This window comes from Castellaniella hirudinis, from assembly GCF_042651965.1.
Lineage (GTDB): Bacteria > Pseudomonadota > Gammaproteobacteria > Burkholderiales > Burkholderiaceae_B > Castellaniella > Castellaniella hirudinis.
On the sequence record NZ_JBHSDY010000006.1, the window covers coordinates 223,753 to 270,645 of the forward strand.

At 60.8% G+C, this 46,893-nt stretch carries 49 protein-coding genes and 1 pseudogene (1 of these 50 only partly in view); 14 read left to right on the forward strand and 36 right to left on the reverse strand.

Annotated features, from left to right (window positions below):
* The 17 genes in view from ACFO0J_RS11360 to rfbF are tightly spaced (at most 39 nt apart) and all read right to left on the reverse strand, a layout consistent with a single transcriptional unit that may run on beyond the window.
* Positions 1 to 366 carry the start of a DUF6270 domain-containing protein gene (locus ACFO0J_RS11360; RefSeq protein ID WP_376813192.1) on the reverse strand. The gene continues 378 nt to the left of window position 1, outside the view, so only the first 366 of its 744 coding nucleotides appear in the window; its start codon is at positions 364 to 366; the stop codon falls past the left edge of the window.
* A 37-nt stretch (positions 367 to 403) separates the two neighbouring features.
* Entirely contained in the window at positions 404 to 1,441 is a 1,038-nt protein-coding gene (locus ACFO0J_RS11365) for a glycosyltransferase family 2 protein (RefSeq protein ID WP_376813193.1), read from the reverse strand.
* Between the two features lie 39 nt (positions 1,442 to 1,480).
* Positions 1,481 to 2,509: a glycosyltransferase family 2 protein gene (locus ACFO0J_RS11370; protein ID WP_376813194.1), complete on the reverse strand. Its 1,029-nt coding sequence runs from the start codon at positions 2,507 to 2,509 to the stop codon at positions 1,481 to 1,483.
* A 23-nt stretch (positions 2,510 to 2,532) separates the two neighbouring features.
* Complete coding sequence (locus tag ACFO0J_RS11375) at positions 2,533 to 4,017, reverse strand: glycosyltransferase family 2 protein (RefSeq protein WP_376813195.1); 1,485 nt, start codon at positions 4,015 to 4,017, stop codon at positions 2,533 to 2,535.
* A gap of 30 nt (positions 4,018 to 4,047) precedes the next feature.
* Complete coding sequence (locus ACFO0J_RS11380; RefSeq protein ID WP_376813196.1) at positions 4,048 to 5,331, reverse strand: glycosyltransferase family A protein; 1,284 nt, start codon at positions 5,329 to 5,331, stop codon at positions 4,048 to 4,050.
* Between the two features lie 19 nt (positions 5,332 to 5,350).
* Positions 5,351 to 5,953 carry a GNAT family N-acetyltransferase gene (locus tag ACFO0J_RS11385; RefSeq protein WP_376813197.1) on the reverse strand — a complete coding sequence of 201 codons (603 nt, stop codon included), beginning with the start codon at positions 5,951 to 5,953 and terminating at the stop codon, positions 5,351 to 5,353.
* Between the two features lie 3 nt (positions 5,954 to 5,956).
* Positions 5,957 to 6,631: a TylF/MycF/NovP-related O-methyltransferase gene (locus ACFO0J_RS11390; protein WP_376813198.1), complete on the reverse strand. Its 675-nt coding sequence runs from the start codon at positions 6,629 to 6,631 to the stop codon at positions 5,957 to 5,959.
* Positions 6,632 to 6,652: 21 nt separating this feature from the next.
* On the reverse strand, positions 6,653 to 7,552 hold the full coding sequence (locus ACFO0J_RS11395; protein ID WP_376813199.1) for a class I SAM-dependent DNA methyltransferase: 900 nt from the start codon (positions 7,550 to 7,552) through the stop codon (positions 6,653 to 6,655).
* Positions 7,545 to 8,849 (reverse strand): acyl-CoA reductase, encoded by a 1,305-nt coding sequence (locus ACFO0J_RS11400; protein WP_376813200.1) that lies wholly within the window; start codon positions 8,847 to 8,849, stop codon positions 7,545 to 7,547. The genes ACFO0J_RS11395 and ACFO0J_RS11400 overlap by 8 nt, the downstream gene beginning before the upstream one ends.
* Positions 8,846 to 9,994, reverse strand: coding sequence for a LuxE/PaaK family acyltransferase (locus tag ACFO0J_RS11405; RefSeq protein ID WP_376813201.1), 1,149 nt, complete (start codon positions 9,992 to 9,994; stop codon positions 8,846 to 8,848). The genes ACFO0J_RS11400 and ACFO0J_RS11405 overlap by 4 nt, the downstream gene beginning before the upstream one ends.
* Positions 9,991 to 11,511, reverse strand: coding sequence for a class I adenylate-forming enzyme family protein (locus ACFO0J_RS11410; RefSeq protein ID WP_376813247.1), 1,521 nt, complete (start codon positions 11,509 to 11,511; stop codon positions 9,991 to 9,993). Before ACFO0J_RS11410 ends, ACFO0J_RS11405 begins: the two co-directional genes overlap by 4 nt.
* Complete coding sequence (locus ACFO0J_RS11415) at positions 11,511 to 11,750, reverse strand: acyl carrier protein (protein WP_376813202.1); 240 nt, start codon at positions 11,748 to 11,750, stop codon at positions 11,511 to 11,513. The genes ACFO0J_RS11410 and ACFO0J_RS11415 overlap by 1 nt, the downstream gene beginning before the upstream one ends.
* A 12-nt stretch (positions 11,751 to 11,762) precedes the next feature.
* Positions 11,763 to 12,881, reverse strand: coding sequence for a DegT/DnrJ/EryC1/StrS family aminotransferase (locus ACFO0J_RS11420; RefSeq protein ID WP_376813203.1), 1,119 nt, complete (start codon positions 12,879 to 12,881; stop codon positions 11,763 to 11,765).
* Positions 12,878 to 14,101 (reverse strand): class I SAM-dependent methyltransferase, encoded by a 1,224-nt coding sequence (locus tag ACFO0J_RS11425; protein ID WP_376813204.1) that lies wholly within the window; start codon positions 14,099 to 14,101, stop codon positions 12,878 to 12,880. The genes ACFO0J_RS11420 and ACFO0J_RS11425 overlap by 4 nt, the downstream gene beginning before the upstream one ends.
* Positions 14,098 to 14,664: a dTDP-4-dehydrorhamnose 3,5-epimerase family protein gene (locus ACFO0J_RS11430; protein ID WP_376813205.1), complete on the reverse strand. Its 567-nt coding sequence runs from the start codon at positions 14,662 to 14,664 to the stop codon at positions 14,098 to 14,100. Before ACFO0J_RS11430 ends, ACFO0J_RS11425 begins: the two co-directional genes overlap by 4 nt.
* Positions 14,661 to 15,752, reverse strand: a complete 1,092-nt coding sequence (rfbG, locus tag ACFO0J_RS11435) for a CDP-glucose 4,6-dehydratase (protein ID WP_376813248.1) — start codon at positions 15,750 to 15,752, stop codon at positions 14,661 to 14,663. Before rfbG ends, ACFO0J_RS11430 begins: the two co-directional genes overlap by 4 nt.
* Positions 15,752 to 16,525, reverse strand: a complete 774-nt coding sequence (gene rfbF, locus ACFO0J_RS11440; protein WP_376813206.1) for a glucose-1-phosphate cytidylyltransferase — start codon at positions 16,523 to 16,525, stop codon at positions 15,752 to 15,754. Before rfbF ends, rfbG begins: the two co-directional genes overlap by 1 nt.
* Before the next feature lie 195 nt (positions 16,526 to 16,720).
* On the opposite strand from rfbF, the gene ACFO0J_RS11445 reads away from it, so the two are divergent.
* Positions 16,721 to 18,670: a hypothetical protein gene (locus tag ACFO0J_RS11445; protein WP_376813207.1), complete on the forward strand. Its 1,950-nt coding sequence runs from the start codon at positions 16,721 to 16,723 to the stop codon at positions 18,668 to 18,670.
* A 137-nt stretch (positions 18,671 to 18,807) separates the two neighbouring features.
* Complete coding sequence (locus ACFO0J_RS11450; protein ID WP_376813208.1) at positions 18,808 to 19,953, forward strand: adenylyl-sulfate kinase; 1,146 nt, start codon at positions 18,808 to 18,810, stop codon at positions 19,951 to 19,953.
* Positions 19,954 to 20,186: 233 nt separating this feature from the next.
* Here the strand turns inward: ACFO0J_RS11450 and tehB are convergent, their stop codons facing one another.
* Together tehB and ACFO0J_RS11460 are read right to left on the reverse strand one after the other, a co-directional pair.
* Complete coding sequence (gene tehB / locus ACFO0J_RS11455; RefSeq protein ID WP_376813209.1) at positions 20,187 to 20,750, reverse strand: tellurite resistance methyltransferase TehB; 564 nt, start codon at positions 20,748 to 20,750, stop codon at positions 20,187 to 20,189.
* A gap of 121 nt (positions 20,751 to 20,871) precedes the next feature.
* Positions 20,872 to 21,444: a CGNR zinc finger domain-containing protein gene (locus tag ACFO0J_RS11460; protein WP_376813210.1), complete on the reverse strand. Its 573-nt coding sequence runs from the start codon at positions 21,442 to 21,444 to the stop codon at positions 20,872 to 20,874.
* 153 nt (positions 21,445 to 21,597) lie between these two features.
* Here ACFO0J_RS11460 and ACFO0J_RS11465 point away from each other — a divergent pair, with 153 nt between their 5' ends.
* From ACFO0J_RS11465 to ACFO0J_RS11475, 3 genes are all read left to right on the forward strand, one after another.
* Positions 21,598 to 22,503, forward strand: coding sequence for an alpha/beta fold hydrolase (locus ACFO0J_RS11465; RefSeq protein ID WP_376813249.1), 906 nt, complete (start codon positions 21,598 to 21,600; stop codon positions 22,501 to 22,503).
* A gap of 69 nt (positions 22,504 to 22,572) precedes the next feature.
* Positions 22,573 to 23,451: a lipid A biosynthesis lauroyl acyltransferase gene (locus ACFO0J_RS11470; protein ID WP_376813211.1), complete on the forward strand. Its 879-nt coding sequence runs from the start codon at positions 22,573 to 22,575 to the stop codon at positions 23,449 to 23,451.
* 105 nt (positions 23,452 to 23,556) lie between these two features.
* The gene (locus ACFO0J_RS11475; RefSeq protein WP_376813212.1) at positions 23,557 to 24,423 is read left to right on the forward strand and encodes an LOG family protein; all 867 of its coding nucleotides are present in this window, start codon (positions 23,557 to 23,559) and stop codon (positions 24,421 to 24,423) included.
* 42 nt (positions 24,424 to 24,465) lie between these two features.
* On the opposite strand, the gene ACFO0J_RS11480 is transcribed toward ACFO0J_RS11475, so the two are convergent.
* Positions 24,466 to 25,284 (reverse strand): thioesterase family protein, encoded by an 819-nt coding sequence (locus ACFO0J_RS11480; protein WP_376813213.1) that lies wholly within the window; start codon positions 25,282 to 25,284, stop codon positions 24,466 to 24,468.
* Positions 25,285 to 25,389: 105 nt separating this feature from the next.
* Between ACFO0J_RS11480 and dbpA the strand changes: the two genes are divergently transcribed.
* Together dbpA and ACFO0J_RS11490 are read left to right on the forward strand one after the other, a co-directional pair.
* Complete coding sequence (gene dbpA / locus ACFO0J_RS11485; RefSeq protein WP_376813214.1) at positions 25,390 to 26,778, forward strand: ATP-dependent RNA helicase DbpA; 1,389 nt, start codon at positions 25,390 to 25,392, stop codon at positions 26,776 to 26,778.
* 43 nt (positions 26,779 to 26,821) lie between these two features.
* Entirely contained in the window at positions 26,822 to 28,063 is a 1,242-nt protein-coding gene (locus ACFO0J_RS11490; protein WP_376813215.1) for a winged helix-turn-helix domain-containing protein, read from the forward strand.
* Positions 28,064 to 28,066: 3 nt separating this feature from the next.
* Here ACFO0J_RS11490 and ACFO0J_RS11495 read toward each other — a convergent pair whose 3' ends face one another.
* Together ACFO0J_RS11495 and ACFO0J_RS11500 are read right to left on the reverse strand one after the other, a co-directional pair.
* Positions 28,067 to 28,648: a GNAT family N-acetyltransferase gene (locus ACFO0J_RS11495; RefSeq protein ID WP_376813216.1), complete on the reverse strand. Its 582-nt coding sequence runs from the start codon at positions 28,646 to 28,648 to the stop codon at positions 28,067 to 28,069.
* A 169-nt stretch (positions 28,649 to 28,817) separates the two neighbouring features.
* The gene (locus ACFO0J_RS11500; protein ID WP_376813217.1) at positions 28,818 to 29,570 is read right to left on the reverse strand and encodes a hypothetical protein; all 753 of its coding nucleotides are present in this window, start codon (positions 29,568 to 29,570) and stop codon (positions 28,818 to 28,820) included.
* Positions 29,571 to 29,683: 113 nt separating this feature from the next.
* Between ACFO0J_RS11500 and ACFO0J_RS11505 the strand changes: the two genes are divergently transcribed.
* Positions 29,684 to 30,553 carry an AraC family transcriptional regulator gene (locus tag ACFO0J_RS11505; RefSeq protein ID WP_376813218.1) on the forward strand — a complete coding sequence of 290 codons (870 nt, stop codon included), beginning with the start codon at positions 29,684 to 29,686 and terminating at the stop codon, positions 30,551 to 30,553.
* An 89-nt stretch (positions 30,554 to 30,642) separates the two neighbouring features.
* Here ACFO0J_RS11505 and ACFO0J_RS11510 read toward each other — a convergent pair whose 3' ends face one another.
* Complete coding sequence (locus ACFO0J_RS11510; RefSeq protein ID WP_376813219.1) at positions 30,643 to 31,806, reverse strand: GGDEF domain-containing protein; 1,164 nt, start codon at positions 31,804 to 31,806, stop codon at positions 30,643 to 30,645.
* Between the two features lie 2 nt (positions 31,807 to 31,808).
* Positions 31,809 to 32,609 carry an AraC family transcriptional regulator gene (locus ACFO0J_RS11515; RefSeq protein WP_376813220.1) on the reverse strand — a complete coding sequence of 267 codons (801 nt, stop codon included), beginning with the start codon at positions 32,607 to 32,609 and terminating at the stop codon, positions 31,809 to 31,811.
* Positions 32,610 to 32,706: 97 nt separating this feature from the next.
* Here ACFO0J_RS11515 and ACFO0J_RS11520 point away from each other — a divergent pair, with 97 nt between their 5' ends.
* The 3 genes from ACFO0J_RS11520 (at position 32,707) to ACFO0J_RS11530 (ending at position 35,950) form a co-directional block, all read left to right on the forward strand.
* Positions 32,707 to 33,099: a nuclear transport factor 2 family protein gene (locus tag ACFO0J_RS11520; protein ID WP_376813221.1), complete on the forward strand. Its 393-nt coding sequence runs from the start codon at positions 32,707 to 32,709 to the stop codon at positions 33,097 to 33,099.
* A 170-nt stretch (positions 33,100 to 33,269) separates the two neighbouring features.
* Positions 33,270 to 34,745, forward strand: a complete 1,476-nt coding sequence (locus ACFO0J_RS11525; protein WP_376813222.1) for a DUF1800 domain-containing protein — start codon at positions 33,270 to 33,272, stop codon at positions 34,743 to 34,745.
* A 2-nt stretch (positions 34,746 to 34,747) separates the two neighbouring features.
* Positions 34,748 to 35,950: a DUF1501 domain-containing protein gene (locus ACFO0J_RS11530; RefSeq protein WP_376813223.1), complete on the forward strand. Its 1,203-nt coding sequence runs from the start codon at positions 34,748 to 34,750 to the stop codon at positions 35,948 to 35,950.
* An 82-nt stretch (positions 35,951 to 36,032) separates the two neighbouring features.
* On the opposite strand, the gene ACFO0J_RS11535 is transcribed toward ACFO0J_RS11530, so the two are convergent.
* Positions 36,033 to 36,722 (reverse strand): type 1 glutamine amidotransferase domain-containing protein, encoded by a 690-nt coding sequence (locus ACFO0J_RS11535; RefSeq protein WP_376813224.1) that lies wholly within the window; start codon positions 36,720 to 36,722, stop codon positions 36,033 to 36,035.
* Positions 36,723 to 36,824: 102 nt separating this feature from the next.
* Here ACFO0J_RS11535 and ACFO0J_RS11540 point away from each other — a divergent pair, with 102 nt between their 5' ends.
* Positions 36,825 to 37,736, forward strand: coding sequence for a LysR family transcriptional regulator (locus ACFO0J_RS11540; protein ID WP_376813225.1), 912 nt, complete (start codon positions 36,825 to 36,827; stop codon positions 37,734 to 37,736).
* A gap of 24 nt (positions 37,737 to 37,760) precedes the next feature.
* Here the strand turns inward: ACFO0J_RS11540 and ACFO0J_RS11545 are convergent, their stop codons facing one another.
* From ACFO0J_RS11545 to ACFO0J_RS11560, 4 genes and pseudogenes are all read right to left on the reverse strand, one after another.
* Positions 37,761 to 38,153 (reverse strand): VOC family protein, encoded by a 393-nt coding sequence (locus ACFO0J_RS11545; RefSeq protein WP_376813226.1) that lies wholly within the window; start codon positions 38,151 to 38,153, stop codon positions 37,761 to 37,763.
* Between the two features lie 68 nt (positions 38,154 to 38,221).
* On the reverse strand, positions 38,222 to 38,653 hold the full coding sequence (locus tag ACFO0J_RS11550) for an SRPBCC family protein (protein WP_376813227.1): 432 nt from the start codon (positions 38,651 to 38,653) through the stop codon (positions 38,222 to 38,224).
* Entirely contained in the window at positions 38,650 to 38,973 is a 324-nt protein-coding gene (locus ACFO0J_RS11555) for an ArsR/SmtB family transcription factor (RefSeq protein ID WP_376813250.1), read from the reverse strand. The genes ACFO0J_RS11550 and ACFO0J_RS11555 overlap by 4 nt, the downstream gene beginning before the upstream one ends.
* Positions 38,974 to 39,116: 143 nt before the next feature.
* Positions 39,117 to 39,227, reverse strand: a pseudogene (locus ACFO0J_RS11560) (integrase core domain-containing protein); the annotation flags it as partial.
* A 137-nt stretch (positions 39,228 to 39,364) separates the two neighbouring features.
* Between ACFO0J_RS11560 and ACFO0J_RS11565 the strand changes: the two are divergent.
* The gene (locus tag ACFO0J_RS11565) at positions 39,365 to 39,883 is read left to right on the forward strand and encodes a GNAT family N-acetyltransferase (protein ID WP_376813228.1); all 519 of its coding nucleotides are present in this window, start codon (positions 39,365 to 39,367) and stop codon (positions 39,881 to 39,883) included.
* Between the two features lie 128 nt (positions 39,884 to 40,011).
* Here ACFO0J_RS11565 and ACFO0J_RS11570 read toward each other — a convergent pair whose 3' ends face one another.
* Genes ACFO0J_RS11570 through ACFO0J_RS11580 form a run of 3 tightly spaced genes read right to left on the reverse strand, consistent with a single transcriptional unit; the run spans position 40,012 to position 42,179 of the window.
* Positions 40,012 to 40,752, reverse strand: coding sequence for an SDR family oxidoreductase (locus ACFO0J_RS11570; protein ID WP_376813229.1), 741 nt, complete (start codon positions 40,750 to 40,752; stop codon positions 40,012 to 40,014).
* Position 40,753: 1 nt separating this feature from the next.
* A complete protein-coding gene (locus tag ACFO0J_RS11575; protein ID WP_376813230.1) occupies positions 40,754 to 41,707 on the reverse strand; it encodes an NADP-dependent oxidoreductase in 954 nt (317 codons plus the stop codon).
* 25 nt (positions 41,708 to 41,732) lie between these two features.
* Complete coding sequence (locus ACFO0J_RS11580) at positions 41,733 to 42,179, reverse strand: ester cyclase (RefSeq protein WP_376813231.1); 447 nt, start codon at positions 42,177 to 42,179, stop codon at positions 41,733 to 41,735.
* Between the two features lie 96 nt (positions 42,180 to 42,275).
* Here ACFO0J_RS11580 and ACFO0J_RS11585 point away from each other — a divergent pair, with 96 nt between their 5' ends.
* Positions 42,276 to 43,187, forward strand: coding sequence for a LysR family transcriptional regulator (locus ACFO0J_RS11585; protein ID WP_376813232.1), 912 nt, complete (start codon positions 42,276 to 42,278; stop codon positions 43,185 to 43,187).
* 252 nt (positions 43,188 to 43,439) lie between these two features.
* Here ACFO0J_RS11585 and ACFO0J_RS11590 read toward each other — a convergent pair whose 3' ends face one another.
* The 4 genes from ACFO0J_RS11590 to ACFO0J_RS11605 all read right to left on the reverse strand — a co-directional run bounded on the left by ACFO0J_RS11590 (position 43,440) and on the right by ACFO0J_RS11605 (position 46,470).
* Entirely contained in the window at positions 43,440 to 43,685 is a 246-nt protein-coding gene (locus tag ACFO0J_RS11590; protein WP_376813233.1) for a transcriptional regulator, read from the reverse strand.
* A gap of 14 nt (positions 43,686 to 43,699) precedes the next feature.
* Positions 43,700 to 44,650: a nucleotidyl transferase AbiEii/AbiGii toxin family protein gene (locus ACFO0J_RS11595; RefSeq protein ID WP_376813234.1), complete on the reverse strand. Its 951-nt coding sequence runs from the start codon at positions 44,648 to 44,650 to the stop codon at positions 43,700 to 43,702.
* A complete protein-coding gene (locus tag ACFO0J_RS11600) occupies positions 44,634 to 45,455 on the reverse strand; it encodes a type IV toxin-antitoxin system AbiEi family antitoxin domain-containing protein (protein ID WP_376813251.1) in 822 nt (273 codons plus the stop codon). Before ACFO0J_RS11600 ends, ACFO0J_RS11595 begins: the two co-directional genes overlap by 17 nt.
* Positions 45,456 to 45,639: 184 nt before the next feature.
* Entirely contained in the window at positions 45,640 to 46,470 is an 831-nt protein-coding gene (locus tag ACFO0J_RS11605) for a DUF2726 domain-containing protein (RefSeq protein ID WP_376813235.1), read from the reverse strand.
* Positions 46,471 to 46,893: the final 423 nt, after the last annotated feature.

Below are 46,893 nucleotides of genomic sequence, written 5' to 3' on the forward strand. Positions count from 1 at the left end.
CTTGATAATTTTGAAATCTGGAATATCTTTGAACGGATCCGTATTCTTGAATTCAGCAGATACCGTGCAGCACTTCCCTGGGCCGGCCTCCAGAAGATTAAATCTCTCGTCTATAAAATCCATCAACAAAACATCAAAATCGGATCTTGATATTATATCCAGAAATTTCTTTTCAATATCCACATTCACCCACCGGCGCTGAAAACCAGAGGTCAGACGCTCACTGAAAACATCATCAAAGGGCTTTTCTGAAAAAATACTGGCTATCGAGGATCTGGCTATAAACTCGACAAGATGAAACTCCCCCGGCTCTCCAAAATCGAGAGAATCCTTGGAAACACAACTCCCAAGAATAAATATTTTCATCGCACACTCCAAAAATCCAACATGAAGAGACGAGGCATTAAAATACTTTTTTCCTCAGCCTGTACAGCCGCCCTCTCAGCCGGTTCATTCTGATCATTCCGGCTGAAGCCACAGAATAAATTCCATGATCCCCGGTGGCAGCGGCCTGCAACAGGATATCCGGCCCTCGCAATCCAAGCATGCGGCGCAAATCCTTCAACAAGGCTGAAACCTCTTTCAGGTAGTCCCCTTCCCTGGCCTTCGGTATGCGCGATCCGGTATTGATGACACCGAACAGGGTCGATCGCATGTACCCGTAAAGCTTCATTCCGTACCATCGGCGATAATCCGCATGATTCTTCAGGAGGGTCTCGACGCGCCGGCATTCGTGGATGATATTGAAGTGGTCGTCATGGGTCGTATGCAGACTGGACTGGAGATGCCGCCTGTAATTATGCAGAACATCGGGTATGTAATAGAAAGCGCCGGCCTCGACCGTCGCCCGGATGCTCCATACCATATCCTCGTAATAAGTCTGGCGGGGGAACAGCAGTCCGTGATCCCGGACGAAGCTCATCCTGTAGGCCTTGTTCCAGGGGACATGCAGATTCCTGATGGCGCCTTTCCTGACAGCCGGATCGGTCAGGTCCGCCCACCGATCTCCCAGATCGACATACCGGTTGGGCGCATTGGGGATCTTCCTGCCGTCCGGCCACACCTGCTGATGATTGAACATCAGGACATCCGGCTTCCACTCCTGCAAGCAGGCCACGATGCGCGGGATGGCCTCGGGCTCGAGCCAGTCATCGCCATCGAGAAACATGCAATATTCTCCCGAAGCATGCGCCAGCCCTATGTTTCTTGCCTCGCCAGGTCCCTTGTTTTCATGATTCTCGATGATCCTGAGCGTCGATCCGCAATCCGCCGCGATGGAGCGGATCAGATCCAGGCTTCCGTCAGTCGAGCCGTTATCGACTACGATGATCTCATGGTCCGCTCCGGCAGGACACAAGCAGCTCGAAACCGCCTGTCCTATATATTTCTCGCCATTAAAAGAAATGATGATGATAGATAGCAGCATTGCAAATACATCCATCCAGGATGACGCAAGCGCCTCATCCGAAAGAAAACCGGACTACTGCCGGACGAACTTCATTTTGAGATCAAACATGGCCTTCCCCACCTTTTTCATCCGGGCCGCCCACGCCGCTGCACGAAAATAGACAGCTCTGCGTCCCGTCATGGCGGCATAGAACAACAAATCGGGCTTCCATATCCCCAGCAGGGACCGGAATTCCTTCAAGAGGGCCGCCATATCCCGGAGATAGGCTTCTTCCCTGGACTCTGGTATACGGTATCTGGTATTGATCACGCCATACAGCACCGATTGCGCATATCCGTACAGTTCCGCCCCATACCAGCGACGATAATCATCATGCTCAGCCAGAAAATCCTTGAGACGCCGGCACTCATGAATCGCCGCGAAATGGCCTTCATTTCTGGTGTTGATGCTGGACTGCGCATGCTGCCGGTAGTTGCAGACAATGTCCGGGATGAAATAAAAAGAATCCGCGCACACCATCGCCTGGATGCTCCACAGCAGATCTTCATGATAGACCAGCCGGGGGAATTCAAACCCATGCCGGCTCATGAATTGCCTGCCGTACGCCTTGTTCCATGAGATATGCAGGTTCCGGATGGCGCCCCTCCTGACCTGCGGATCCGTCAGATTCGCAGGTTCGTTGCGCAGGTCAATGTACCGGTTCGGAATATTCGGAATTTTCCGCCCGTCCGCCAGGGCGCGCTGGTGATTGAACATCAGCAGATCGGGGCGCCATTCGCGCAGACGGTCCATCACCCGCCGGATCGCGCCCGGCTCGAACCAGTCGTCGCCATCCAGGAACATGAAATAGTCGCCGGATGCATGGCGCATGCCGATGTTGCGCGCCTCTCCAGGACCAACGTTCTCGTCGTTCGAAATGACTTTCAGCGGCAGCCCTAGTCCGTCGATTAAATCACGAACGACCTCGCCCGTGCGATCCGTCGACTTGTTATGGACGACGAGCACCTCGCAATCGGGATCCTCGAAGCACGCGCAGCTTGCAACCGCCTGCGCGATATAGCCCTCGTTGTTGTATGCGACGATGATTATGGATAACAGCATTGCGGCAGCGCCATCATTTTATTTTATGCATCACGAAAATTGCGCAGCACATCGGCCACATCGCGCACATCGGAAAACGCACTGGATGGGAATATGAAAGGGTGATGATTTACCCAGCTCACCAGGTCATCATCCACTCTTGGAAGGCGGCAGGATCTCAGGGCATCGATATGCCAGCGATTGAACGCCTCGATATATCGCAGAATTTCCCTTGGAAAGCAGTCCCCCACAAATCCGGTCCCGTCATCGGCCATGGTCAAGGAATCATCGCGATGCGAAACCAGAGACAATATTCCGGGAACGTTCCTGATAGCTTGATTCCCATACGCCAGATTGATGCGCCAGATCAATTCTGTATCGGCCGCCGTGCGCGCGCAAACATCCCATCCGCCGATTTCCGCAAGAATCTTTTCCCGGCGAAACAGCAGGGAGGAATAATTGAGGTGCTCCAGATGCACACCCTGCCGGGCATCGACCACTCCGGAATCGGATATGCGAACACAATTCGACGTGCTTGCGACGAGAGAATCATCCTCCAGCAACGGCTTGATCTGAAGCGCCAGCTTCAACGGGTGCGACCAATCGTCCGCATCCATACAGGTGACAAAGGTGCCTCTGGCATGCTGCAAACCGACGCTCTTGGCGCAATACGTGCCCACATTCCGGTCCAGCCGCAGCAGGCGAATCCGCTCGTCACTTCGGGCAAGCCTTGCCACTTCGAGAGCCGTATCATCCGTACTGCAATCATCAACCACGATCAGTTCAAGATGGCGGTAGTTTTGCCGCAGAATCGACTCGATCGCGGCCGGGACACGCCCCGCCACATTGAAAGTCGTCATCAGGACCGAGACCAGCGGGCCATCTATCAAGGCCCCGGAATCGACGGCACACACATTGCAGGGATTGAGCGGCACATCATCGCAACGAAGCGCCAACCCCGGCAGACCCTGCGCCGCATACACCTGGTTCAGGCAATCCAGTTGCTGCCGCGGCGACAGCGTCTCCGTGATGGTTCTGTAAAGAGAAAGCCTGGAATCACCTTGCCCGGTTTCTTGGCGCAGCGCTTCCCGGAGAAAGTGCCGGGCCTGCTCCTTGCGGCCGGCATGCAATGATATCGACAGGTGAGCTGCCGGCGGCACCCGCCCACCCAGCCCATCCAGCAAGCGGTAGGCTTCTTGCGGCATATAGATGGACAAATACCTGGCCGTGGCGATACGCAGGGAATCCGGCAGACCGTCCCACGGCGCAGCATCGAGCAGTTGCCGCGCCGACGCATGCCGCCCCACGGCCGCGCGCGATACAACGAGAGGCAGCAATTGACGCTCTGCGCATCCGGGATCACGCGGGTCGACGTCAAGAGACGCCGCCGTCTCATACATGACCAATTTGAAGCAGGCCCAAGGCTGCCAGATTTCTGGCTTGCCATCCGGACTGGCGGACGTGAAAGCAAGCGCCCGGGCGAACTGCCCCCTCTCGGCCTCGAATTGCGCTGAAGAGTTTTTCAACATGGGCTCCGCCGCCGCGCCAGAATCAAGAACCTACGCCAAGTCCAGCAACCGTCCGGCATGGACGTTGTAGCGGTGCAAATAATCCACTGCCTCTGCAAGCTCCAACGGCGTCTCCATGACGGATTTCCTGGGAGGCGCCAGGCCATCCAGCCAATGGATTTCAGCCAGGGCTTCCGGGCTGGTGCCTGGTTTGAGTTCCTCGATCGGCGTCAACCCGGAATGATAAATCTCGCTGCGCGATCCCTTTCCGCACAGCGCGGCATGCTCATCCAATAACACACGGCGCTGACGGCTCATGCCATCCAGCAAGGGCTCAAGCACCTTACGATAATTTTCCATCTCGCCGGGCTGGAAATCAGTGATCTGTTCGAGGTCCTTCATCGCCCAATAGGCCAAAGACTCCAGGTCAATATTCAATGACTTGATGAAACCATCCGGAGCCACGGACCTGATGAGTTCCAAGTCCGCCGCAGTGTAATTATTATGCCCAATAGGAAAATTGGCAACCGGCAAACTCCGGGCATATTCATCAAAATCCAGGCCAAGGTCGTGGACGGCTCTTCGAGTGGCGGCAAACGATGTCCGCGTGCTTTCCCCATGGGACATTCCCGTCACATCATTGAGAAGCATCAGGCTTTTATTGATATCGACACAGCGGCCGCTCTCATTCAGTATGGCGGCCATGGATGTGAAATCCGGGCTCGTCGGCATAAATATGGAGCAATATTTTCTTCCAACTTCATCCAGCACACCAGATCGAACGAACCCGGTATATATTTTCCCGTAGTTGTTCCTCTGGAATTCATATCTGGAGAACACGGGAAAATCAAAAGCGAATCTTTTCTTCAATTCCTCTTTTGGATCATAGAAAAATGGATTTCCAGGCTTGACCTTTGGATGATATTGGCCAAAAAAAAGGCCGTTTCCAGCATGCTTCGAGTCAAATATCTCGAATTGCCACGTCAGCACGTCCGGGGATTTCGATAAAATCTCCGCGGCCATGATCTCCAATGCATCCGGACGCAGAATAAATTTTTCATTGAATATCGTGACATACTCACCCCGCGCACCCTCGATCGCAAAATTCCAATGATTCCACATATCCATAGGCTCAGGGGGACGAATGTAGCTGAATCGTCCATCCCTCAGGTAAGGCTGCACCACATTGGCGCACGAAACATGCAAGGGATTATCAGAAACAATCACCTCAAAATCAACGAATGTCTGCGCCTCAAGCGCCGTCAAAACCCGGTCCAGCAATAGCGGACGATCTCTTGTGGGTATGACGATGCTAAACAAAACGGGGGCGCTCATGGAAATCCTTTCTTTCATATCAGCGAAATTCGATCTTCCGCAAGTCCATCGCCATGACCCATACATCCCGGCCTGCCGAATAATTCTTTAATACATCAATCTTGCGTAGCCCGCAGCGCTTATGCAGAAACAGGGCTGGAATATTGTCTGCCAGCACGCGCGCGCGCGCCTCTTCGAACCCAAGCGACTGACGGCTCAAGCCGAGCATCCGCATCTGCAGCTTGTAGTACATATCCGGCACAACATCCCGTACACCCAGGATGCCGCTATCAAGTTCCACGATTTTTTGATTCCACCGCTTCAGGCCATACTGCGCCACTGGTCTCATCTCCAAATCATGTGCAATGAAAAAGAGACGATCCACAGAACTCGCCAGGCTCCGGAGCCAATGCACGGTCGACTCAGGCGTGACTTCCCGCGTCTCGAAGAAGCACGACCGATTCTGATTGCGCCACGAGGACAGGGTTTTGACCAATGGGGAAGAAGAATCAAGATTCAAAGCCATTTCCGGCATGATGGGACGGACAGATGCCACTTCACGGCCATCGTCAGCCTTGATCGAGCCATCCCATCGAGCGCCGAGCAGTTTGCCCAGCAAGGACGGGGATTCTTCCGTTTTCATCACCTAACCTTCTGCGGACCGCTCATAGACCAGGAATGCCTTGCCCCATCCACGGAAAGTGCCCCACTCCGTCACCCCCCAGCGCGAATGGGACAACCACTCTTCGAAAGCACGCCGCTGACCATGCCTGGGCGAGCCACGGTAGCAGAAATAATCATCCAGCAACAGCCACGTCCCCTCCACCAGCAGCGGCTCGATGAAATCAAACACCACCTTCGAAGAAGAGTAGAGATCGCAATCCACCATGCAGACGTGGCAGGGGCCAAGCGCCGCCAGAGCCTGGCGGTCGATCTTGGGGAGGGTATCCTCATAGAAACCTTCGTGCAGCGTCAGCTTCTCTTTCGGAATTCCCTTGGCCACCAGATGATTGAACACCTGCTGGCGGGTTCCTCCCCTGACCGTGCCCTCAGCCCAATTAGGCATCAGACCGGCAGATGCCTGATCATTGGTATCGAGCCTGGGCAATCCGGCAAAGGAATCAAAACCTACGTAGTGGTCGATGAAACCACGCAAGGCTGCATGGGCATCCCACATCGAGTCGCCATTGAACACACCAAACTCAAGATATGTCCCGGCTGAAACACCGCTATGATAAAGGTGCTCCCGAATAAAGCGGAGCAGGTTCAGCCGGCTGAGCACGTCGCCATGCTGCGTCGGTTCGTAATATGAATGGCTCATGATCTGATCCCACGTAGACTATCAATTTCGGTGCTCAAGAATGGCGGCCAATGCGCGCGGCCGATAACGCGCGCCCGAACGTCTGGGGCCATCGCAAACCAGTTCCACGACTCGCAAGCCTGCGTCGGCCGCCATGGTCAGCACCTCCGCTTCCGTGCGGAATTCGTAGACATGATCCTTCTGCGCCGACTCCAGCGCCGTGCTGAAGAAACAGATTCCTTCGGGTGCAAGATGGTGGGCGATTGTACGAAACAGGCGCTCGGGCTCGTGCAGATGCTCTGCCAGCATGGCGGCCAGCACACCCGTATAACGTCCGGGCGCGCCGGCCTGCTGCAGATCCAGCGCGTCCATCACTTTCAACGTCGAGCGGGTTTCATGACCCGAAGCCTGCCGCAGACGCAAGGCGATATCGATGGCCGCAGGACTTAGATCCACACCATCCACACGCAAATCCTTGCGCTCCTCGATCGCCAGCAGGCCCAGGGCACCATGCCCGCAGGCCAGTTCAAGGATCGCCGCTTGCTCAGGCAATTGCCGTATGAACCGATCACGCAGGAATGCGATATGACGCACCATGGACGGCCAGTACGGATAAATCAGGACCGCAGCCCACATGTAAGGGATCATGTAGTCGGGATTATCGTAGACCGCCTGAACGACCTCTTCATGTGAACTTGACGAAAACTCACCGGAAGACTCATACGCCAGTTGAAGACGATTGACCTCCATGGCGTAGCGCGCATAGCCCCTGGCGGCCAGATCGAATGCGTCAACACCGAAGGCCGACTCAGTCCAGCGAGCCAGGGGATCGAGCAGCCAATAGCAGTCGTCCGGTGCGCCATCAACTGTTCTCTTGACCGCTGGATATAGCAGCTTTGCCTTGCGCTGCAGCGCGTCCAGAAATTTGTCGCCATCATGCATCGGCGGACCTCTCTATGGGTGTTGATATGAAATGAACCCGGCGGCACAAAGGGCGCACAAGGTCGTGGCCGTCCCAGGGGGTATTGAACACGTGCATCATCCCCAGGCGGACAACGCGATCCACTCCCTGATGCTGTGCAGTTCGGGCAACCCGCTGCTCCAGATCATGATCACGTATCCACAAGCCCAGCGTTTGCACGGAACTGTCCATTCTGGCGGCAATGGCTTCAAGATCGCCGGTCGATACGACGTTCAGCGTCTTGCCCTGGAACAGTTTCGGTTCGCGATTCATCCTGCCTCCGTGAAGAATCGACCATGCAGGGCCTTCGGAAGCAATCACCCGAGCTTGCCGATCATCCAGGAGCCAATCCGCGCGGGCCTTTGCAATATCGACGCTTGTGCGCGCGCTCAATTCATGGCGTGGATGAGCGCGCTGCTCTTCATCGAATGCCTGCGCCAGCATTTGTAAAAACACATCCTCCGCTTCATCGGCTGCTGGAGTCGAAGCGGCGACCTGCACATACAGGGCCAGAGGCGATGAACAGGCCTCCTGGTCGAATTGCCAGGTTTCCCGCGCAATGCGTCGGCATAATTTCTTCAATTCGCCAGCCTGCGTCATCAGATGCCCGTCAAGCAATACCAGGGCGGCCGATGTCCGGGGGCCGAATACCTGAATCCTGGCCCAATGGGGAAAAGACAAGCCGCGCACCTGGGTGACCGCCTCGCGCCCGCCCCACACCATGGCGGCATCGCTACGGCCGGCGCACACCTCAGCCAGGTCCCGACGGTCGCTGGGAAATGCCAGGAAGAGGACCCGCTCGAATACATCCATCATGCCGGGAGGGGCGCACTCAAGCATCTTGCGCATCAACGTCACCAGGCCTGCAGGCACTCTCACGATGTTGCGATTGCCCGAGAGCAAGCCGCTGGTCAACGACAACAACGGCTGGATCGGCACATTGGCCGCAGGCCAATGCAGGACCGTGCCCACCGCCGCCCAGCCTCGCTCGCTCAATACGGGCGCGCAATCCAGGGGGCCCTGCTGCGCATCAGCGCCAAACTCATGGCGCAACACGCCTTTGAGCTGCGAGGCGCGCCACCAAGTCTTGAGAAAAGGCAGACCCGTCTCGCCGCCAAGCTCGGGGCCGAGCGCCTGCGCCCAGTCAGCCAGGCCCGCGATGATCGAATCGAGCGTATCGGCACGCAACGGCAGAGGTCTGGCCAGAAAGTCATTCAGGTAATGCGCCAGGTCATCGACCTGTCCCACGCTGACCAGGCTCCCTTGCCAATCTTTCATGCCCGCCTCCTGTGCTGCACATCGCTGCAGCCACGCACCTCGGCCTTGGGCACTCTGCCGGCAAAGCGAAAAGCGATGCCCCGCCTGCCGCATGTGCAGCCATCCTCATGCACCACGAGCGCCATATCCTCAGTCAGCAGAGACTGCCCAGGGAACGAGGGTGAGAGGGCGCTCAAGACCTGAATGATGCCTGTTTGGCCCGCCGCGCATGGCGCCCAACTCAAAGGATCGCGCACAATGACCTCGGCGAACCGCGGCGCATGCTTATTGCCCTGGGCACAGTCTGGATAGATCACCCCAAGCTGTTCGACCATGCCGTAATAATCCAGCACAGCATCCGCCTCGGCCCCCAGGCTCGCACTGATCCGGCTGTTGAACAACGGCTTATCGATCGCCAACTGCTGCAGCCGCTTCCATCCCCCGCTATGCAGGATGGAGGCCTTAGGCAGCAAGGGATGGCCAAGTTCATCGGCCAGACGCTTCAGGGATTCCGCACTAGCCCGCAATCCAGCGCCCAGGTGCAGATACAGCATGTAGGTAAACCCATATACGACGACATCATCGTCATGATGTTTACGGAAAAACCCCCCAATCCCCTCGATATCCAGCACCAGACCATCAGGATCGGCCCATTCCCGCTCTTCGTCCCGTGCCGGACGCAGCGCATAGCACACCTCGGTGGCGAAGGCCATCAATCCCTGGACAGCAGCACCGCGCGCGCTGGCCGCCCCACCCGCCCCGGGAGCCCGATCAATGACCAGGTAGGGCCTGCGGCGCGATCCGATAAAGTCAGCCAGAATCGCGGTCACCCCGCGAGTCATCAGCTTTGCAGTATGCCGATCAATCGCAATCCGGCTGGGTTGCTGACCAGTCGTAGCGGAGGAGTTCAACACTCGATAGGTTTGTTCGCCATCCAGAAAACTCAACGGCTCGGCGCGCTTGAAAACAGAGACCGGCATGAACGGCAGGTCCTCCAGCGCCTGGACGTCACTCAGCGTCTGTCGCTGTCCCGCCAGGAATCGTTTGAAGGGTTCGCAAACCTGTGCCCCACGCTCCATCTGCTCACGCAACACCTCAAGCAGCCTCGCCCGCCGCGCCGCTGGAGCTTCGGCATACAACAAGGGGGCAAACCAGTCCGCGCTCATTGCCCGCCCCATTGACCGTTCAACAGATGCTGGCACTGTCGCCGATCGACCTTGCCATTCGACGTAAGCGGCAAGGGGCCGCACAGCACAGGCCCGAGATCCCAGTGCTTCGGCACAATGGACTGAATCTGCTCGACCCAATGCGCCCTCAGATCACCCGCTTCGCGCACATCGGTCATCTCGATATTCAGGTAAAGCCCTATGATTTCACCCAGCGCCTCGTCAGAGACCGGACAGGCACAGCTCTGGACCGAAAACCGTTCCCAAATCAGCTCCTCGATCTCCTGACTACCCACCCGGCGTCCCCTGATCTTGATAAAGCCCGCCGCACGTCCGGTGATGCAGAGCCGCCCGTCATCAAGCAGGTAGCCCACATCACCTGTATTCAACCAGCCGTCTACAAAACGCTGTTCTTGCCGCTGTCCGTCATACAGGTATCCCGCACTCACCGACTCTCCCCATACCCAAACCGCTCCCTCCCGGCCAACCCCGCAAGGGAGCCCTGTATCCGCTCGGCGAATCTCCACTCGCAGGCTGGCGAGAGGGTAGCCTACGCATCCTTGCGGGTAGTCTCCATCCACGGTAAAGGCCGCGATACGCGAGGTGGCCTCGGTTTGCCCATACATGACCATGAATGCGGCATCCGGATGAGCTTCGCGAAATGCGTGCACCACGGATGCGGCCAGATACCCTCCCGCCTGCAACCACCGCCTGAGCGTCTGGAAGGAGCGCTCCAGCACCCGGCTATGATGCTGGAGGAACGTATAGGAAGTCGGCACACCGGCAAAACTGGTGCAGCCATACTGATTGAGGGCATCCAGGATTTTCTCGGCGAACATCAACCGATCATCGACCACGACGCTGCCCCCCGCCCATAAATGGGTATGCAGGACACTGGCACCAAAACAATAGTTCAAGGGCAGGCACAATAGTGCGCGATCCTGGTCACCCAACCCCTGCGAAGCAATGATGTCGCGCGTATTCGCCACCAGGTTCTGGTCCGTGATCTTGACGATTGCGGGCTGTCCTGTAGAGCCGGACGTCGGCGCAAGCAGACGGACAGGCTGGAAGCCCGGACGCTTGCCCGCATGCCCCTCAAAATCCTCGTCAATATCCGTTGTAAAAGACGCCCCTCGAACTACGGCTGCCGTCTCACCGCCCATCCAGCTTTCATCTTTCAGCCGCGCAGGCAACCAGCACAGGGCGGGCTGTACATGCGCAATCAGCCCAGGCGCCTTGCGCGCCCATTCCTTGGCATCCAAGGTCAGCACAGTACGCCCGGAAGCCAGCGCACCGAGATAGGCCAGGACTGACTCCAGCGTCAGCTCCAGCGCGAGAAAGACCGGCCCGGCACCACCGGCCTCCTGTGCCTTCCTGGCAAACGCCATTGCCCACGAATCGACCGCAGCCCGGAGCTCCGCCCCCCCGATCCGCGCGCCCGTGCGCCCTTCTATCACGTCTCCTTTGATACGCGATAGCAAGGCCTGGCCAAAACCGGGCTCCCGGATGGCGAGCATCAAAGGCCCTTGGCCTCGAGCACCCGTACGATAGAGGCTACATCCTCCATCTCCATGACTTCGTCTACCTCCAGGCTCACTGAAAAGATTTTCTCCAGTTCGGCCACCAATTGGACATGCCCCATGGAGTCCCACCCTGCAATATCGCCTGGCTCGCTTTGCATGGAAATGCTGGCCGGATCCGTATTGAAAGCCGCCGCGAAAGCCCGACGAACCTCATTGAACAATTTATCTTCCATATAAATTCCAAATCACATATAAGGCTTGGGAAGGCATGTCATCAAAACACCGATGACTCTCTGAATTTCGCCCTCATGCATGTCATGATAACTGGGCAAATTGATCGCTCGTCCTGGAATCGACCAGGCATTGACGTTATCGCGCACCGGCTCGAACATGTCCATCCCCGAAAGCGGCCAGAAAAACACCCGGGCATCCACGTTTTCGGCCGCCAGGGCCGTCTGCAACGTCTCCCGGGTCATCCCCATGCGTTCATCGAAGACGACTGTCGGCATCCAGGCGCCGTTGATCGTGCCGGGAGGTTCCGGGTTCATCAATACTCCATCAATGCCTGCCAGAGCTTCGCGGTAGGCCGCCAGGATTGCCCGCTTGCGCCCGATCAGATCATCGATCCGCTCCATCTGGGCGCAGCCGATCGCCGCCTGGATGTTGGACAGCTTGTACTTGTATCCCACCGCATCCGGCCAGAACTGCTTCGTCTGCCCCCTGGCACGGCCATGATTGCTCAGCGTCAGGACGCGTTCGTACAAATCCGCATCCTGGGTGACGAACATGCCGCCTTCGCCTGTCGTCATGGTTTTGGAACCATGGAAGGAGAACGAGGCGAAAGCCCCCATCGTGCCGGCCCGCTTGCCGTGATAGACCGAGCCGATCGCCTCGGCCGCATCCTCAATGACAGGAATGCCGTGACGCTCACCAATTGCCAGCAAGGCATCCATGTCGCACAGATTGCCATACAGGTGCACCGCCACGATGGCCTTCGTGCGCGGCGTGATGGCCGCCTCGACCTTGGCCGGATCCAGGCACCAGGTGTCGGGCAGGATGTCCACGAAGACCGGCGCGGCACCCAGATGCACGATGGGCGAGGCGGTGGCGATCCAGTTGGTATCGGCCATGATGACTTCATCACCCGGCCCGATGCCCAGCGCCGCCATCCCCAGGTGCAGCGCTCCCGTGCAACTTGACGTGGCAATGGCATGCTCGGCGCCCAGATGCGCCTTGAACGCCTGCTCGAACCGACCGATGTATTCGTAGCATCGATCGCCCCAGCCGTTGGCCGCCGCATCGGTGGCGTAGCGCACCTCCAGCTCGGTGATCGACGGCTTGGTGTAGTGGATACGGGATTTCACATGATCTCCAGGTGCGGCACGGCCGTCACGAATCGCGTCCCGCGCTCGGCCAGATGCCGGTTCTGCTCCCGGACCTCGGCCGCGATGTTCCACGGCAGGATCAGCACATAATCGGGCCGTTGCCCGGCCAGCGCCTGCGGCGCAAGAATCGGGATATGGCTGCCCGGTAAATATTTGCCCTGTTTGGCCGGCGCCGCATCGCACACGAACGGCAGCAGATCGGGCTTCACGCCCGCATAATTCAGCAAGGTATTCCCCTTGGCCGCCGCGCCGTAAGCAGCCACGGTCTTGCCCAGGCGCTTCTGCTCCAGCAGAAAACCCAGCAGGGCGTCCTTGACCTGGTCGGCACGCGCCTGGAACGCCCGGTAGGTGTCCAAGTCCAGCAGGCCGCCCCCGGTCTCCAGGCGCAAGATGCGCTCGACCTCGGGCCGCTGCTCCATGGACGCCGCCGCATGGCAGCCGTAGACCCGCACACTGCCGCCATGCGTGGGCAATTCCTCGAGGTCATAAATCCGCAGGCCGGCCGCCTCGAATATCCGCCGCACGGCATGAACGGACAAGTATGAAAAGTGCTCGTGATAGACGGTATCGAACTGCGTATGCTGGATCAAACGCAGCAGATGCGGAAACTCCAGCGTGATCGTGCCCTCGGGCTTGAGCGCCGCCGCCAGCCCGCGCGTGAAATCATTGATATCGGGCACGTGCGCGTAGACGTTGTTGCCCGCGATCAGGTCGGCCCGGCGTCCCTCGCCGGCCAGCCGGCGGCCCAGCGCCTCGCCGAAGAACTCGCGCAGCACCGGCACACCGATGGCTTCCGCCGCCGCCGCCGTGCCGGCCGTGGGTTCGATACCCAGGCACGGAATGCCGGCAGCCACAAAATTCTTCAGCAAATAGCCGTCATTGGAGGCGACCTCGATCACGAAGCTCTTGCCCCCCAATCCCAGGCGCTGCGTCATGTCCCGCGCATACCGCTGCGCATGGGCCAGCCAGCCGCTGGAGGTGCTGGAAAAATACGCATAGTCCGGGCTGAACAATTCATCGGCCCGCGCATAGTCCTCGGTTTGCACCAGCCAGCATTGGTCGCACACGCGAATCTTCAGCGGAAAATACGTTTCCGGGCGGCTCAGATCCTCGGCCTTCAGGTACGCGTTCGATGGCGGCGCAAAGCCCAGGTCCAGAAACGTGTGGCGCAGCATCGCGCCGCAATGTCGGCAATTCATGAATGCAAATCCAGTCCGGTAAATTCCTCGGTCACGGCGGGATGGCGCAGATCGCGCGCCGACTGTAACGCAATCGGCAAGGGCCACTCGATGCCCAGCGTCGGGTCGGTGGCCGACAGCCCCCCCTCGGCTTGGGCGGCATAGGGCGCGGAGTGCAGATACAGCAGCTCGCAATCATCGGTCAGCGTCTGGAAGCCGTGCGCAAATCCCTGCGGGATCAGCAGGGCGCGGCCGTTGTCGGCGGACAGCTCCACGGCGCGCCAGTGCAGAAACGTGGGCGAACCGGCGCGCAGATCCAGGCCCACATCCCACACGCGGCCCCGCAAGCAAGTCACGAGTTTCATCTCGGCATGCGGCGGATGCTGGAAATGCATGCCCCGCACCGTCCCCCGCGCCTGAGTCCAGGTGTGGTTGATCTGAACGACAGGTTGATCCCAGCCGGCGGACGCCAATTCCTCGGCACAAAAGAGCCGCGACAGGAAACCCCGTTCATCGCCCAGGCGCCGGCGCTCGATGACGCGCAAGTCCTGGATGCCGGTCTCAGTCACAGTAAAACGGCTCATGCGGCGCGTCCCGCTGTCTCGAAGGCCTGGATATCGGCCTCGCATAGCGCACGAGCATCCGCACCCTCGTGCCGGCGGCGATACCAGTTCATGGTCCTATCGATCGACGTATCCAGATTCCAACGCGGCTGCACGCCCAACACGGTACGCGCGCGGGCGGTCTCCAAGGCCAGGCAGCCGGCCTCGTGAGGTCCTTCGGCGCCATCGCCCCACTGGACGTCTCCGTCGCCATAGGCTTGGCGCGCCCGCTCGATCACCTGGCGCACCGTAGCGGCCTCGTGCGTGTGCGGACCGAAGTTGTAGGCGCCGGCCAGGCCCGGCTGCCTATACAAGCGCTCGGCCAGATGCAGATAGGCGTTCACTGGCTCCAGTACATGCTGCCAGGGCCGGATCGCCTGCGGACGCCGGATCGGCAGGGGCTGCCCTGCCTGCCAGCAACGCACCGCATCGGGAATCAGCCGGTCGGCAGCCCAGTCTCCCCCGCCGATCACATTGCCCGCTCGCGCCGAAGCCACCGCCACGCCCTGGGCGGACAGCCAGGCGTCACGGTAGCTGGCGATCACCAGCTCGCTGGCCGCCTTGCTGGCGCTGTAGGGATCGTGCCCGCCCAGCGCGTCACCCTCACGGTAAGGATAAGGCTGCTCCAGATTGCGATACACCTTGTCGGTCGTCACCATGACAGCGGCCCGCACGCTGTCCAGACCACGCAGCGCATCAAGCACATGCACTGTGCCCATGACATTGGTTGCGTAGGTTGCCAGCGGATCCTCGTAGCCGGCACGCACCAAAGCTTGCGCGGCCAGGTGGAAGACGATTTCGGGCTCTGCCCGGCGAATCTGCTCAGCCACCGCTTGTGTATCGCGGATGTCGATGAAATGAGAGTCACATGCTTCATCCACCTGCGCCAGAGCATACAGACTCGGCTCATCGGGTGGCGGCAACGCAATACCCGTGACCCGAGCGCCCAGGCGATGCAGCCATAAAGCCAGCCAGCTCCCCTTGAAACCCGTGTAGCCAGTCAGCAACACTCGTCGATCGCGCCAAAAAACAGGATCGGGGCTGATCGGCGGGATAGTGTCCGTGTGCATCACATCCAGGTTTTCCACGGAGCCCGACCGGATGCCCACAGATCCTCAAGCAGGTTTTTTTCCCGCAAAGTATCCATCGGTTGCCAAAAACCGTTGTGCTCAAAGGCCATCAGTTGTCCGTCGCGCGCGAGCGACGCCAGCGGCTCGCCTTCCCAACTGGTCTGATCGCCCTCGATCCGATCCAGACATGCAGGCGACAACACGAAAAAGCCGCCGTTGATCAACCCGCCGTCGCCTCGAGGTTTTTCCGTGAACCCGGACACTTGATCGCCTTCACGCTTCAGTGCCCCATAGCGCCCCGGCGGCTGAACCGCCGTCACCGTCGCCAGACGACCATGCTGTCGGTGAAAACGGACCGATGCTCCGATGTCCACATCGCTGACGCCATCTCCGTAGGTAAAACAGAAGGCATCCTCATCCGCCACGTAATCGCGCACCCGCCTCAAGCGGCCGCCCGTCAGTGTCGTCTCACCCGTATCGACCAGCGTCACCCGCCAGGGCTCCGCATGCCGCTGGTGCACCTCCATGCGATTGGTGCTCATATCGAAGGTCACATCCGACATGTGCAGGAAGTAGTTCGCGAAATACTCTTTGATCACATAGCCCTTGTAGCCGCAGCAGATCACGAAGTCCCGGATGCCATGATGCGAGTACATCTTCAGGATATGCCACAGGATGGGCTTGCCCCCGACCTCCACCATCGGTTTGGGCTTCAGGTGCGTTTCCTCGGAGATGCGGGTGCCCAGCCCCCCGGCCAGGATGACTGCTTTCACGATAAGATCCTATCGACAACCGTCACGGTCACCCTTGCATACGGCGGCACGTCCGGCAACGTTAAGAGAAAAACGGCCAAAGAGAAGGCCATCTCGACATCTTACTGAAAACCGGGCATGGCAAAATTAGAGAAATGGGCACTTTCCACACTCTTCTCAAGAGATTAAGACAGCCACCAAAAAAGGACAACCTTGATGGAAAAAATTTCTCTGACAGAGCTATCAGAAAGGTGGCGGAAAAACCAACATAAAAACGGCAAAATCAGAATTGGCATCAAAGTCGGGCACAGCCCGATCAACCATCATCTGCAGATACTCATCAGAAAAATCAATCAATTCAAAAAAATCAGCGGTTACGCACTGACGAGGCAGGCAGAATATGATGCGAACAAACACTGGTACCAACGAGAATTTTCCGGAAGCACCCTTATTACATACAATCACGACGAAAATTTCTTGCTGGAAAGATTCGATGCGGTGCTGCTGCCGGAGTCCAATTTCTATCTATACGAAGACTACCCCAAGAACCTGATCAAGATCGGCCTGCCTCATGGCGTGGACATCCCTTTTCAAAAAACCGTCATGGACTACGGCGGCGGAGCAGTTTTTGATTACATATTAAGCCCGAAAGCGGATTCCTCCAGGGCAGAGCCTGAAGCATTTGAAGACATATATCACAAGAATATCCGCAATCATTCCAGAAATCATGTTTGTCAAATCCCCTTCGGATTCCCAAAGCTGGATGATTTCATCGATGAGGCGACGCAGGCTGAACAATCGGGCGTGAACTCGATCGTCTACCATATTGCAATCCTGTCCATAGAACAGGAAAAATCCATAGACATCATCGCATCGACACTTAAGAAATTGCTGGATAACTTTCCGGACAAAAGGATTATTTTCCGGCCATACAAATACGACCAGGAACACGAAGTCATCCAGCAATGCCTCAGAATCGGGACGGAATACCCGAACTTTTATCTCAGCACGGCGGAATCCTATGCACGTGACTATGCAACCGCGCTCGCCATGGTCTGCCATCGGCCATACAAAGCCCACCTGTTCAGTCTCGCAACGGGGCGCCCTATATTCCTTTGCCATCCCGACGAAAACCCCATCAGCACATCAGATCCATCGGTCAAGCCCTGCCCGGAAAGCGGTCTGGTCCAAGCGCTCAGGTCTTATATAGAAAAAAACGAAACCATCACGCTCACCCAGCGTCTCGACACCTGCCGCCGGCTTGGATTTCACAACCCCGGAAGCTCCGTTGAATATCTCGTCGAAAATATCGACCACATCGTTAAGGACAAACCCCATCCGGACTGGACTTATTATCCTCTGGACTCCGGAAATACCCCGCTTGAAATCGGAGACTACACCGCCATTCAGGTCCTTTCAGCAAAACCGGCGAACATCACCCTCAATGGCATTTTCTTAAAATACCCATCGAGACGGGAAATCCTGCTATTCCTAGCCGATAGCTACTCCAGGAAAACCGTCCTTCTTGATTATTACGCCAAATTAAGCCTGAAATGCTTTTACAGGCTCATCACAGAGGGAACCCCGTCCCATACGCTCAAAGGGATGATCGAATACTGGTGGTCAAAAAAGGGACACGTGCTACTACAGCATGTACTCGACGACCAAGAAGTCCATGCGCGCCAGTCGATAGAACATGCAGACGTGCTCGAAGAAGGCTTTATTTCCAATCTGCTGCTTGCCGCCAAGGATATCCGCACCTACGAAGAAAAGGAGGAATTCCAGGAATACGGAATACTGATCGACTTGAGCACATTTGAGCCTGTCATCCACGACGGCGATTTGGCGCTGTACGGCGCAAGGCAGCTGGCGCACCAATTCCTCGAACATCAGGCCACGACATCACACATCAGAATGATCGTGGATCCGGACGCCCGGATCGTGGGCACGCAAGTCGGGGGCATGACCGTTCAGCATCCCGCCGCGCTTCGCACGTGCGATACACCTATCCTGATCTGCTCATTCGCCTATCTGCTGGAGAGTGTTCTTGAATTGAAAAAGACTCTGGGGTCTAATAGAAAACTGTATGCAGTTTGCAAGGACCCGCAAATTTTCAATTTTCTGCCGCTGCTTCAAGAAATGAGAGATCATTTTCAAAACGCTTGAGAGTCCTGCCGCCGTCTATTAAACCCCACGTGCCACGCGCGCAGCCTATTCCATTCCCATAGACTTCCCGCCGTCCTTTCCCCCCCATTCAGATCAACCGTCCTGAACGCAGTCACCCTTCAGAAATCAAGCTGCCCATGAAAAACCCCACCATCATCTGGATCACAGGCTACTCCGGCTCCGGAAAGACAACCGTAGGAAGAAAGGTCAATTTTCTTCTCAATCAAAATGGCACGAAATCCGTTTTCCTGGATGGTGATGATCTGCGCTCAGTGCTTGGAGAAAAATGGGGATACACCAAAGAAGAGCGAATCGCGCTGGCACACAGCTACTTTCGGCTTTCCAATCTGCTGATGGCTCAGGGCCTGACTGTCGTCATATCCGCCGTCGCGATGTATCACGACGTCTACGCCTGGATCAAGACCAATGTCGACCGCTCTCTGGTGGTTTACCTGGACGTGCCGGAAGAAGAACGCAGAGCCAGGGACCGGGCGACCAAGAACGTCTACGAGAAAATCGGTAATACACAGCAACTATACGACGACCCAAGCTTCGCGGACCTGAAGGTAAAAAATTCGGGCGAAACAACGCCCGAGACATCCGCAGAAATGATTCTTTCGGCAATCCATACCCTCCCCCTCGCCGCTGATCGATCCGACAAAGGACGCGGCACGCACTGGAACACCTATTATTCCGAAGGCCGGCTGATCTCCGAGCCCTCGTCCTTTGCCCTGCTCGTCATGCCGCAAGTCCCGCAAAAGGCCCGGCTGCTCGAAATCGGTTGCGGAAATGGCAGGGACTCCCTATTCTTCTCCAGCCAAGGGCTTCATGTCACTGCGATCGACCCATCGCAAGCAGCCATTGACGTATGCCGCTCGACACCCGGAAGCGACTCTATCGAATTCATCCACGGCACCGTAGACCAACTGACCGAAGCGCATGCCGAAAAATTTGATGCGGCATACAGCCGCTTCTGTCTGCACGCGATGACCGAAGCAGAGGAAATCAGCACACTCGATCAAGTCCGGGCGGCTTTGCGGCCCAAGGCATCCTTCTACATTGAATGCCGCTCCATCAACGACCCGCTCGCACGCCAGGGTGAAGTGATCAGCCCCACCGAGCGCATCCATGGCCATTACCGTCGCTTCATCGTCCTCGATGAGTTGAAGGCACGGCTCGACCAGGCCGGTTTCGACATTCTCTGGTCCGAGGAAGCCGACAATGTCGCCTCCCTCTCAGGTGACAACCCAGTGGTCATACGCCTTGCGGCGCTGCGAAGATAACGGCTGCTTTATTCGCTCAGACCGTAAGCCCCCTTCAAGGATGACGCAGGCGTACAGGTGTCCGAATTGCAGCGGCTGGATTTCAGTCGCTGGATACCCTCCCACCTGGCGGGAGGGATACCACCCTGAACTACAAAATTATCTACTTGCCCGCGATCGTTGCCCAGGGGGCATGATCTCTGCCGTTTCTGGACAGATATTCCGGATCAAATCCGTCCGGCTCCTCTTTCGACTCACCCGGGCTTGCGCGCCAGCAAAGTCGCAAACTGCAGTTGCGCCCCGTGATGCATTGTCCCCAGGTCTTCGTTGTACTTGACCAGTTCCCACCCCTGATACGCCGCGCTGAGTTCCCCCGGCTGCAGGGTAAACGGGAAATTCATGGGGCAAGGATATTGCTCGGTATCCATGGCGCAGACGATCAGGTTGTATCCTCCTGGCAGCGTGCGCCGCTGCATGTCGGCCAGCACCGCATCCACGCGCGACGGGTCGATGAACATCAGCGTCACCGTACAGGCGATGAAACCATAATCCGCACCGATATCGGCCAGATGGATATCGTAAATCTGCGGCGTGATCGTACCGATGGCTTCCCGATCAACGATGGACTGCAGCGCCGCAATGGCCTGGGGATTGGCATCGACGGCCGTAACCTTGAAACCCAGCTGGCTGAGATACAGCGCGTTGCGCCCGCTCGAGCATCCCATATCCAGCACATCGCACGGTTCGATGAGCCGGCAGGCCTGCACGATCTCGCTATGGGGCGGGTTCAGGCCGTAACGGCCATTCAAATCTTCCATGGGCTGAATCCTGTGAATTGACCGGATCGGACGCCTGAGCGGTTGCCCCCGTCCCTCCGGTGCCTTGCAGACGCGGCCGATAGTAGCAAACCGCGACCGCACTATTCCCCAAAGACCCTATTCAGCCCTTCTTCCGCGCCCGGAACGCCGCCACTTTCATCCGGTTCCCGCACACCGCCATGCTGCACCAGCGGCGGCGGTGGGACTTCGTCAGGTCGCAGAACAGCAGGGAACAGCCATCTCCCTCGCATTGCTTCACCCGGTCCAGCGACCCGGCGGCCAACAGGTCCGCCAGCGCGGCCGCGACAGGTTCCAACAAACTGGCGGCATCGGTGCCGCGCGTTTTTTCGACCAGGATGAAGCGGGCGGTCGCCTGATCCCATTCCAGTGCTCGGGATCGCCGGCCCTGCTCCAGGATCCGGTTGACGAGGGTCGTCGGCGCACACGCCCCGGCCTTGGCGCCATCGATCAGGGCCTGCGCGCCGGCGCGCAGCTCGAGCGCCAGCGCGCACAGGCCCTGGGGCGCTTCCTGGATGCCCTCGGGCGCCACGCCGGCGGATTTGAGCCAGTCCAGCACGGCGCGGTCATCGACGAAACACTCGCGGGACGCCGCCCCCACGCCATAACGGGCGTTGAGGAAGTCGATCGCCAGGTGATCCGCGATGAAGAGCGGGACGGATGCATTCGAGGTCATTTCGTTCATCCCGTTATTGTAACCCTTTAAATTATTGTTGACAGGTTATCCATGCATCAGTAACCTTTAAAAAATCAAAAATAGGTTACTCAAGGAGAACCCCCTATGCGATCCAACACATTGCTCGCCGCGAGCAGCCTGGCCAGTGCGCTCATGGCGACCGGGGCGCAAGCCGCCGACACGACGGCGACGGCTCCCCGGGTCCACTACCGCTACGAACAGGTGGATGAGGTCAAGGTCTTTTACCGCGAGGCCGGCAGCCGCGACGATCCGACGGTCCTGCTGCTGCACGGTTTTCCGACGTCCTCGTTCATGTACCGCAATCTGATTCCCCTGCTGGCGGACCGCTACCACGTCGTGGCCCCGGATCTGCCCGGGTTCGGCCTGACCCACGCGCCCGAAGACGGGCGATACGCGTACACGTTCGAGCAGCTCTCCAAGACCCTGGAACGCTTTACGGAGCAGCTCCATCTGGACCGCTATGCCATCCAGGTCTTCGACTATGGCGCGCCGGTCGGCTGGCGCCTGGCGGTCGCCCACCCCGAGCGCATCACCGCGATCATTTCGCAAAACGGCAATGCCTATGAAGAAGGCCTGTCCGAAGGCTGGCAGCCGATCCGGGAGTATTGGCGCTATCCCTCGCCCGAAAATCGGGCTGCTGTCAGGAAATTCATGACGCCTGCCGCGCTGAAATGGCAATACACCCACGGAGTCGATGACGAGAGCCTGATCGCGCCGGAGACCTATCTGTTCGACGCGACGATGATGGCCAGCCCGGGCAACCTGGACATCCAGTTGGACCTGATCCTGAACTACGCCGACAACGTCGCGCAGTATCCTGAATACCAGGCCTACTTCCGCCGCTACCAGCCGCCGCTGCTGGCGGTCTGGGGCCGCAACGATCCGTTCTTCCTGCCGGCAGGGGCCGAGGCCTGGAAGCGTGACATCCCCACGGCAGAGGTCCATTTCTATGACACCGGCCATTTTGCGCTGGAGACCCACGCGACGGAGATCGGGATGGAGATCAAGGACTTTCTGGATCGGCACCTGCGGCGCTGATCCCGAACGCCCATGCTAACATGTAACATTGGCCCGATGCGGGCTTCCCACCCGGGATTGCCCCACCCCATGAAAAACAGCACCTTGACCGCCCTGCTTTCGGGCCTGCTTCGCGGTCTTTCCGCCCTGCCCTACGGGCTGGTCGCCCGGCTGGGCGAGGCGTTGGGATCTCTGCTTTACCTGATCCCCGGGAAACGCAGGCATATCCTGCACACCAATCTGCGCCTGTGCTTTCCAGAACAATCCGAAGCCCAGCGCGAGCGCCTGGCGCGCGCGAGCTTCCAGCACGTCATCCGCAGCTACCTGGAACGCGGCCTGCAATGGTACGGCAGTGCGCAGGCCATCACGGACAGGATGGAACTGGACAGCGCCATCGACCTGCAGGACCGCTACGACCAGCCGACCATCTTCCTGGGGTTCCATTTCGCCGCCATCGAAGCCGTCTGCATGTATTACTCGATACGGCACCCGGTCGCGTCGATCTATACCCCGATGTCCGATGCCGTGACGGAAGCGATCTCCAGGGAACGACGCGCGCGATTCGGCACGACGATGATTCCGCGCCACGGCAGCGCCCGCGACATCCTGAACGTCCTGAAATCCGGCACGCCCATCATGCTGGCGGCGGACATGGACTTCGGGCTGCGCGATTCGGTATTCGTGCCTTTCTTCGGCGTGCAGGCCTGCACCCTGACCGCCGTGTCGCGCCTGGCGCACTTGAGCGGTGCGCGCGTCGTGCCCTTCGTCTCGGAAGTCCTGCCCGGCTACCGCGGCTACAAGCTGCGGATCTATCCGGCGCTGCCCTCGTTCCCGAGCGGCGACGTCCGGGCCGACGCGTTGGCGATGAACCAATTTCTCGAGGCGCGCATCCGCGAGACGCCCGATCAATACTATTGGGTGCACCGCCGGTTCAAGCGCCGCCCGCAAGGCGAGGCGCCGGTTTACTGAACATCCCGCGAGGAAGAGAACATGAGCGATTCGCCTCCACGAAAGCCCCTTCCGCCCCACGAGTCCATCCCCGAGCCGTCCGTCGGATGCCCCGGCGGACCCGCGATGAATCCTCCGCTGGACGCTGACGAACGCCTGCGCTCCATCCTCGCGTCGCCCACGTACCGCCTCGCCTACGAGGACACGGATCTGCTCACTGAAAAGGACCTGCGCCCCTTGCGCCTGCAGCTCGAACTGCTCAAGCCCGAGCGCGTCTTGAACGAGCAGGGCGTGCACTCGACCGTGGTGGTCTTCGGCAGCGCACGCGTGCGCGACGCCGCCACCGCACGCGAGCGGCTCGCGGCGCTGGAACGACAACGGGACCCCGCAACGCCGGATCCGGCGCAGGAACGGGAACTGGCCCAAGCCCGCCGCCGCGTGGAACAGGCGCGGTACTACGAAGAGGCACGGCGCTTCGCCCAACTGATTTCAGCGCGTTTCCAGCAGGAAAAACGCTGTGACTTCGTCGTCGTCACCGGCGGCGGCCCCGGCATCATGGAGGCCGCCAACCGCGGCGCGTACGACGCCGGGGCGCGCTCGATCGGACTGAACATCACCTTGCCGCACGAGCAGGCTCCCAATGCCTACATCACACCGGAACTGGCCTTCCGCTTCCACTACTTCGCCCTGCGCAAGATGCATTTCCTGATCCACGCGCGCGGTCTGGTCGCCTTTCCGGGCGGCTATGGCACACTGGACGAACTGTTTGAAGTGCTGACTCTGATCCAGACCCGCAAGATGGCCCCGATTCCGGTGGTCCTCGTCGGGCGCGCATTCTGGCGCCGCGCCATCGATTTCGACTACCTGATCAATGAGGGCTACATCGCGCCGGGAGACGTCGATCTGTTCGAGTACGCTGACGACGCCGAGGAGATCCTCGCTGCCCTGGAGCGTTCTCAGGCGCCCCCCATGGGGGAAAACACCTCGGCATGAGCCGGACCCAGCCGCCCGGATCTGCGCAGATCCCGCGCGGGGCTACTCGCCGCGAAGACGCACGGTCAGGCTTTGCGCCGCCGTGCCGACAGGCCCGCGGATGTCGCTCAGGACCGAAAAGGTCTCGCCCAGCCCGGTCGGACCAAAGCTGACGCGCGTGTCGAAACCGACCCAGCCGGCTTCGGGCTGGCGCGTGAAATGAAGGGTCAGATCGACGTTGGCAAAGAACACCGCGTTCGGATCAGCGCGCACCGCCAGTCCGTTGGCGGTGTCGACCAGTTTCACGAAAGCGGCGACGGGCGGATCGATTTCACCCTCGACCAGCGGACAAGATGTGCGTATCCAGCTTTGCCCCCGGCCCGGACGCGCATCGGCGCTGCGGCGCGCCTCCAGGGACGCGATGAATCCGCCTCCCCAGACCGACGAGAACGACAAGGGCGGCATTGCATCGGGCGGCGGCATCGGCGTCCATTCGCAGCCCTGCACCTGTGTCGTATCGGACGCAGCCAGGCGCCAGATCCGGGCCTGGATGCTGACCTGATCCCCATGCCGCATGCTGGCCTCGATCAGTTCGATCGAACGGCCCGGCCGCACCATGCGGACGTCGATGGTGAACGGGCCGGAATGGATGACCCCCAGCACGTCGAACGACACCCGCGACACCAGCTTGTCGCTGGGCAGGCGGCGCTCGGCCTCGGCCAGGATCAGGCCGGCGGCGACAGCCAGATGCTGCTCGCCGGGCTGCCAGGCGCCTTGCGAATGCAAGGTGGACAGGAATTCGTGTTCCCCGCGACGCACGTAAAAAGCGTCCGGGTAGGACGCGCCGTCGTGGCCGAGGTGTTGGTTAGGGGCGGTAGGCATGCGCAAGAGTATAGCGTCGGAAAAGCATACACTGACAGTCATCCACGCTTTCTCAATCTTGCGCGGCTTGACGAACCGCCCATCCCCTATTCCTGATTCCTTATCGTGACCGACACGGCCTTTTCCTCTCTGCCTCTGCTGCCCGCCTTGCTGGACAATCTGCAAAGCCTGGGCTTCGAACACATGACGCCGATCCAGGCGCAAAGCCTGCCGCTGATCCTGGAGGGCCGCGATCTGATTGCGCAGGCCAAGACCGGCAGCGGCAAGACCGCCGCATTCGGCCTGGGGGTGCTGCAGAAGCTGGATACCAACCGCCTGGTTCCGCAGGCCCTGGTGGTCTGCCCCACCCGCGAACTGGCGAACCAGGTCGCCCAGGAACTGCGCCGGCTGGCCCGCCTGATCCCCAACGTCAAGCTGCTGACGCTGTGCGGCGGCGCCGCTGCGCGTCCCCAGGCCGAATCGCTGGGCCGAGGCGCCCATCTGGTGGTGGGCACGCCCGGCCGCATCCAGGACCATCTGGAACGCGGCAGTCTGGACCTGTCCGGCCTGAACACCCTGGTGCTGGACGAGGCCGACCGCATGGTGGACATGGGCTTTTATGACGACATCGTCGCGATCGCCTCGCATTGCCCGACCCTGCGCCAGACGCTGCTGTTCTCGGCCACTTACCCCGACAATATCCGCAAGCTCAGCGCCCGCTTTCTGCGCAACCCGGCCGAAGTCAAAGTCGAAGTCCTGCACGATGCCGGCCGCATCGAACAGATCTTCTACGAAATCAACGAAGACCAAAGGCTGGACGCCGTGGTCAAGCTACTGGCCCACTTCCGCCCGGTCTCCACGCTGGCCTTCTGCAACACCAAGATCCGCAGCCACGAACTGGTCGAGCGCCTGCAGTTCGAGGGCATCAGCGCCCAGGCGATCCACGGCGACCTGGAACAGCGGGAACGCGACGAGATCCTGATCCAGTTCGCCAACCAGAGCTGCACCGTCCTGGTTGCAACCGACGTCGCCGCCCGGGGACTGGACATCCAGCACCTGGGCGCCGTGATCAATGTGGACGTGACCCGCGACACCGAGGTCCACGTGCACCGCATCGGCCGCAGCGGCCGGGGGGAACAGAAGGGGCTGGCGCTGAGCCTGTGCACGCCCGAGGAAATGCGCTGGGCGGACCTGGTCGAACAGTACCAGGGCGCGCCGCTGAAATGGGCGGATCTCAAGTCGCTGCGCCCTCAATCCGACGGCGCCTTGCGCACGCCCATGGTCACCTTGTGCATCCAGGGCGGCAAGAAAGACAAGCTGCGCCCCGGCGACCTGCTGGGCGCCCTGACGGGCGACGGCGGCCTGACCTTCGAACAGGTCGGCAAGATCAATATCACCGAGTTCCGCTCCTACGTCGCCCTGGACCGCCGGATCGCCAAGCAGGCGTTTGCGCAGATCTCCAATAGCCCGATCAAGGGGCGCCGGTTCCGCATGCGCTTCATGGAAGCATTCTGAGCCGGCCCGCGCCAGGGCCAGATCACATATCCACACGGTATCGATGCCAAGCCAGACGCTGTCCCTCGCCCAGGCCCGCAAGCTGCATCTCGCCGCCCTGGGCCTGCTGAGCACACCGCGTCGCAAGGCCACGCGGCAAGACCTGCGCCGGTGCATCGAACGCATGCAACTGCTGCAGATCGACACCATCCACGTCGTTGCGCGCAGCCCGTATCTGGTGCTGTTTTCCCGGCTGGGCGCCTATCCGCCGGCCTGGCTGGACGCGGCGCTGGCCGAGGGCCACGTCTTTGAGACCTGGGCGCACGAAGCCTGTTTCGCCCCCACGACCGACGTCCCCCTGCATCGCAGCTACAACCGGCAGGCGCGCAGTCACTGGGGCCTGAAACGCGCACAGGATCAGGTGCTCAGCCACCGGCCCCAACTGGACGCCCTGCTGGCCCACATCGACGCCCACGGCCCGGTCAAGTCATCCGACTTCGAGCGCCAGGATGGACAAAGCGGCGGCTGGTGGGGCTGGAAAGATGAGAAGCGCTGGCTCGAAACCCTGTTCGCCACGGGTGAACTGATGGTGGCGCGGCGCGACAAATTCCAGCGCGTCTACGATCTGTCGCATCGCGTCTGCCCCTCGCTGGCGGATGCGCCCGTGCCCGACGCCGCCGAAGTGCATGCGCAATTCATCGCAAAAGCCGTCCTTGCCCTGGGCATCACCCAGGCGCGCTGGATCAACGACTACTTTCGCCAGAAACCCCGCCTGAAAGACGCCGACCTGGACATGCTGGTGGCCCGAGGCGTGCTGCAGCGCGTGGCCGTGCAGGGTTGGTCCAGCCCCGGCTACGTGCACCGGCAGCATGCCGACTTGCTGCAACAAACCCTGGACGGCCGCTTGCGCGCCACCCACACCACGCTGCTGTCCCCTTTCGACCCGCTGGTGTGGGACCGCGAACGCGCTTCGGCGTTATGGGGTTTCGACTACCGCATCGAATGCTACACGCCCGAAGAAAAGCGGACGTACGGCTACTTCGTCCTGCCCATTCTGCACCGGGGCGCGCTGGTGGGGCGGCTGGATGCCAAGGCGCACCGGACGCAGGGCGTGTTCGAGATCAAGGCCCTGTTTCTGGAGCAGGACATCACGCTGGACGAAGCCGCGCTGCACGCGGTGGCCCAAGCGATCCAGCGCTGCGCGGATTGGCATGGCACACCCGAGGTGTGCGTGCAACGGACGGAGCCCGCTGCGCTGTTGTCGCGCCTGCAAGCCGCCGTTCGTCTTGGGTCGTCCACGCGCTAAGCGCTACGCCGCGTCCGTCTCCGACCGGCCGACCGTCGGCAACGTCTCGGTGCCGCCGCTCAGGGCGCGCTGCATCAGCACCGTATCCACCCACTGGCCCAGCTTGAAGCCGACCCCGGTCAGAATGCCGACATGGCGGAACCCGCAGTTCTGGTGCAGGATGATCGAGCTGGTATTCGCACGATCACCGATCACCGCGACCATCTGGCGCCACGGCCCTTGCTCGCAGCGCGCAATCAGCGCGCGCAAGAGTGTGCTGCCGACGCCTTTGCCGTCCATGCCGTCTTCGACGTAGACGGAGTTTTCGATGGTGTACTGGTAGGCGGGACGCGGACGGTAGGCGGTCGCGCAGGAATAGCCCACCACCTTGCCGCTCACCTCGGCCACCAGGTACGGCAGGCCGCTGTCCAGGACGGCGGCGCGCCGATCGGCCATCTCATCGACCGAGGGAGGCGTGTCCTCGAAGGTCGCAATCCCACTGAGCACGTGATGCGCGTAGATGCGCTGAATGGCTACGACATCCTCCGGGGTCGCGTCCCGCACCTCGATCCCGCCGCTCGGGCCGGAAGCATTCAAGTCAAGCATCGGATTCATTCCATCGTCCAGTCGTCTTGGCAAACCGGTGTCCGCGACTCATCGCCGAACACCGCCGTCGCCACCAGACTGCATGATGCATGAGATTTTCCGAAAGCAAAAATAAATTGCGTGTCTTGGCAGGATCGGGCGCGCGACCGGGGCCCCGGCAAAACCCGCGCTATTGATTGACCCGGCCGGGCAGCGACAAGTCGCCCGAAGCGATCTTGAAGACGTCGGCGACGCACAGCAAGGGGCTGTGCACGCTGGCGTTGACGCGCAAGGCGGCCGTCACCCCATCAAAACCGCCGGCCGCGACGATACCGATATCGTCGAACGGCACGCGCACTTCGACAGTCTCGTTCTTGAACAGCGGCGTCCAGCCCGGGCTGTCGATCAGGATGGGCAGGCCCGGCCAGGTCCTGGGCACACGAGGCTTGGCGCCTTCGGGGATGTCCACGACCTTCAGCGCACCCGGTCCGCACGCCGCATCGGGCTGCAACACCACCCAATGCGAATGCCACAGGTCGCCGTCATTGTTCGGGTCCCCGTCGCCGTTCTCGTCGAACAGCGGCGTGTCATCGAAATCGGGGTGTGAGGTGACCGCGAAGGCCAGGATGCCGGCCTTCGGCTCGAAACCGATCACGGAGGGGTCCAGGCTGGTCGGCCAGACATACGAGAACACCGAACTGCCGGCGAGCTTGCCGGACTTGGAGGGACGCACGGCGCCGGCCTTGCCGGACACCGCCATCTGGAAGATGGCGAGATTGCCTTCGGTGGAAATCCGGGTCCGGACGATATCGAAGGACGCTTTGACCGTCTTGACGGCCCGGGTCGAAAGGCCGCCGTGATGGTCCGTGCCGTGGGCGGACGCGCCGCCCGCAAAACCCGTCAGCAAGGCAGCGAGGATGAGAGAAGGTTTGAGCAGTTTCATGGCCTGTCCTTTCAGGAGAGTGATCTGGCATGGACAGTATCGAGGCATAGGCAATATTATTGGTATCGAATCATCCATAAAACATACCAATTCGTCCAATCTGAGGCCTGCCTATGGAAACCCAACCAGCCATCGACCGCCTCTCCGGCATGCTTGAACGGTTCCGGGTGCGGGCGCAGTTGCATCATTCCGGCGCGCTGTGCGGCATCCAGCGTTTCGATGCGCACGGCGGCCACGGCTTCCTGCACGTCCTGCGCCGCGGCCCGCTGGAAGTACGCCACCCGGGCGCGTGCGGCCTCCCCCGATCGATGCGCTTCGACGAACCGACGCTGCTGCTGTATCCGCGCCCCCTCGCCCACCACTTCCACAACCCTCCGGTGGAAGGCGCCGACTTCACCTGCGCGCGGCTGGACTTCGACGGCGGCCCCTGCAACCCCCTGGCGCGGGCGCTGCCCGCTTTGATCGCGCTGCCGCTGGCGCAGGTGTCGGGCCTGGACCAGGCGCTGGAACTGCTGTTTGCCGAAACCGATCGCGTGCGCTGCGGCCAGCGCCTGCTTGCGGATCGGCTGTTCGAGGTGGTCGTGATCCAGCTGATGCGCTGGCTGCTGGATCATCCACAAGAGGCAGGCATACAGCCCGGCCTCATCACCGGGCTGTCGGACCCGCGCCTGGCCCGCGCCCTGGTCGCGCTGCACGAAGCGCCCGGCGAAGTCTGGCCGCTGGAGCGCATGGCCGGCTGCGCCGGCATGTCCCGCACGGCATTCGCCAACGCCTTCCGCGACATCGTGGGCCAGACGCCCGCCGACTACCTGGGCGACTGGCGCATGGCGCTGGCGCAAAGCCGACTGCGCGAAGGCCGGCCGATCAAGATCCTGGCGGACGAACTCGGCTATGCGAATCCTTCCGCGCTTTCACGGGCGTTTGCGGCCCGGGTGGGGATGTCGCCCAGGGAGTGGCTGGCGGGGGGCCGAACACTGCCATGAACTAATGCCAGCGAGCTACGCTCACGTCCACCAGACGGGCCGTTGGCTTCCGCCAGGGCTTTGTGCAAGGCGGCGCTGCCTGAGAGCGCTCAGACGGCCGGCGCCCACTCCACGCGATCGCGCCCTGCAGCCTTGCCGCGATAAAGCGCGGTATCCGCCTGCTGCATGACCTCGTCCAGCGCTTCGGCGCCGGTGAAATCCAGTGAAATTCCGATGGTGACCGTGCACCGCACCGGTTCGGGCGGATGATCGCCGGACACCCGGCTGGATGCCGCCGCCTCACGCATGCGTTCGGCCAGGCGCACGGCGCCGCCGTGGTCGGTATTCAATGCGATCACGACAAATTCCTCGCCGCCCAATCTGCAGACGAGATCTCCCTGCCGGGCCGTGTGCTTGAGGGTTTGCGCCACACGGCACAAAACGGCATCGCCCACCTGGTGGCCGTGGACATCGTTGATCTGCTTGAAGTGGTCGATGTCCACCATCAGCAGATAGGCGGACCCCGCCATCCGGGAACGGAAATGCGCGGCCAGCCCTTCCACCAGACCGCGCCGGTTCAACAGGCCGGTCAGCGGATCCTTGACGGCCAGCACCCGCAACTGGTCGACGAGGCGACTCAACACCAGCCAGACTGCGGCCGGCGGCAGCACCGTACCCAGGAACGACATGTAGAGATAGAACACCATCTGAAAACCGCTGTTCATATCCAAGGCCGGCAGCCCCTTGGTGAGGATCATCACGAACTTCGCGGCGTTCAACACGCAGATGCCGCCGATCATGACGGAGAACAGGGCCATCTCGACACGCAGGTCCCTGGCAAACGTGCGCATGCCGTAGAGCAAGGCCACCGTCATGCCCAGGAACAGCACAGCGCAGGAACCAGCCAGCAAGGCGTGGCGGGCTTCGGTCCCGAGCGTCGCCTGCACCAGCAGTTGCGCCACAGTATAGAGACCCGCCACCGTGAGCAATGGCGTCCACACCGGGACGGGCCGGTCAAAGAACCGGATTGCTCCCAGCACATATGCGACCGGTGCGCAGAGCGTCAGCGTATGATTGACGACACTCATCACGCCCCACCCCGGCGCACCGCCCAGCAGCTGCAGACAATAGGCCAGGCCCAGCAGAAGATGACCGGCAGCAAAGACATCGGTGCCCATCTTCCTGTCATTCAGCCGGGTGCTGATCAGCAGGAACATCACGCAAAAACACAGCAGATGCACGCACAGCATGCCCAGGATGATGGTCGCATTCATGATCAGTGAAATCTTTCTGCTCTTGCAAGCTGTTCCATTTTGTACTGCCCCGGCGTAACGCCAAATACCCGACGAAACAAGGCAATGAAAGCGCTCACATTCCCGTAGCCTAAATCCAGCGCAATGGCAGTGACCGGCTTGCCGGCCGCCAGCAATTCCAGCGCCCGCAGTAAACGCACGCGTTGACGCCATTCGGTGAAGCTGAACCCCGTTTCCGCCGCGAAACGGCGGCTCAGCGTGCGGGACGCAATCCCGGCCCAGTCCGCCCACTCGTCAAGACGTCGGTCATCATCAGGCTGATCCGACAGCGCCCGCGCAATCTGCAGCAATCGCGCGTCCTGCGGCATGGGCAACCCCAGAGCCTCCTGGGGCGAGGCGCTGATCTCGTCGAGAATCACGTCCACCAGCCGCGCCTGGGCCGCATCGAGCACATCGCCCGGCCATGACGCAGCGCGCGCCACGGCTTCGCGCAGCAAGCCTGAAACAGCCAGAACACCAGGCTCGGCAGGCAACGCAATGCAGGCAGGCGCGGCGACATACACGCTCCAGCCCGAAAAAGGCCCATGCGAGCGCAGCCCGTGCGGCACTTCGGGCGGTATCCAGACCGCATGGGTGGCTGGCACCACCCAGCGGCGGCTGCCGGCATTGACTGACAGCAATCCTTGCGCCGCGCCGAACAATTGTCCACGCGCGTGGCTGTGGCGGCGAGTCACCCGAACCGCGCCGGCCTGCGCCGTGACGACGAGCAACGGCGGCCCCTCCACAGAAGAGGCTAATTCTGGCGGGACTAATGGCGTGATCATCAGTGGCGTGAAAAAGCTGTCGAATGTCTTTTATACCGTACTCCCGCCAACCTGCGCAGCCTAAAGTGCAGTCTGGACAGCATCATCAGGGAAAGACATGAAAGCCATCACCATTCACACCGCGCTGGATGCGTTGCTCAACCAGAAGCACCTTCCACTGGAAAAGGTGCTGAACCGCCATTTCAGCCCCGACTACCGGCAACGCACCAACGGTCAGTGGGACGACCGCGAGGGATTCATGCGCCATGCGCGCAAGCTGCGCGAGGTCGTCGTTTCGGCCCGAATCGAGGTACTGGAGGAATTGCGCGACGGCGATCATTACGCCGATCGCCACCGTGTCCGCATCACGAAGCGCGATGGCTCGCAAGTGATCCAGGAGGTCTATTTGTTCGCGCAGATCGATCAGGATGGTCGTTTCGCGCGGATCGAAGAAACCACGCTGATGCTGGAAGGTGCGGAGACTGACCGCGATATCGGCAGCGCGAAATGACATGCAAGAGAGGATGCCTATCCGCAGCCCGAGGAGACAGCACACACGACAGCTCAATCGTTCCTCAAAACCCTGGAAACCCATCGAAACAACAATGTCTTGAGACGCCCGTCCGACGCCGTCACCGAACGGTATAGTCGAACCGGATGTACGGACAAGCAGTATCGCGCATGAACGCAACAGGCAGCGCCGCCCTCTCGGCGGTCAACCGGTTCGGACTGGGCGCCAGGCCCGGCGAACTCAACGACATTGGCCAACCGCAAGACTGGCTGCTGTCGCAGATCGCGCGCGGCCCGGATGGTGACAAACTGTTCGAGGACCTGCCGACCAGCCTCGATTACCTGCGCGGGCAAGCGCTGTTCCAACAGACGCGCCGCAAGCTGACAGATGAAGCCCGGTCCCGGCGGGATACCCTCAAGAAAGACGCAGAGTCAAACGCCGCGGCCCTGCAGCAGGCCTTGAAACCCTACCGCGAAGAAGAGCGCAACAAGCTGCTGGCCGAAGCCGCCGCACGCTGCCAGGTCGCGACGACCACCGACACGCCCTTTGTGGAACGGCTGGTGCGTTTCTGGTCCAACCACTTTGCCGTCTCCGTCGACAAAGTGTCCGTGCGTCCGCTGGCCGCGCCCATGGAGCGCGAAGCGATCCGCCCGCATGTCACGGGCCGTTTCGCCGATATGCTGCTCGCGGTCGAGACCCATCCGGCGATGCTGCTGTACCTGGACAATGTGCGCTCGACCGGACCGAATTCCCCGCTGGGCCGACGCATCGCGCAGCGGCTCGCGCGCAAAGGCGCGCAGGACAAAGGCAAGGCCGGAGGGCTCAACGAAAACCTGGGCCGCGAGACGATGGAGCTGCATACGGTGGGAGTCAACGCCGGCTATACGCAAGCCGACGTCACCGAACTCGCGCGCGCACTGACCGGTTGGAGCATCCCGTTCCCCCGCGATTTCGCCAACGGCGGGCAGCCGGACTCGGCATTCGCGTTTCGCGCCAAGACGCACGAGCCCGGCGACCGCCGAGTGATGGGTCGGACCTTCCAGGCAGACGGATTCGGACAGGGGCGCGCCATCCTGGCGTTTCTCGCGCGCCAGCCCGCCACCGCCAGGCACCTGTCGCTGCAGCTTGCCCGGCACTTCGTGTCCGACAACCCGCCGGCGTCGCTCGTGAAGAGAATGGCGCAAAGCTATCTCGAACACGACACCAGTCTCGCCGCCGTCTATCGAACCCTCATCGAAAGCCCCGAAGCCTGGGAGGCCGATGCGCGCAAGTTCCGCACGCCTCAAGACTTCGTCACGGCGTCGCTGCGCGCGGCCCAGATCGATCTCGGCGGCAAGCCGCAGATCGTGCTGGGCTTGTTGAGGAAACTCGGCGAACCCCTATTCGAACCCCGTTCCCCGGCCGGCTTCTCCGACAACTCGGCCAACTGGATGGACCCCGACGCGCTATGGAAACGCGTGCAGGCGGCCGAGGCCTTGTCCACTCGCGTCGCCGCGCGCGGCGGTGAAGAACCCCTGGCGTGGGCGCAGAGCGTTCTCGGCCCCCTGCTCGACGAAGACACCGCCCAGGCGATCCAGCGCGCCGAATCGAAACGGCAAGCGCACGCGACCTTGTTCGCATCCCCGACTTTTCAGTGGAGGGCGTGACCATGCTGATGCGACGCCAATTTCTGGCCGGCTCGGCGCTCGGCGCGGCTTCCCTGCTGCTCTGGCCACGGCTCACCTTCGCGGCCACAGGTTCCAGCACACGATTCCTGTTCGTGCTGCTGCGCGGCGGCCTGGACGGCCTGGAAGCCGTCCCCCCTTACGGCGACCCCGGCTACCAGACCATCCGCGGCGCGCTGGCGCTGTCGCCCTCCGCCGACAAGCCCGCGCACCGGCTCGACGATGTGTTCGCGCTGCACCCCTCCTTCAATTTTGCCGCGGACCTGTACCAGCACGGCCAGTTCATGCCCGTGGTGGCGGCAGCCCCGCCATATTGGGGGCGCTCGCACTTCCAGGCGCAGAACTGCGTCGAAAACGGCACCGCCAGGCCTGACGGCACGCAGACCGGCTGGTTGAACCGCTGCATCGCCGGCATCCCGGGGGTGGACGGCCTTGCCTGCGCGGCGGTCATGCCGCTGGCCATGCGCGGCGCGGCCAAGGTGGAAACCTGGTCGCCGCCGCTGTCCACCAGCGTCAACCCGATCCTGCTGCAGCGCCTGCAGCCGCTTTACGCCGCGGACACACGGCTCGCTCCGCTGTTCGAGCGCGCCATCGCGCAGCAGGACGGATCATCAGAGCCTGCGCCGGGCATGTCAGCCCGGCCGGGCGACAAATCCCGCAGGAAGGATGGGCTTCCCGTGCTGATGGGCGCGGCCGGCAATTTCATGGGCAAAACCAACGGGCCGCGCATCGCATTCGTCGAAGACGACGGCTGGGACACTCACGCCAACGAGGCCGCGATCCTCACGCGCAAACTCGCCGAACTGGACGCAGGCCTGCAAGCTTTTCACCAGTCCATCGGCCCGATGTGGGACCGCACGATCCTCATCATCGCCACCGAATTCGGCCGCACTGCGCACGTCAACGGCACTGGCGGCACCGACCACGGCACCGGCGGATCGATGTTCCTGGCCGGCGGTGCGCTGGATGGCGGACGCGTCGCGGGGAACTGGCCGGGTATCGGGCCCAGCGAGCTCTACCAGAACCGTGACGTGCACGCGACCACTGATTTCCGTTCGGTATTCAAGGGCGTGCTGGCCGCACACCTGGGCGTGCCGGAGTCACGGCTCGAATCGACGGTGTTTCCGGACAGCGCCGCCGCCAGGCCCATGGGCGGGCTGGTACGATCGACTCACACAAGCCTGTGACGCGCCGGATCGCCGTCCTGAAACAGGAAATGGGCCGGCGGCTTCCACGTGTGCCATTTTCCTTGCTCCAGCATGGTTACGGTCACACGGCGGACGCGAGCAAAGGCAACATGGCGCCGGCCACGCCTGCGGCGGAAGCGGGATTCTGGCCCGTCACCAGCCTGTCGCTCACCACCACGTGCGCCTGGAAATCCGGCGCGGGGACGTGCCGGGCGCCACGTTCCCGCAAGACGTCGGCCAATAGGAACGGCACGACGTCGTGCAGTCCGACCGCGCGTTCCTCCTCATTGGTAAAAGCAGCGACATCCTTGCCATCGACCAGATAGCGGCCATCGGACAACTTGAGGTTCACCAGTCCCGCCGGGCCGTGGCAGACCGCTGCAACCACGCCGCCGCGTTCGTAGATGCGCGCCGCAATGGCAGCCAGTTCGGCGCTGTCGGGGAAGTCCCACATGGTCGCGTGGCCCCCGGCATAGAAGATCGCGACGTAGGCATCGGGATCGACCTGCAAGGGCATCAGGGTGTTCTCGGTGGCGGCGCGCAGCGCCGGGGTATTCCAGAACGCGGCGTTGACCGGATCGTTCAGATCGAGGCCGTCCACCTGCGTCTTGCCGCCCCGGGGGCTGATGAAATCGACGGCATAGCCGGCTTCGCTCAGCACCTTGTGCGGGTGCGAGACCTCCGATAGGTAGAAACCGCTGGGGGCCGCATCGGCGGCGTCGGCCGGTCCCTTGCGGTCGTGGCTGGTCAGGACGAAAAGAATGCGTGACATGGCCTGGAACTCCTTGAGTGATGATCGAGTCGTCATTCTGGCGATTTCTGGTTATCCTTTAAATGACCACAATCCACAAACACTTTCTCCAAATCAGACCAAATGAATTTACGCAATCTCGACGACCTGACGGTGTTCGTGCATGTGGCGGACCGCCAGAGCTTCTCCGCGGCCGCGCGCGACCTGCACGTAGCGCCCAAGACCGTGAGCAAACAGATCGCCCGGCTGGAACAGGCCTTGGGCGCGACACTGTTCGAGCGCAACACCCGCAACCTGCGCATCACGGACGAAGGCCGCGCCATCGCGGAGCGGGTTCGGGTCGCGCTGGGCGTGCTGGATGAAGTGCAGGAACTGGCGACCGGCGGCAGTCAGGATCTGCGCGGCACCATCCGTCTCACCGCGCCCACGCCGTTCGGACGCAAATACGTCACGCCTGCAATCCACGATTTCTGTCTCCTCCACCCCGGAGTCGGCTTCGTCTTGCGCCTGTCGGACCAGGTGGTGGACCTCTATAGCGGCGATCTGGACATGGCTATCCGCATCGGCGAACTGGCGGACTCGCGGCTGGTGGCGCAACGCATCGCCGACAACCGGCGCATCCTGGTTGCGTCACCGGCTTACCTGAAAGCGAATGGCCACCCTGAAAAGCCAGAGGCACTGACGCAGCACAACTGCCTGGTGTTCGCCTATCCGGGGTTTCTGCAAAACACCTGGCCGCTGCGCAAGGGCCGACAAGAAAAAGCCATCGCAGTCAGCGGCACGCTATGCAGCGACAGCGGCGACGTACTGCACGCCTGGTGCCAGGCAGGATTGGGCATCTCGCTGCGCGAGACCTGGGACGCTCACGAAGATCTGCGCGACGGTCGGCTGGTGCGCGTCCTGCCGGAATGGGAGGCCGCACCTTCGAAGATCAGCATCGTGCGCGCACGACGTGAACCCGTCCCACGCCGCCTGGCGGCGTTCAGCGATTTTCTGTTCGAGCGTTGGCGGCAAGCGCCGTGGGATGCCGCTTGAGCAGTGCGAGAGTTCGGCTCTGTCCTACCAACGCGCCAACTGAGTGATCTGAATGATGTTGCCGCAGGTATCATGCAACTGGGCGATCGTCGAACCGGGCACCTCGGTCGGCGCCATGATGAAGTCGCCGCCACGCGCTTTGATGCGCTCATGGTCGCCCTTCACGTCCTCAGTGTAGAAATTGATCGCGGGCTGGCCTTGCTGGAAGATGGCCTGCTGGTAAGCATGGCCCGCCGGATTGTCATTGAGTGCAAGCTGCAGCTCAGTCCCGTCCGGCTCGTCGGGTGAAACCACCGTGAGCCAACGGAACGATCCGTTGCTGAAGTCGGCCTTCTTGGTGAAGTCCAGAATCTGCGTGTAGAAGTGCAAAGCCTTCTCCTGGTCATCGACATACACGGTGGTCAATTTGATCTTCATGAGTGCTTCCTTCGCTGTTTGCGTTGATGAAGTTGCGCCCAAAAGGCAACGGACGCATCGTTTGGAATTCAGTCGGCTTGGGGCAAGACCTGCTCCAGCTTCTCGAAGAAGTTCTGCCACCCGACCTTCGCGCCGCCGAATGCCCGCTTTTGATCGGGTCGGAAGCCTGATTGCTCCATGCGCAGGCGGGTTCCTGAGTGCGTGGGTTCGAGCGTGAAAGTCACCACACTTCTCAAATCGAAGGCGGGATCGTCGTGCGTGAAGTTCCACGTATAGGACAACGTGGTGTTCGGATCGACGACGAGCACTTCGCAGTCCAGCACACCGCCCCAATCGCCGCGAAGGTTGAATCGGTGGCCTACGACCGGACTGAAGTCATTCTTCATGAGCCACTCTTCGATCAGATGAGGCCGGGTGAGCGCCCGCCAGATTTTCTCTGGCGGATGGGCGATTTCGCGCTCGACAACGACGGAGCGTATTTCGGTTGATGTTTCGTTCATTGGTCCATCCGATTGAGCAGGTCTTCGAGGTCATCGAACCGGCTTTGCCAGAATTCCGTCATTTGATTTGTCCAGTCGATCAGCGGAGCAAGCGCGCCGAGTTGCGCGCTGTAGTGCGTCTGTCGTCCTTCATGGCGGTCTCGCACCAGCCCGGCCTGCTTCAGAATGCCGAGATGCTTCGACACCGCCGGCTGCGAGATTCCTGCCCGAGCCGTCAGCGCCCCGACCGTCTGTTCGCCCTCGCGGCACAGCCGCTCGAAGATCGCCCGTCGCGTCGGATCAGCAAGCGTTTTAAACAGTGCGTCGTGAGTGTTCACTATCCAAATCCATAACCACAAGGCTATATAATAACCATACGGTTATTTATTGGTCAAGCTGGATTCAGACTGTATGCAATGGCGATGCCCGCAACCGATGCTCCTGGCTTGTCCCAGATCTGTGGCAGATCGGCCGGGTTGCCGTTGGTGTCAAGCCATCCGGCGGCGATCATTTCATCTTGCACCCGCTGGAGATTGGCAAATAGGTGCGCATCAAGCACTTCGGTTCGATATGTCCTGTTGAAGCGCTCGATGAAGGGACAATCCCCGCCTGGCACAGAAACCTACGAAGCGCTGCCGCAGTTTCCAAAACGCAGCCCACAAAGCCCGACGGCACATCACACCAACACCCCAAGCCGTTCTATATTTCCAAGAACAACCTCAAAAGCCCCCCATGCCCCTCCATCTCCGACACGAAACTTCGGCCGACATTGCAGCCATCGAAGCCATCACGACTGCCGCCTTTGCCAATGCACCGCACACCAGCCACACCGAGCAATTCATCGTGCAGGCCTTGCGTGCTGCGGGCGAGCTGACGCTTTCCATCGTGGCCGAAGAGCACGGACAGGTCGTCGGCCACGTCGCGCTGTCCCTGGTGACGATCACTGATGCGCACGGAAGAAAGGCTGAAGGCTGGCACGGTTTGGGACCGATTTCCGTTCTGCCGAACAGGCAGGGACAAGGCATCGGTTCGCGCTTGATGGCGCAGACGCTGTCCGAACTGCGGGCTATGGGTGCCGCAGGCTGCGTGCTGCTGGGAGATCCCGCGTACTACGCGCGCTTCGGCTTTCAGGCCTACGCGGGCCTGCAACTGCCGGGCGTGCCGCCCGGCTATTTCATGGCACTGGCCCTGCATAAGCCTGTACCCGGAGGTATCGCACAATACAGCGATGCTTTCAACGCCACCTCCTGAACCCGCGCGAAAGCGGCTGCACGAGATGAGGCTGCTCGTCGATCCAGGCATCGACCATGTCGCCACAATTTGCGTGACGCGGTTCAACCCTGTTCAAGATTGCCGGCCCTTGCGCAGGGGTGCAAGGATCAAGCGAAGCCGCCATTTACCCGAACAACCTGCGAGTTGACCCAGCCGCCGTCATTGCCGACCAGGAAGGAAACCGCGTTGGCGATGTCCACCGGCTGACCCAAACGCTCCATAGATGACATCTTGGCCAGCATCGCAATCTGCTCCCCGGTCTTGCCGTTGAAGAACAACTCAGTGGCGACCGGTCCCGGCGCAATCGCATTCACCGTGATGTTTCGACCACGCAATTCATTGGCAAGCACGTGCATCAAACCCTCGACGGCGGACTTGGAAGCAAGGTACGGCCCATAGCCCGGCGTCGCCTTGGCGATGACGCTGGTGGACAGAGCGACGATGCGCCCACCATCACCCAGCACTTCAGCAGCCTTGGCCAAAACGAGGAATGTGCCCCGCACATTCGTCGTCATCATCCGGTCCAGCGCCGCTACGTTGCCCGTCTTGATCGGTGCGAGATCCATGATGCCGGCATTGCTGATCACCGCATCCAGTCGGCCGAACGCTTGCTGGGCCGACGAGAACAACTTGGCCACATCGTCCGCATCGGCGACGTTGCCCTTGACGGCAATGGCGGTGCCGCCTTTCGCCTGAATCGCGGCCACGACCGCGTCGGCCTGCGGTTGGTTGCCGGCGTAGCCGATGGCGACGGCGAAACCATCGGCTGCGAGCCGCAGCGCAATGTCCTTGCCAATACCGCGGGACGCGCCCGTCACGACAACTGCTTTGCCGAGTTTGGTACTCATATCATATTGCCTGGTGGTCGTTCGTTGGATTGGCGTCGTTGCTCAAGCGCACGAGAACCTTGCCGCGTGCGTGTCCGGTGGCCAGTTTCTCCAGCGCTGAACGTGCCTCATCCAGCGGGAAGATCGAGTCGGTGATGACCTGGAGGTGCCCGGCCTGGAACTGTCGGACGGCTTCCGGCAGATAAGGTGTCGCGCTTGCGAAGAACACGAACTCACCCGCCTGTTCGCCCCTGGGTTTGATGCCGAACTCCACGAGGCTCGCGATACGTCCGCCGGGACGAAGTACCGACCATGACTTTTCAAGCGTCTCGCCGCCGATCGTGTCGAGCACGAGGTCGATGTCGCGCACCTGGGTGAAGTCTTCCGTGCGGTAGTCGATGACTTCATCCGCCCCCAGACTCTTCGCCAGTTCAATGTTTCCGGCTGACGCCGTGGCAATGACATGCGCGCCCGCATGATGGGCCTGCTGGACGGCCATGCTGCCGACGCCTCCCGCTGCAGCATGGATCAGAACCCGCTGCCCGCGCTGAAGATGACCGACATCAAAGAGGCCTTGCCTTGCCGTGCCGAATGCGGTCGGCAAGGCCGCCGCCTGCTCGAAGCCCATCCCCGCCGGAAGGACGCAAAGGTCCGAGGCCTCGATCATCACATTCCTGCCGAATGCGCCCCCAGCACTCGGCGCCGTGCGGCCGAACACGCGATCGCCAGGCCTGACGTTCGTCACCTCCGCGCCGACGGCATCGACCACACCGCTGAAGTCGGTGCCCGGCACGTACGGAAACTCGACCGGAAACACTTGCTGCATGTATCCGGCGATGATCTTCAAGTCCAGCGGGTTCGCGCCCGCGGCTTCGACGCGTACAAACGCGTCGCTCGGCCCCAGGTCACGTGAACCGATTTCGCCGACCGTGATGAGACCGGCGCCGCCGAAGGCTTTGAGAAGTGCTGCTTTCATGGAGTGCCTCATTGAATTGAGTTGATCAGGCTTGCTTCGGAAACTGGCCAAGCTGGAGGAAAAGGCCGAACCAATCCTCCATGTGCCAGGTCGTGGTGATGCGCTTTCCATCGAGCGTGTGGAACTCGTGGAGACGGAAGTTCACCTTCTTTCCGGTGGGCGCGATGCCGAAGATTTCGCCCTGATGCGTGCCGCTGATTTCAGCGCGAACGCCGATCCTGCCGGGTTCCTGGATCACGTCGTGAACGGTGATCCGGACGTCCGGAAATGCCTGCGCAACGCTTCGGATAACGTGCTTGACGCCTTCCGGACCGGCGTCTTGTCCGGGAGCCAACGGAATGTCGTCCCACGATAGAGCAAGGATTTCATCAACGAGATCTGGGTTCTTGTCGCTGAACGCCCGATAGAAGGTTTCCACGGCGTGGCGTTCAGTGCGAAGTTGCTCGGAGAGGTCGGTGTTGGAGGTGCTCATTGCTTTTTTCGGTTCCGGTCGTTGTCGGTAGCTAAAGTTTGGAGGTGGCAGTACAATTCGTCCAACAAATAGACCATATATGTACTTATTCGTTATATGGATTTTCATGGCATCGATCTGAACCTGTTGGTGGCTTTCGACGCCCTGATGAACGAGCGGAACGTGACTCGCGCCGCGACCCAGGTCGGCGTCAGTCAGCCGGCGATGAGTGCAGCGCTTTCCAGGTTGCGCAAGTTCTTCGGCGACCCGCTGTTCTTGCGCAGCGCCGATGGCCTGCTGCCTACAGCGCGTGCGCGGGACTTGTCCGAACCGATCGCGCACGCATTGCGACAGATCGAGTCCACGCTCGTGGAGAAGCCCCCGTTCGTGCCTGAGAAGGCTTCGCTGACTTTCAAACTGGGACTGTCCGACTACCCGGCCTTCGTGTTGCTGCCTTCACTGCTGCAGGCTCTTGCAAGGAAAGCGCCGAGCGTGTCATTGAATGTGCATGCGTTCAACGGCAGAGACCACGCGGTCGACTTGTTGGACGCAGGGGCCATTGATGCGGCCATTGGCGTGCCCCCCACACATGCCGATGGTCGAATCCTGACGCGGCCCGTACTTCGAGACGAATTCGTCACGATCGTCGCCAACGAACACCCGGCGGCCAAGCGCGGGATGAGCATGAAGCACTACCTGGAGTTACCACACGTCCTCGTATCGCCCGAAGGCGAGCAGTACGGGATCGTGGATCAGGCACTCGCGCAACAGGGCAAGAAGCGCAAGCTCGCGCTGACATTGCCGCAGATGTTTGCGGTGCCGGCCATTGTGGCCCAAACGAGCATGACGGCTACCGTCATGAAGCGAGTTGCTCTTCACTCGCCGGTCGACCGTCGGCTGGTGCTGTTTCCACCTCCGGTCGCATTGCCCGAAATCGTATTCGACCTGATTTGGCATCGACGCAGTGACTCTCATCCCGCCCAGCTTTGGTTCAGGGGATTTATCGCAGAGCATGCTGCATCGCTGTGAATCTTCTCCTAATGGCCGCTGGTGTACGAGCAAGAAGTTCTTCGATGACCTAGGATAGTGCAGATAGCTGCCTGGCGAGCAAATCCACCTGCTCACCAAACTTGCTCGCGTCGGTCTTCTTCAACTGCGCCAGGTTGCGCAGCACCACGCGCGTCAGCGGCGGGCTGTCCGGAAGGCGCGATGAATGATGGCTGTGGCGCAGTCGTGGCCGCGCCAGCGGCAGGCGACGGCCGGTACATGGCACAGCCCACATCAAGGCAACCTAGCATCCGTCCGAACCAGCAAGGCGTCCGGCAGGACCTGCGCCATCTGGGCAACGGCCAGAGCCACCGCCGCATCGCCATCCAACGCCTCCCGGCTGAAAGCCAGCGCGACATGCCCAGGCCGCCCCCAGCCCACGGTGGCATCGGCGCAGTCGCTGCCTACGAGCCGGCGCAAGACTTCGTCCTGCGACTCCTCTAGATTCAGCGCATAGACCAGTGTGAAGTCGTGAACCATCGCGTCGCCCTTCCTCATCCTCTGCCTCTGGCGATCCGCGCCAGCGTGTCTTCCAGCGCCTGACAATCGGCAGCACGCTTGCCCGCCGCGCGTTGCGCGAGGTTGTGCAGCTTGCGCCGCACACCCGGCAACTCGCCCGCCTGCGCAAGCCCGATCAAGCCGAAGTCCGGCTCCTCGTTCTCCACCGACCGCAGGAACGCACATGACGGCTCATCCAGCCACGCGGCCACACGCGACAACAAGCGCTCGCGGCTTTCCAGCAGGGCCCCGATCTTGATGGGCTCGGCTGTCATCCCCTTGAAATGCGCCTCGAAAGTGGCTTCGAAATCTGTCGGCACGCGCGGCGCCAACATTTCCCAAGCCGGCTTGGGGCTGCACGTCAGGTACACGAGGAAGGTCTGCCAGAGCCCCGCATCCGCCCGCGCATCTTCCAACAGCAAGCCCACATCGAAGAGATCGCGCGGATGCTGCCGCGACAGCGCTGCCGCCAGCTTGCCGGCGTACAGGTCAGCGAAGCCCAGCACCTGCACTTCAGCGAAGCCGAACGCCTCCTCCACCCGTGGCCGCACGACCATGGTCCGCACCGGATGCACCGTGCCGCGCATGACTGGCGTCGTCTCGATCTGCACGCGCGCACGGCCGCGGCTGGCCACCAGCCGGGTCACCACCCCACCCTCGCCCGCCGAAGTCTGTACCTGCAATTGCAGCGGCCGAGCACGCAGCGCATCTGCCAGCCGCCCCAGCGCCTCGGCGATCAGTCTTGCATCCTCGGCATAGTCGTGTACCGGCAGCCAAGCCAGATCGATGTCCACCGACAGACGCGGCAGGTCATGCTCAAACAGGTTGATGGCCGTGCCACCCTTGAGCGCAAAGCGCGGCTCCTGCGCCAGCACCGGCAGGATTTCCACCAGCAAACGCACGCGATCCGTATAGCGCCGATGCCAATGGTCAAGCCAGGTGCTCATCGAGGTCTCCCGGCAAGGTGATCTGGTAAGTCGGATGCAGGCGACCGCCGGGCACGAGCGCGCGCTTGCCCCGGCCCAGACCGACACCTTCGAGCGGCACATGCGCCAGCCACGCATGCCGATGGCGATCGGCCAGGGCCAGGAACAGCCGCTTGGCCTTGATGCTGCGACAGTGCCGCAGCATCAGAGCGACCCGCTGCGGCCGCAGCGTGGTCATGGCCTGCATCAACGCATCGGCCTCATAGACCCCTGCCGCATCCAATACGCCATCGCACAATTCCAGCATCGCCCGCTCGGGTGTGGAGTACACCAGAGCTCCGCTGCCCGGCGCGGCGCTGTGCCAAGCCAGCCCCTGCACCGACAGGTCCGGCTCAGACATATCGTCCGTGAACGGAACGGCAGGCAGATCAAGCGGACCTTTGCCCAGGTACTCGAAGCGCTGCTCCATCGACAGCTTGCTCACCCAGCCTGGCGGTCGCTCCGGCCCATAGAGCGTGACCGTCCCGGCATCGCCCAGGCGCAGATAGTGCTCATGCCCCTGCAGGGCCAGCGCAAAACGCCCTCCGACGTGCAGCGGCATGCCCTCCCCGACCTGAAAGCTGCGAACCACGCCTTCCCATTGCAGCCGCCCGCCCCTGCGCTGGTAGACACCGCGGGCAGGCGACACCAGCCAGCCGCTGGCGACATAGCGCGCGACCAGGCTGTTGGAGTAGCCGCGTGCGCGCAACCATCGGCTGGACACCAGGCGTGTATCGCCCAGCTCGGCCAGCAGATGGTTCAATTTTCTTGAATTTTGAGCATCCATGGCACTCAAAATAGCAGATTTATAAACCATCGCCAATGCCAATTGGTTTAAAAATAGCTCGAAACACTCACTTTGAGTGTTCCTTTTTCCGAGAAAACAAACTTTAGAGGCCCTGTTCTCCGGGTGCTTACGAATCTGATACGGGGCGGCCCCTGCGACGTCTATACCAGACCCATCGTATGCTTTAGATGTCTGGGGACGTGACAGATTGCCCGACCAGCGAACGTGCGGCAAATACGGCATCGATCATGTGTAATACATCAGCCTTGCCCGCATTCACCGGAACCTCGACTAGAGGGATTCCCACACGTTCCAGCACAAGCCGCTTGACTCTCATCCGGTCTCCCGCATCACTCGACAGGTTGTGCCCGCTTCCGTGATACTCCACCGCCAGGACAGGCTGACCCAAAGGATCAATTAGCAGAAAATCAACACGCTTGCTATTGCAGGAACTGAAGGCCGCCTTCTGTATCCGTTCATCAGAACTATTGGAGGTTCTAATGAACGCCCCCATGCCCACCTCGAACGAGATGCGCCACCTGGGCTGATTCACTCTGATCCATTCTTCCAAGGCATAGAGAACACGCACCGCCTCTTTGTTCACTGGACGAACCGCATACAAATCGACCCGGCCGATAAACCTGATCTGGTTACGAGCATCAGAGATGTCGTTTTCTTCGTAATACTGTTTACGACGTTCAGATTCCTCGCGCCGTCGCCTGTCGGTCTCACGCATTCCGGCAAGCTCCTGGCTGAGCCGAGCGATCTTCAACTCAGCTTTGTCCGCGTCAAGGCGGGCACGCTTCGCCTTGAAATAGAATCCGCCACCGAAACCGATCAGCAGTAGTATTTCCGTATCCATTACCATGAGTACACATGCCTCGTACTGAGAAACAAAACCAAGATTCCCAAGTCGTAAAGCTGCTTGAACAGTCTCTGATAGCCCAATGAAACGGGCACCTGTTCCGGTATTTCCGGGCCAAGTCATCGAAAGCTCGTGGCAGCGAGTCGTCATGATGTTTCTCAGAGTTGATTGACAATAGAAAAACAGGTTGCCAATCAATCGGCAACCTGTTTTTCTACCGCATCAAAACCACGCAACGATCACTCCACTCGATCATCAACAAGCCTCACCAACCCGCGTGGTTATTAGATTTAGCGATGATCGACAAGGGCCTTTACCGACGCTTTTACCGTCAGAAACGCACATCTTTTGCTGACGCGGAAGATGGAGATTTGCGGGGCGACGGTGCATTCAATCCCATTGTCAACCACTTGTGATTTTTTCCTTAAAAGACTACTGGAGGTTGAGTTGCTTCAAAACAGCCGACACCAAATCAATCACTTGAATAGTCTGGGGTTCCTATCCGGCTGAATCGACCCGGATTTTCTAGACAGTCCCGGTTTTCAAAAAATGGCGTCTCTCAAATTCTACCGG

What these genes read in the sequence shown, in the direction of transcription:
- ACFO0J_RS11365 (WP_376813193.1), bottom strand. Translation starts at nt 1,441, where the DNA reads ATGGATGTATTTGCAATGCTGCTATCTATCATCATCATTTCTTTTAAT.
- ACFO0J_RS11370 (WP_376813194.1), bottom strand. Translation starts at nt 2,509, where the DNA reads ATGCTGTTATCCATAATCATCGTCGCATACAACAACGAGGGCTATATC.
- ACFO0J_RS11375 (WP_376813195.1), bottom strand. Translation starts at nt 4,017, where the DNA reads ATGTTGAAAAACTCTTCAGCGCAATTCGAGGCCGAGAGGGGGCAGTTC.
- ACFO0J_RS11380 (WP_376813196.1), bottom strand. Translation starts at nt 5,331, where the DNA reads ATGAGCGCCCCCGTTTTGTTTAGCATCGTCATACCCACAAGAGATCGT.
- ACFO0J_RS11385 (WP_376813197.1), bottom strand. Translation starts at nt 5,953, where the DNA reads ATGAAAACGGAAGAATCCCCGTCCTTGCTGGGCAAACTGCTCGGCGCT.
- ACFO0J_RS11390 (WP_376813198.1), bottom strand. Translation starts at nt 6,631, where the DNA reads ATGAGCCATTCATATTACGAACCGACGCAGCATGGCGACGTGCTCAGC.
- ACFO0J_RS11395 (WP_376813199.1), bottom strand. Translation starts at nt 7,552, where the DNA reads ATGCATGATGGCGACAAATTTCTGGACGCGCTGCAGCGCAAGGCAAAG.
- ACFO0J_RS11400 (WP_376813200.1), bottom strand. Translation starts at nt 8,849, where the DNA reads ATGAAAGATTGGCAAGGGAGCCTGGTCAGCGTGGGACAGGTCGATGAC.
- ACFO0J_RS11405 (WP_376813201.1), bottom strand. Translation starts at nt 9,994, where the DNA reads ATGAGCGCGGACTGGTTTGCCCCCTTGTTGTATGCCGAAGCTCCAGCG.
- ACFO0J_RS11410 (WP_376813247.1), bottom strand. Translation starts at nt 11,511, where the DNA reads ATGCTCGCCATCCGGGAGCCCGGTTTTGGCCAGGCCTTGCTATCGCGT.
- ACFO0J_RS11415 (WP_376813202.1), bottom strand. Translation starts at nt 11,750, where the DNA reads ATGGAAGATAAATTGTTCAATGAGGTTCGTCGGGCTTTCGCGGCGGCT.
- ACFO0J_RS11425 (WP_376813204.1), bottom strand. Translation starts at nt 14,101, where the DNA reads ATGAATTGCCGACATTGCGGCGCGATGCTGCGCCACACGTTTCTGGAC.
- ACFO0J_RS11430 (WP_376813205.1), bottom strand. Translation starts at nt 14,664, where the DNA reads ATGAGCCGTTTTACTGTGACTGAGACCGGCATCCAGGACTTGCGCGTC.
- rfbG (WP_376813248.1), bottom strand. Translation starts at nt 15,752, where the DNA reads ATGCACACGGACACTATCCCGCCGATCAGCCCCGATCCTGTTTTTTGG.
- ACFO0J_RS11445 (WP_376813207.1), top strand. Translation starts at nt 16,721, where the DNA reads ATGGAAAAAATTTCTCTGACAGAGCTATCAGAAAGGTGGCGGAAAAAC.
- ACFO0J_RS11450 (WP_376813208.1), top strand. Translation starts at nt 18,808, where the DNA reads ATGAAAAACCCCACCATCATCTGGATCACAGGCTACTCCGGCTCCGGA.
- tehB (WP_376813209.1), bottom strand. Translation starts at nt 20,750, where the DNA reads ATGGAAGATTTGAATGGCCGTTACGGCCTGAACCCGCCCCATAGCGAG.
- ACFO0J_RS11460 (WP_376813210.1), bottom strand. Translation starts at nt 21,444, where the DNA reads ATGACCTCGAATGCATCCGTCCCGCTCTTCATCGCGGATCACCTGGCG.
- ACFO0J_RS11465 (WP_376813249.1), top strand. Translation starts at nt 21,598, where the DNA reads ATGGCGACCGGGGCGCAAGCCGCCGACACGACGGCGACGGCTCCCCGG.
- ACFO0J_RS11470 (WP_376813211.1), top strand. Translation starts at nt 22,573, where the DNA reads ATGAAAAACAGCACCTTGACCGCCCTGCTTTCGGGCCTGCTTCGCGGT.
- ACFO0J_RS11475 (WP_376813212.1), top strand. Translation starts at nt 23,557, where the DNA reads ATGAATCCTCCGCTGGACGCTGACGAACGCCTGCGCTCCATCCTCGCG.
- ACFO0J_RS11480 (WP_376813213.1), bottom strand. Translation starts at nt 25,284, where the DNA reads ATGCCTACCGCCCCTAACCAACACCTCGGCCACGACGGCGCGTCCTAC.
- ACFO0J_RS11490 (WP_376813215.1), top strand. Translation starts at nt 26,822, where the DNA reads ATGCCAAGCCAGACGCTGTCCCTCGCCCAGGCCCGCAAGCTGCATCTC.
- ACFO0J_RS11495 (WP_376813216.1), bottom strand. Translation starts at nt 28,648, where the DNA reads ATGCTTGACTTGAATGCTTCCGGCCCGAGCGGCGGGATCGAGGTGCGG.
- ACFO0J_RS11500 (WP_376813217.1), bottom strand. Translation starts at nt 29,570, where the DNA reads ATGAAACTGCTCAAACCTTCTCTCATCCTCGCTGCCTTGCTGACGGGT.
- ACFO0J_RS11505 (WP_376813218.1), top strand. Translation starts at nt 29,684, where the DNA reads ATGGAAACCCAACCAGCCATCGACCGCCTCTCCGGCATGCTTGAACGG.
- ACFO0J_RS11510 (WP_376813219.1), bottom strand. Translation starts at nt 31,806, where the DNA reads ATGAATGCGACCATCATCCTGGGCATGCTGTGCGTGCATCTGCTGTGT.
- ACFO0J_RS11515 (WP_376813220.1), bottom strand. Translation starts at nt 32,609, where the DNA reads ATGATCACGCCATTAGTCCCGCCAGAATTAGCCTCTTCTGTGGAGGGG.
- ACFO0J_RS11520 (WP_376813221.1), top strand. Translation starts at nt 32,707, where the DNA reads ATGAAAGCCATCACCATTCACACCGCGCTGGATGCGTTGCTCAACCAG.
- ACFO0J_RS11525 (WP_376813222.1), top strand. Translation starts at nt 33,270, where the DNA reads ATGAACGCAACAGGCAGCGCCGCCCTCTCGGCGGTCAACCGGTTCGGA.
- ACFO0J_RS11530 (WP_376813223.1), top strand. Translation starts at nt 34,748, where the DNA reads ATGCTGATGCGACGCCAATTTCTGGCCGGCTCGGCGCTCGGCGCGGCT.
- ACFO0J_RS11535 (WP_376813224.1), bottom strand. Translation starts at nt 36,722, where the DNA reads ATGTCACGCATTCTTTTCGTCCTGACCAGCCACGACCGCAAGGGACCG.
- ACFO0J_RS11540 (WP_376813225.1), top strand. Translation starts at nt 36,825, where the DNA reads ATGAATTTACGCAATCTCGACGACCTGACGGTGTTCGTGCATGTGGCG.
- ACFO0J_RS11545 (WP_376813226.1), bottom strand. Translation starts at nt 38,153, where the DNA reads ATGAAGATCAAATTGACCACCGTGTATGTCGATGACCAGGAGAAGGCT.
- ACFO0J_RS11550 (WP_376813227.1), bottom strand. Translation starts at nt 38,653, where the DNA reads ATGAACGAAACATCAACCGAAATACGCTCCGTCGTTGTCGAGCGCGAA.
- ACFO0J_RS11565 (WP_376813228.1), top strand. Translation starts at nt 39,365, where the DNA reads ATGCCCCTCCATCTCCGACACGAAACTTCGGCCGACATTGCAGCCATC.
- ACFO0J_RS11570 (WP_376813229.1), bottom strand. Translation starts at nt 40,752, where the DNA reads ATGAGTACCAAACTCGGCAAAGCAGTTGTCGTGACGGGCGCGTCCCGC.
- ACFO0J_RS11575 (WP_376813230.1), bottom strand. Translation starts at nt 41,707, where the DNA reads ATGAAAGCAGCACTTCTCAAAGCCTTCGGCGGCGCCGGTCTCATCACG.
- ACFO0J_RS11580 (WP_376813231.1), bottom strand. Translation starts at nt 42,179, where the DNA reads ATGAGCACCTCCAACACCGACCTCTCCGAGCAACTTCGCACTGAACGC.
- ACFO0J_RS11585 (WP_376813232.1), top strand. Translation starts at nt 42,276, where the DNA reads ATGGATTTTCATGGCATCGATCTGAACCTGTTGGTGGCTTTCGACGCC.
- ACFO0J_RS11590 (WP_376813233.1), bottom strand. Translation starts at nt 43,685, where the DNA reads ATGGTTCACGACTTCACACTGGTCTATGCGCTGAATCTAGAGGAGTCG.
- ACFO0J_RS11595 (WP_376813234.1), bottom strand. Translation starts at nt 44,650, where the DNA reads ATGAGCACCTGGCTTGACCATTGGCATCGGCGCTATACGGATCGCGTG.
- ACFO0J_RS11600 (WP_376813251.1), bottom strand. Translation starts at nt 45,455, where the DNA reads ATGGATGCTCAAAATTCAAGAAAATTGAACCATCTGCTGGCCGAGCTG.
- ACFO0J_RS11605 (WP_376813235.1), bottom strand. Translation starts at nt 46,470, where the DNA reads ATGACGACTCGCTGCCACGAGCTTTCGATGACTTGGCCCGGAAATACC.